General features: G+C 44.4%; 37 protein-coding genes (2 of these 37 running past the window's edge). 2 read left to right on the forward strand and 35 right to left on the reverse strand.

Going from position 1 to position 57671, the window contains the following annotated elements; all coding sequences use genetic code 11:
* The 11 genes from ACHZES_RS12000 to ACHZES_RS12050 form a co-directional block, all read right to left on the reverse strand.
* Positions 1-1511, reverse strand: the 5' portion of a protein-coding gene (locus ACHZES_RS12000) for a hypothetical protein (protein WP_038278211.1). It extends 979 nt beyond the left edge of the window; 1511 of the gene's 2490 nt are visible here — the first part of the coding sequence; it begins with the start codon at positions 1509-1511; its stop codon lies beyond the left edge, outside the window.
* Between the two features lie 6 nt (positions 1512-1517).
* Complete coding sequence (locus ACHZES_RS12005) at positions 1518-2654, reverse strand: cell wall metabolism sensor histidine kinase WalK (RefSeq protein WP_038278210.1); 1137 nt, start codon at positions 2652-2654, stop codon at positions 1518-1520.
* Positions 2644-3351, reverse strand: coding sequence for a response regulator transcription factor (locus tag ACHZES_RS12010; protein ID WP_038278208.1), 708 nt, complete (start codon positions 3349-3351; stop codon positions 2644-2646). Before ACHZES_RS12010 ends, ACHZES_RS12005 begins: the two co-directional genes overlap by 11 nt.
* Positions 3352-3502: 151 nt before the next feature.
* Positions 3503-5644 (reverse strand): RNA degradosome polyphosphate kinase, encoded by a 2142-nt coding sequence (locus ACHZES_RS12015; protein WP_038278205.1) that lies wholly within the window; start codon positions 5642-5644, stop codon positions 3503-3505.
* Positions 5644-7212 (reverse strand): HD domain-containing protein, encoded by a 1569-nt coding sequence (locus tag ACHZES_RS12020; RefSeq protein ID WP_395548975.1) that lies wholly within the window; start codon positions 7210-7212, stop codon positions 5644-5646. Before ACHZES_RS12020 ends, ACHZES_RS12015 begins: the two co-directional genes overlap by 1 nt.
* A gap of 11 nt (positions 7213-7223) precedes the next feature.
* Entirely contained in the window at positions 7224-8534 is a 1311-nt protein-coding gene (locus tag ACHZES_RS12025) for an ATP-binding protein (protein WP_038278200.1), read from the reverse strand.
* Between the two features lie 12 nt (positions 8535-8546).
* Entirely contained in the window at positions 8547-9683 is a 1137-nt protein-coding gene (gene pheA / locus ACHZES_RS12030) for a prephenate dehydratase (protein ID WP_154524823.1), read from the reverse strand.
* A gap of 36 nt (positions 9684-9719) precedes the next feature.
* Positions 9720-10481, reverse strand: a complete 762-nt coding sequence (locus ACHZES_RS12035; protein ID WP_038278195.1) for a 1-acyl-sn-glycerol-3-phosphate acyltransferase — start codon at positions 10479-10481, stop codon at positions 9720-9722.
* 54 nt (positions 10482-10535) lie between these two features.
* A complete protein-coding gene (locus tag ACHZES_RS12040; protein ID WP_395548976.1) occupies positions 10536-11006 on the reverse strand; it encodes a putative ABC transporter permease in 471 nt (156 codons plus the stop codon).
* A 44-nt stretch (positions 11007-11050) separates the two neighbouring features.
* A complete protein-coding gene (gene cls / locus ACHZES_RS12045; RefSeq protein ID WP_395548977.1) occupies positions 11051-12562 on the reverse strand; it encodes a cardiolipin synthase in 1512 nt (503 codons plus the stop codon).
* 120 nt (positions 12563-12682) lie between these two features.
* Positions 12683-12862, reverse strand: coding sequence for a DUF4250 domain-containing protein (locus tag ACHZES_RS12050; RefSeq protein WP_038278186.1), 180 nt, complete (start codon positions 12860-12862; stop codon positions 12683-12685).
* A gap of 195 nt (positions 12863-13057) precedes the next feature.
* On the opposite strand from ACHZES_RS12050, the gene ACHZES_RS12055 reads away from it, so the two are divergent.
* Positions 13058-14062: an asparaginase gene (locus ACHZES_RS12055; RefSeq protein ID WP_038278184.1), complete on the forward strand. Its 1005-nt coding sequence runs from the start codon at positions 13058-13060 to the stop codon at positions 14060-14062.
* A gap of 76 nt (positions 14063-14138) precedes the next feature.
* Here ACHZES_RS12055 and clpB read toward each other — a convergent pair whose 3' ends face one another.
* From clpB to ACHZES_RS12075, 4 genes are all read right to left on the reverse strand, one after another.
* The gene (gene clpB / locus ACHZES_RS12060; RefSeq protein WP_395548978.1) at positions 14139-16727 is read right to left on the reverse strand and encodes an ATP-dependent chaperone ClpB; all 2589 of its coding nucleotides are present in this window, start codon (positions 16725-16727) and stop codon (positions 14139-14141) included.
* Between the two features lie 176 nt (positions 16728-16903).
* Positions 16904-18226 carry an MATE family efflux transporter gene (locus tag ACHZES_RS12065; RefSeq protein ID WP_038278179.1) on the reverse strand — a complete coding sequence of 441 codons (1323 nt, stop codon included), beginning with the start codon at positions 18224-18226 and terminating at the stop codon, positions 16904-16906.
* Positions 18227-18240: 14 nt separating this feature from the next.
* Positions 18241-19221 carry a Gfo/Idh/MocA family protein gene (locus tag ACHZES_RS12070; RefSeq protein ID WP_395548979.1) on the reverse strand — a complete coding sequence of 327 codons (981 nt, stop codon included), beginning with the start codon at positions 19219-19221 and terminating at the stop codon, positions 18241-18243.
* A 71-nt stretch (positions 19222-19292) separates the two neighbouring features.
* Positions 19293-20216 (reverse strand): LysR family transcriptional regulator, encoded by a 924-nt coding sequence (locus tag ACHZES_RS12075; RefSeq protein ID WP_395548980.1) that lies wholly within the window; start codon positions 20214-20216, stop codon positions 19293-19295.
* A gap of 171 nt (positions 20217-20387) precedes the next feature.
* Here ACHZES_RS12075 and ACHZES_RS12080 point away from each other — a divergent pair, with 171 nt between their 5' ends.
* A complete protein-coding gene (locus tag ACHZES_RS12080; protein WP_395548981.1) occupies positions 20388-21668 on the forward strand; it encodes a serine dehydratase subunit alpha family protein in 1281 nt (426 codons plus the stop codon).
* Between the two features lie 141 nt (positions 21669-21809).
* Here ACHZES_RS12080 and ACHZES_RS12085 read toward each other — a convergent pair whose 3' ends face one another.
* The 20 genes from ACHZES_RS12085 to ACHZES_RS12180 all read right to left on the reverse strand — a co-directional run.
* Complete coding sequence (locus ACHZES_RS12085; RefSeq protein WP_395548982.1) at positions 21810-22646, reverse strand: chitosanase; 837 nt, start codon at positions 22644-22646, stop codon at positions 21810-21812.
* Positions 22647-22688: 42 nt separating this feature from the next.
* The gene (locus ACHZES_RS12090; protein WP_395548983.1) at positions 22689-24008 is read right to left on the reverse strand and encodes a 6-phospho-beta-glucosidase; all 1320 of its coding nucleotides are present in this window, start codon (positions 24006-24008) and stop codon (positions 22689-22691) included.
* Between the two features lie 17 nt (positions 24009-24025).
* Complete coding sequence (locus ACHZES_RS12095; RefSeq protein ID WP_038278153.1) at positions 24026-25300, reverse strand: PTS sugar transporter subunit IIC; 1275 nt, start codon at positions 25298-25300, stop codon at positions 24026-24028.
* Positions 25301-25330: 30 nt separating this feature from the next.
* Positions 25331-25633 carry a PTS sugar transporter subunit IIB gene (locus ACHZES_RS12100; RefSeq protein ID WP_038278151.1) on the reverse strand — a complete coding sequence of 101 codons (303 nt, stop codon included), beginning with the start codon at positions 25631-25633 and terminating at the stop codon, positions 25331-25333.
* 14 nt (positions 25634-25647) lie between these two features.
* Positions 25648-25962, reverse strand: coding sequence for a PTS lactose/cellobiose transporter subunit IIA (locus ACHZES_RS12105; RefSeq protein WP_038278148.1), 315 nt, complete (start codon positions 25960-25962; stop codon positions 25648-25650).
* A gap of 354 nt (positions 25963-26316) precedes the next feature.
* On the reverse strand, positions 26317-28230 hold the full coding sequence (locus tag ACHZES_RS12110) for a BglG family transcription antiterminator (RefSeq protein WP_395548984.1): 1914 nt from the start codon (positions 28228-28230) through the stop codon (positions 26317-26319).
* A 189-nt stretch (positions 28231-28419) separates the two neighbouring features.
* Positions 28420-29496 carry a peptide chain release factor 1 gene (prfA, locus tag ACHZES_RS12115; protein ID WP_038278144.1) on the reverse strand — a complete coding sequence of 359 codons (1077 nt, stop codon included), beginning with the start codon at positions 29494-29496 and terminating at the stop codon, positions 28420-28422.
* On the reverse strand, positions 29481-30374 hold the full coding sequence (prmC, locus tag ACHZES_RS12120) for a peptide chain release factor N(5)-glutamine methyltransferase (RefSeq protein ID WP_395548985.1): 894 nt from the start codon (positions 30372-30374) through the stop codon (positions 29481-29483). The genes prfA and prmC overlap by 16 nt, the downstream gene beginning before the upstream one ends.
* On the reverse strand, positions 30371-31315 hold the full coding sequence (locus ACHZES_RS12125) for a DUF1385 domain-containing protein (protein ID WP_154524840.1): 945 nt from the start codon (positions 31313-31315) through the stop codon (positions 30371-30373). Before ACHZES_RS12125 ends, prmC begins: the two co-directional genes overlap by 4 nt.
* 254 nt (positions 31316-31569) lie before the next feature.
* Positions 31570-31779 (reverse strand): 50S ribosomal protein L31, encoded by a 210-nt coding sequence (rpmE, locus tag ACHZES_RS12130; protein ID WP_013271164.1) that lies wholly within the window; start codon positions 31777-31779, stop codon positions 31570-31572.
* Between the two features lie 135 nt (positions 31780-31914).
* Positions 31915-33522: a transcription termination factor Rho gene (rho, locus tag ACHZES_RS12135; protein ID WP_395548986.1), complete on the reverse strand. Its 1608-nt coding sequence runs from the start codon at positions 33520-33522 to the stop codon at positions 31915-31917.
* 165 nt (positions 33523-33687) lie between these two features.
* Positions 33688-35007, reverse strand: coding sequence for a replication-associated recombination protein A (locus ACHZES_RS12140; protein WP_154524842.1), 1320 nt, complete (start codon positions 35005-35007; stop codon positions 33688-33690).
* 148 nt (positions 35008-35155) lie between these two features.
* The gene (locus ACHZES_RS12145; protein WP_395548987.1) at positions 35156-36130 is read right to left on the reverse strand and encodes a Gfo/Idh/MocA family oxidoreductase; all 975 of its coding nucleotides are present in this window, start codon (positions 36128-36130) and stop codon (positions 35156-35158) included.
* A 249-nt stretch (positions 36131-36379) separates the two neighbouring features.
* The gene (locus ACHZES_RS12150) at positions 36380-37444 is read right to left on the reverse strand and encodes a hypothetical protein (protein WP_395548988.1); all 1065 of its coding nucleotides are present in this window, start codon (positions 37442-37444) and stop codon (positions 36380-36382) included.
* On the reverse strand, positions 37434-42590 hold the full coding sequence (locus tag ACHZES_RS12155; protein WP_404820374.1) for a SpaA isopeptide-forming pilin-related protein: 5157 nt from the start codon (positions 42588-42590) through the stop codon (positions 37434-37436). The genes ACHZES_RS12150 and ACHZES_RS12155 overlap by 11 nt, the downstream gene beginning before the upstream one ends.
* Positions 42515-51538, reverse strand: coding sequence for a prealbumin-like fold domain-containing protein (locus ACHZES_RS12160; protein ID WP_404820375.1), 9024 nt, complete (start codon positions 51536-51538; stop codon positions 42515-42517). The genes ACHZES_RS12155 and ACHZES_RS12160 overlap by 76 nt, the downstream gene beginning before the upstream one ends.
* A gap of 90 nt (positions 51539-51628) precedes the next feature.
* Positions 51629-52462: a hypothetical protein gene (locus tag ACHZES_RS12165; protein WP_395548991.1), complete on the reverse strand. Its 834-nt coding sequence runs from the start codon at positions 52460-52462 to the stop codon at positions 51629-51631.
* A 453-nt stretch (positions 52463-52915) separates the two neighbouring features.
* Positions 52916-53347 carry a single-stranded DNA-binding protein gene (locus ACHZES_RS12170; RefSeq protein ID WP_038278127.1) on the reverse strand — a complete coding sequence of 144 codons (432 nt, stop codon included), beginning with the start codon at positions 53345-53347 and terminating at the stop codon, positions 52916-52918.
* A gap of 54 nt (positions 53348-53401) precedes the next feature.
* Positions 53402-57493, reverse strand: coding sequence for a hypothetical protein (locus ACHZES_RS12175; RefSeq protein ID WP_395548992.1), 4092 nt, complete (start codon positions 57491-57493; stop codon positions 53402-53404).
* Positions 57494-57516: 23 nt separating this feature from the next.
* Positions 57517-57671, reverse strand: partial view of a hypothetical protein gene (locus ACHZES_RS12180; RefSeq protein ID WP_395548993.1) — the 3' portion only. 4 nt of this gene lie beyond the right edge of the window; 155 of the gene's 159 nt are visible here — the last part of the coding sequence; the start codon falls outside the window, past its right edge; it ends in the stop codon at positions 57517-57519.

Here is a 57671-nt window from a genome sequence, read left to right on the forward strand (position 1 = left end):
TCATTTCCCATGAATCTGGGAACCGGTTTCATCTCATAGGAGCTGCTTCTGGTGATAGGAAGCAGATCGTATGACGGATCCAGGGCGATGGTATATGCTTTATTATAAGGCGTCCTCATGTTGATATATGTATATTCGTCTACATAGTTTTCCGTGGTATCAAGAATGGTCGCATAGGTAAAAAAGGTATCCTTAAACCTGGTTCCTATTCCCATTAAATATACGATTGCCGCAAATGAAAGGGAAACCACAGCAACCGCGGTCCGGTAATATCTTCTCCGCTCCTGTTTTTTCAAGAACAGGTACAGTCCCGGGCCCACCAGTACAATATATCCCAGAATCACGATGGCATAAATAACAAGATTCGGCAGCTTATCTAAGTTTCCGGTATTTAACATATTCTGAACAGACCAGAACTGGCCGGAATTGCCGCTGTAAAGGTATGATGATAGATCATTTAACTTGGTTTCTCCCAAAAGCGCCGTGAAAAGCTTATCTACATAGGAACGCTGAACCTGGCAGAAAGAAGCGATATCCACAAAATCATAGGCAGCTACGCCTACCTTTCCTTTTCCCTTCGAAACAGAAGTAAGGACCGGGAATTCATCATTGGAGAGCACTCCGGTTCCGCCTTTTAGGGAAACATCTGCGCAAACCAGATTCATGAAGGAATCTCCAGGGCCATTGGTGGAATATTCCACTCCCATGTCCACGGATTTTTCCGTTGGAGGAGCATAATCCTCTTCCAGAATATCAGACCGGAAGGCATAAAGGGTGTCATCCACCCGGCTGCCGGTTCCAAGAAGAAGAGTTCCCCCCTCTTTCACCCATTCCCAGATTGCAGATACCTGGTCTGTGGACAGCCTTTTGGTATCGTAATCCGTTATGACCAGCACATCCAAAAGGTCCAGCCCGATGACATTATCCGGCATCTTTTCTGTATCCATTTCAAAGGTCTTGATCCTGACAGAGCTGTAATTCACTCCCACCCCTTCCATATAGGACAGAGTATCCGGCTCATCCGATAAAACTCCAACAAACAGTTCTGCAATATCGGCCGTTACATTCATTTTTAAACGTTTGCGGATCAGCTCTCCTCCCTGAGAGTCCAGAAGTTTCACATAAAGAACATCTGCCCTTCCCACCGGAATATCTAAGGATTCCTCCGAGGCTTCATAGGCCTTTAAAGAAACCGGGTATTCGTATTGGTAAATGTCATAATCCGATTCCATGGCAATCGCCTGAACCGTTCCCTGAAATTCGGAATCCAGCTGGTTCTTTAATGAAAAGTTTACCGGTACGTAACGTCCGCTTTTTGCATTTCCCTCATAGCCATAGGATACATCCATGGAAACCCCGGAATTAGAAGCCGCATAATTTCCATCTGCAAAGGAATCTCCTGCCTCCATTCCAACCGGTGTTTCATATGCCATACCGAAAGCAGGCAGCATTACGCTGCCTGCTATGGTGAGCACCATGGCACAAATCAGGGATATCTTTCTGAATTTCATTCTCTGTCACCCTATCTTTCCAAAGTTCTCTTTATTAATATCAAAATCCACCTGCAGCTTAACCGTAAATACCGTTCCGGATAAATCACTGGTCACATGAATGATTCCGCCGTGCATATCCACAATATTCTTTGCGATAGCAAGCCCCAGTCCTGTTCCTCCCGTATTGGTAGAGCGGGACTGTTCCACGCGGTAAAATTTATTGAAGATGAGCGGCAGCTCTTCCTCTGGGATCACGTAACCATAATTGATCACCTGAATGGTAACCAGTTCTTCGCTTCCATGGACCTTTACCAGGATGCGCTTTCCATCCGCTCCGTATTTGATGGCATTGTTAATCAGATTGTCAAACAGACGGGCCAGAAGGTTGCCATCCGCCGAGATCATCTGGGCGGGAACATTGCTTTGAAGCTCGTAGGAAAGGTTTTTATCCACAAAACTGGGATAAAATTCTTCCAGAAGCTGACTTAAGAGCTTCACCACGTCCACCTTGGCTACGTGCATGGAGATCTTTCCATAGTTCAGCTTTGTAAATCCGAATAAGTCCTCAATCAGCTTTTCCAGCCGCTTTGTCTTTACGTATGCGATCCCTATGTACTTTTTCTGGACTTCCGGATCAAGCTTTGTTTCTCCGGACAAAAGTTCCAGATACCCGATGATGGAGGTTAAGGGAGTCCTTAAGTCATGAGCAATATTGGTAATAAGCTCGTTCTTCGTACGCTCTGCCTCCCGTTCCTTATCCATGAGGCCTCTTAAATCTTCCACCATCTTATTTAAACTGGCAGCCATAACGGAGAATTCATCATCTCCCTCAATGTCAACCGTAATATTTAAATCTCCCTGGGATATGCTCTGCATGGCATCAGAAATCCGGCTGATGTAACGCATGGACTTTTCCTGGAGGAGGAGAAAGGTGACCGTGAATATTCCGATCCCGAAAACCACATAGATCAGGATCACCACCACATCAAAGGAAGTAAGCATCTCCACAAATACATTATCCTTTTGTGTGCTTCTCATGTAGGAGGCAACCAAAGATACGTTGGTTACCAGAAATATTTCGATCAGGACCGTAACCACTGCACTGTAAAAAATATTGGCGATGACCCGGGTATGAAAACGGCGATTGATATCATTTTTCAATTTTGTATCCTACCCCCCAAACGGTGGTGATGATCTTGTTCTGTCTGGTATCTTCTTTCATTTTTCCCCGCAGCCGTCTGATATGTACCATTACTGTGTTGTTAGCCTCATAAACCTTTTCATTCCACACCTTTTCAAAAATCTCATCGGTGCTGAATACTCTTCCGGGGTTGGAGGCCAGTAAGTATAGAATGTCAAACTCAATGGGAGTGAGCTTAATCTCTTCCCCATAAACAGTTACCTTATGGTTATCCTTGTTAATGGTCAGTCCTCTTATTGCGATTTCATTCTTAGCAGCTTCATTTACCGCGCTGTTTGGGTTTAACTGTGTATAGCGGCGAAGCTGGGATTTTACCCGTGCCGTCAGCTCCAGGGGATTAAAGGGTTTTGTCACGTAGTCATCCGCCCCGGTACCAAGTCCCAGTATTTTGTCCAGATCCGTGGACTTGGCGCTGAGCATAATGATAGGAATGTTATTGGTCTCCCGTATTTTCTTGCACATTTGCAGGCCATCCATACCGGGCATCATGATGTCTAAAAGTACCAGATGGATCTGATTCTTTTCCAGAAATTCCAATCCTTCTTCCGCATTATTCGCCTTAAATACTTTATATCCATCACTGACCAGATAAATCTCTACCAGATCTGCAATCTCTTTCTCATCATCCACAACCAAAATGCTTATTGTCTCGGACATGAATATACCTCCCTTGTCGTTATGTAAGCGGTTTTTCCCTTTTTCTGAGAAAAATCCTGCATCCATTTTACCACAAGAAAGGTATCTTTGCCTTACTATTTTCTTACAATAAAGCTATAATTCGGTAATTATGGGGTGTCTTTCCTTAAGCTTACCCCTGACTTTCCGTAGGAATAAACACTCGGCTGCCTACTGGATCCGACTTGCCAAGCTCTGCCTTAACATTCTGGATCGCCTCTTCACAGAACAGCTCCTGGCTGTTAACCAGGACCTTGCCCCTTTTATCAGGTTTCTCATAAGTTCCGTCGGCTTTTAAGATATGGGCCTTTACATTATCCTGAAACTGCACCTTAAGAACATGGAGGATCTGCTCCTGCAGCATTTCATCTTCTACAGGGAACATTATCTCCACCCTTCGGTCTAAGTTTCTGGGCATCCAGTCGGCACTTCCCATATAAATCTCCGGACTGTTGTCATTTTCAAAATAAAAAATACGGGCATGCTCCAGGAAATTTCCAACAATGGAATGAACCGTAATATTTTCACTTAAGCCCGGAACTCCTGCTTTTAAACTGCATATCCCCCGGACAATCAGCTGGGTCTTCACTCCTGCACAGGAAGCCTCGTAAAGGGCAGCTATGATCTCCTTATCACAAAGGGAGTTCATCTTAGCCATAATATGAGCCGTTTTCCCGTTTTCCGCATTTTTCGTCTCCCTGCGGATCAGCCTTAAGAATCGGGCCCGCAGCCAGATGGGAGCTATCACCAGCTTATTCCAGTGAAGCGGCTCAGAATAGCCTGACAGCATGTTGAATACGGCGGTGGCATCTTCTCCAATCTGAGGGTTGCAGGTCATAAGTCCGAGATCCGTATAAAGCTTAGCTGTGGAATCGTTGTAGTTTCCAGTACCCAAATGAACATAACGGCGGATGCCATCCTCTTCTCTGCGTACCACCAGAGTGATCTTGCTGTGGGTCTTTAAACCTACCAGCCCATAGATGACGTGGCAGCCGGCTTTCTCCAGTTTTTTTGCCCAGTTGATATTATTTTCCTCATCAAAGCGGGCCTTTAACTCCACCAGCACCGATACTTGTTTCCCATTATCGGCGGCCTCTGCCAAAGCAGCAATGATGGGGGAATTTCCGCTTACCCTGTAAAGAGTCTGTTTGATTGCCAGGACCGACCGGTCAGTGGCAGCGGTTTTTACGAAATTTACCACAGGGTCAAAGGTCTCGTAGGGATGATGAAGCAAAATGTCGCCTTCCCGGATGTTAGTAAATATGTCTTCCTCATTCATAAGCCTTGGAACCTGCTGCGGAATATAAGGAATGGCCTTTAAATGGTCAAAGCCCTTCATTCCGTACATCTTCATGAGAAAGGTCAGATCCAGAGGGCCTGCGATCTCAAAAATATCGACGGAACTGATGCTTAGCTCCCGTTTTAGTATTTTTAACAGGCGTTTATCCATCTTCTCTTCCACTTCCAGACGGATGGCTTCGCCCCACTGCCGCTTCTTAAGCTGCTTCTGGATTTCCTCCAGAAGGTCCTCCGCTTCTTCCTCGTCAATAGTAAGGTCCGCATTTCTCATGATACGGAAGGGATGGGCGCTAATAACATTGTAATTTAAAAACAGGCTGCCAATGTTCCGTTCAATGATCTGTTCCAGCAAAATGACCACTCGTTCTTCCTTTTTCCCGGCAGGGAGTTCCACGATCCTTGGAAGGACGCTTGGCACCTGGACCATGGCAAATTCCAGTTCCTCTTCCCCGCTTTTTTTCTGAAGGAGAGCAGCAATGTTTAGGGACTTGTTGCGGACCAGGGGAAATGGCCTGGAGGAGTCCACAGCCATGGGAGTCAGCACCGGATATACATTCCTCTCAAAATAGCTGTCCGCATAGCTTCCCTCCTCTTCGCTTAAATCTTCATGGACCTGGACTACCCGAAGCCCGTTCTGTTTTAATGTAGGAAGAAGGGAACGGTTATAGGTAGAGTACTGCAAAGCTACCAGCTCATGGGTCCGCTCGCTGATCTCTTCAAGCTGTTCCGGCGGTTTTAGACCTGCAATATCCGGCTTCGTATATTTGGCATGGACCATATCCTTTAGGGAAGCCACTCGGACCATATAGAATTCATCCAGGTTTGAGGCTGTAATGCTTAAAAACTTCAGCCGTTCAAAAAGAGGGAGGCTTTTATCTCTCGCTTCACTGAGTACGCGGTAGTTAAATTCGATCCAGCTCAGCTCACGATTTACATAACTTTCAGGATTATTGAAAATTTCATTGGTGCCTGTCATCAGGATAACCTCCTCTTCTGTTTTAATATCGGCCTTATTCCAAATATTTCTTCAAAAAAATCTGCATTCTGACGAAATGCCACCGATTCCAGGGTGATATCGCCTTCATAAGAGACGGTCACCACCAGCTGCCCGTTCTTCACGCTCATATGGCAGTCCGGCAGCTTCTGCTTGTGGCTGCGGTCTAAGGAATTGGCGAGCCTTAAAATGGCTGTCAGCTTTCCCACAAGTATGATGCTGTCCTTATGAGGAAAACCTCCTCCTGTATTCCGGAACACCTCTTCGCTGAGATGAATCCGGTTATAATCAAATTCCACCCCATTGTAGCGGACCGCATTGGCGATGATCTCCCGCTCCATATGGGACAGACCGATGATCTCCGTTGACATGATGATATGGTAGGCAGATTCACTGGGGTTTCTCATACTGATAAATTTGCCGCAGTCATGAAGGATGGCAGCAATCTGCAAAAGCAGCCTTTCCCTCTTTCCCATTCCGTGATATTTCTTCATGCTGTCAAAGATATCCACTACGTACTTTTCTATATTCACGGTATGAGGACCATGGCATTTATAACGCTTTGCCATATTGCGGGAGGCCGCAAGAATGTCCTCAGAAAAATCATGGTTGAATTTCACCGCTTTCGTTTCTTCTGCATATTCAGCGGCAATGCTGTCGCACAGGCGGATTCCCGGAATCCAAAAAAGCTCTGCTTTAGTCATCTCCAGAACACGTTTAAAGATAATGGCCGCCGGAACAAGGAGAGATGCATATTCCGCATTAACTCCAAACCGTTCCTGGATCTGGTCCAAGGACATACCCACAATCTTTTCATAGAAATATGCAAATTCCTCTGCAGTGACCCGCTCCACAGGTTTTCCGCCGCGGCTGCTTCGGGACAGGTAAAGGATGCTTTCTCCTATCCCAATCAGATTTTTGATTTCCCTGTCCTTTAAGTAAACCTTGCGGAATGTATATAATTCATTATCCACCATTTCCTCGATCAGGGTATTCTGCATCTGGTTGTCGGCTTGTACGGTCCCCATCATTTCCCGGATTCTTAAGACGCCTAACATCAGATTATTAGTAGAAACTAAGGCATCCCTGTCAAAGAGGGAAACCTGCATGCTTCCAAAGCCCACATCCACAATGGCTGTACCTTTTTGTATGATCTTATGGAATTCCGCATCCTTTGAAGCGATGGCCTTATAACTGATAAACCGCTGCTCCGAGTTGCTGATGACCCGCACTTCAATTCCGGTCCTCACTCGGATCTGATCCAGAACGATCCGGCTATTTTTTGCTTCCCGCAGGGCGCTGGTGGCATAGGCCCGGTAGCCGATCACCTTATAGGACTGCATGATGTCTGCAAAATCCTTAATGACCTGACACATCTCCTCCACCAGCTCATAACTGATCTTTCCATCATTATAGGTATCCCTTCCAAGGGCAATGACATGACGGACATGGTCCACCTTCTGGATTCCAGTCTTAGCAGAGATTTCATAGATACCAAGCTCCAGTTCAAATGATCCCACATCTATGGCGGCAAATAATTTTATTGCCATACCTTTCCTCCTTACTGCCCATTGGTCAGGGGCTTTTCATCAGTTGTACCCAAAAGGTGTGTGATAAACTGGCTTGCCGTTCTGCCTGATAAGCCTCCGTGGTTCAGCTCCCATATATTTGCTTTTGCATACAATTCTTCCAGAGGCATATTTATGTCGCTGCGGGCGGCCAGAGCCCCCACAATCTCCTGGAACTCCCTTCTGTCCGGCGAGCCAAAGTAGATGGTCACCCCAAAGCGAGCCACCAGGGAAAGCTTTTCCTGGACGGTGTCATTATTATGTAAGTCATCATCCAGTTCCCTTTTATCACTGAATTTTTCCCGTATGAGATGCCTGCGGTTGGAGGTGGCATAGATCAGCACATTACCCGGCTTTTTCCCAAGGCCGCCTTCAATGATCGCCTTTAAATACTTATACTCCAATTCCGAATCCTCAAAGGATAAGTCATCCATATAAATAATAAATTTGTAATTCCGATCCTTCACCTGCTCCTGAACCTTTGATAGGGATTTGAATTGATGCTTATAGACCTCGATGATCCGAAGCCCCCTGTCATAATATTCATTAAGCACAGCCTTAATGCTGGAGGATTTTCCGGTCCCGCTGTCACCGAACAGTAAAACGTTATTGGCAGCCCGCCCGTTTAAGAAAGCCTCCGTATTTTCGATCAGCTTCTGCTTTTGGAGCTGGTAACCGATGATATCGTCTAAATGGACATGTTCAATGCTGGTGATCGGCAGGATCTGAGGTTCGCCAATTGCTTCCTCGATGCGGAAGGCTTTATTAAGACCGAACTTCCCTACCCCAAACCTGCGGTAAAATTCTGTTATCTCAGAAGCAAAAACAGTCTCATCCTCCGCTTGTTCTAAGGCAACGGCCAGGGCAACGATCTGATCCCTGATCCTCTTATTATAGATCTTGCTGCTGCCGTCTGCCGTCTGGTAATCGGAAAGGGCGGTCCATATCCCCTCTCCGGGATTTATACGGTCCAGCTTTCGGATGTCATGATCAAACAATTCTTTTATGATCCGGAAATCATGGGCAGCCAGCTCGTTCAAAGTCCCTTTTACAGGGCCTACGATCTCACAGGAGGTACTATAGGCGTTTTCATTGTTTGCCAGGCTGAATGCTAAAAAACAATGCCAGAGATTCCCCTCAAAGCCATAGGAAGCCGCCAGCTCAGTGAGCTGACCGGCACAGGCATAGGAATCCGGCATTGTTTCTGTTTTAGACCACTGTTCCGGGCTCAACAGCCCGGCGATCTTGTCAAAAAGTTCACGATGATTCAAATTGCGGTACAAAATCAATTCCTGGGATTTCATAATTTGCCTCCTTTAATAATTTCCCAATACCCTCATATTACTTCCCTCTTCAGAAATTCCTTTTAAAGCATTCTGAATGGAGGCATCGCTTAAATTCCCCTCAATATCTATGAAAAACCGATATTCCCAGTTCCTTCCGAGAATAGGCCTGGACTCGATCATCATCATGTTAACCCCGTTATAGATAAAATTGCTCAGCATATTATAAAGAGAACCGCTCTTATGGGGCAGTTCAAAGCTTATGCTTATTTTTCCCGCATCTTCCCGGTATATGGGCTCCCTTGACAGGATGATGAACCGGGTAGTGTTGTTTTTATTGTGATTGATGGAAGACTTTAGGACCTTCAGCCCATAAATATTCCCTGCAATCTCACTGGCTACCGCCGCCTGGGACGGATCGCCATCCTCAAAGACCTTTTTGGCGGCTACGGCAGTATTCTCCACGCTGATCTGTTTCCAGTTCCTGTTAGCATTTAGAAATTCGGAACATTGCATAAGGGCCTGGGGATGGGAAAATACTGTTTTGATGTCCCCCTCCTCTGCCTCCGAAAGCCCAAGCAGCGCATGGTCTACGGGAAGGAAGGTTTCCGCCACAATGTAATTATTATATTTGATAAGTAAGTCATAATTATGGGTAACCGCCCCTGCCGAGGAATTCTCAATGGGTAGAACCGCATAATCTGCCGTTCCTGCCTCTACCTCTTTCATGGCATCTTCCCAGGAGTCCACGTGGTATATATCCACATCGGCCCCAAAATATTTTAGTGCTGCCTCGTGGGTGTAAGCACCTTCCACTCCCTGATATACCACACGTACCTGATTGGCTGGAAGGTTTTTTACCGGCCGGAAATCATTTTCCGCCTTTAATCCGTGTTCCGCCATAAGCTTGTACTGAAAATGGCGGCTAATCGTCATCATCTGGGTGAACAGCTCTCTTACCGCCTGTTTCTGGAATTCATCTTCCACCATACCGGTCACGGACTCGATCTTCTGCTGCTCTCTTTCCCTGTCATAAACCGGCTTACCTGTTTCAATCTTATATTCGGCCACCTGGCCGCTAAGCGCCATCCGCTTTTCAAATAACGATACAATCTCACGGTCAATCCCGTCAAGCTGTTTTCTGATTTCCTGTAAATCCAATGTCTTCATGGGTCTTATCATTCCTTTATCTTATCTGATGTGTGCTTAAGCCCTGTCAGAAATCTTTCCCTGGCTTATTAACTCTGCTTCCAGCATGGCCTTTATCTGATTCTCTACATAAGCGCCGGGGAATTTCCGAAACTCCGGCTCCAACTCCTTGGTATAAAAGGGCTTGCCAAATTCAATCGTTACCTGGGAGGGAAGCATGCGGGGAAATTGCCGTTCAAACACCTCCGCAGTTCCGGTAATTGCCACCGGTATTACCGGGCAGCCGCTTTTTTCTGCAATTTTAAGACTTCCTTCTTTAAAAGGCATCAGGTCTAAGGGACTCTCCTCCCGGTTTCTGGTACCTTCCGGAAAGATCCAGACGGAAACGCCTTGTTTTACCTGATCGATTCCTGTGAGAATGGTCTTTAAACCTTCTTTTAAATTCTTTCTGTCAAGAAACAGGCAATTTACATACTTCATCCAGGTGGAAAGCAGAGGGATCTTCTCCATCTCCTTTTTAGCCACAAATCCCATAAGGCCCGGAACTGTCACATAGCCTACAAGAATATCAAAATAGCTTCTGTGATTTCCTACATACAAGACAGCCCGGTCTTCAGGAATATTATCCCTTCCCTTAACCGTGATGCTCACGCCGGCCATTTTAAGAAGAATCTTAAAAATCCATTGAACCACCGCCAGACTCTGGACATCACGCTGGCGGCGGTCCTTTTTACCGGTCAGCCACTCAAAAATAATGACCGGAATGCTTAAAATCAAAAACATGATGACTGTTGCTGCTACAAGAATAAAACGTATCATTGGTCTAGCCCTCCATTTCATCTATTATATAAAATGGTGACTTTAATTACAATACTACCCGCCTTTCTTTTTTGTAATTTGTTCAAACAACAGTCCTGTGGCAAACCACAGAGGAGCAAAGTCCAGACGGATCAGTCCGTCAATGTTGGTGTTTCGCCCTGTGTAATCCCACGGGCACATTCCTCTTCCCCGTAAAAGGAAGCCGGCAAAATATTCCGCCACGAAAATGAGAACCATGTAAAGAAATCCATGGCGGATAGCAAGATCCGCTTTCTTTGCCGCAAATCCTGAGCCGGGAGTCACCCAACGGTCAATAAGATCTCCAATGGGACCTAAAAGCGCTCCGCAGCCATAAATAGGAAACATTAATAGGGACGTCTGCCCCATAAGCCGCCAGTCTTGGCGCAAAATGGATTCCGTGGAGGTAAAGATAACCTCCAGGCACCAGCCTGTCACCCCGCATTTGCAGAAATTAAGTGGCAGCTGTTTTAAGTTTAATTGTGATAGTGTTTTCATACCCTTCATTATGCGCCGGTAATGGGGATATTATGTTCTCCTGTAAAAGAATTCTATAAAAGAGGAGACAACAATCTGCTCCCTTGTTCCTTGATCCGGATGAAAAGACTTCTCTCCTCATACACCTCTCTTGTGATCTCTTTGCACACCTTTAGATCCTCCAGGAACAGCGATTCCAGCCTGCGGGTCGTCTCCTCGTCATAGATTACCGCATTAACCTCAAAATTTAACTCGAAGCTTCGGATATCCATATTGGCGGTACCATAAGAGCTGACCTTTCCGTCGGTCATGACCCCCTTGGAATGGAGAAATCCGTTTTCATAGGTATAGCATCTGGCCCCGGCAGATATTAAGTCCCCCACATAGGAATAGGAAGCCCAGTAAACAAAGGGGTGATCCGGCTTACAGGGAATCATAAGCCTTACGTCAACGCCGGAACGGGCAGCTACTGACAAAGCGGTAAGCACGGCATCATCAGGAACAAAATAGGGTGTCTGGATATAAATATGATCCCTGGCCTTTGAAAAGAGCCGGATATAATTATCCCGGATCTGGCGGCTCCTTGCATCCGGGCCGCTAGCAATAATCTGGATTCCTAGGTGCTTATTCTCATCAGTTATGTCAACCACCCCAAGGAAATCCAGGCAGCTTCCGTCTTCATCTTCACAAAAATATTTCATATTACGAAACAGGTTTTCTCCTGCTGCATAATTCCAGTCCAGGGCGAAACGGATCTGAAGGCTTAGCACAGACCCTCCCTGCAGCTTTAAGTGGGTGTCTCTCCAATATCCAAACCTGGTATCCTTGGAGATATATTCCCTGCCGATGTTAAAGCCTCCCACATATCCAACCCTATTGTCAATGATCACGATCTTTCTATGGTTTCTGTAGTTAACCCGAAGCTGGAGCCTGCCAAGGATAGGCGGGAAAAAGATACCTACCTTTACTCCGTTTTCCTTTAGCAGGTTCCATTTGTCCTTAGGCATGAAACGCCCTCCCATACCGTCGCAGAGAATGCGCACTTCAACGCCTGCTTTGGCCCGCTCGATAAGAATGGGGATTATGGAATCAAACACTTCATCGTCTTTTATAATGTAATACTGTAAATGAATAAAATGGGCCGCATTGGAAAGCTCCATTCTTAAGTCTTTAAATTTCTCCTCACCGTCCGTAAAAATCTCAACCGTGTTGTCAACGGTCAGCACAGATCCGGAAGTCTCCAGATTATACAGAACCAGATCCTCATAGTCACGGGACAAAGAAGATACCAGGCTGATATCATGGCTTTTTAAAAATTCTTCCTGGTTTTTTGCGGAATAACGCACCCGGTCTTCCACTTCCTTAATCCGGAACAGTTTGCCTTTGCGCATATCCTGGCCCAGAAGCAGATAAACAAGAATGCCGAATACGGGAACAAAATACAGGGCTAAGAGCCAGGTCCAGACTGCTTTGGGATCACGACGCTGGAAAAATACAATGATAATTGACAGAATCAGGTTGATATAAATCAGATGATCAATCAGCCAGTTCCAAATTTCAACTGTCTGTAAAAAAACCGTTTCCATAATAAATCCCTCCTGTCTAAGCGGTCACGATCCGCTTTCTGTGAGCAATGGGGCATACCCCATAGCTTTCTGCGGGATATTTAATTGCAGAAAAGGGCCACCGCTGACGCGATGACCCTTTTATACAAACTGATTTCTCTCCCTGTTGTAATGATAATCAATCGCGGCCAGAGAAAGGGTCAGGTCCTCTTCCTGGATCCCAAGACTATGGCAGCATTCCTCCAGAGAAGGGTAATAATCTCTTAACTGAGTATTGACATAGCTTAGCAGCATCACTGGATCTTTAGGTATATTAAACATTTTTTCCTTCTCCTATTCTATTAACATATTTATTCTATCATAATTTTTCCCAGTTGTGAATCTTTCCGAATAGGAGTTGCGGAATTTTCACGACAAAATTTGTTTTCCATTGCACCGGACCTAAAAGTACCCCTGTACGAACAAGGAAATCAGTGCTACAATCAGATTGGAAATCCTTTAGGAGGTATACGGTATATGAAAAAGATACTAATGCTGGGAACAGGGGGTACCATCGCCTGTAAGCGAAGCGACAAAGGTCTAAAGCCTCTACTCACCACAGACGAAATCCTTTCCTATGTTCCGGAAGCATCTGAATTCTGCCAGGCAGACAGCCTGCAGATACTCAACATAGACAGCACCAATATGCAGCCCAGCCATTGGCTCACCATGGCAAAGGCTATTGAAACCCATTATGAGGATTACGATGGGTTTGTCATCTGCCACGGTACCGATACTATGGCTTATACAGCCTCAGCCCTTTCCTACCTGGTACAGGATTCGGAAAAGCCCATTGTCATCACCGGTGCACAAAGGCCTATTGATATGGAGAATACCGATGCCCGTACGAATTTATCAGACAGTCTCCGATTTGCCAGCGAGAATAAGGCCCATGGAGTTACCATTGCTTTTGACGGCAAGGTGATTGCAGGTACAAGGGGGAAAAAGGAGCGCACCAAAAGCTACAATGCTTTCTCCAGCATCAATTTTCCATATATTGCTGCGATCCAGGATGGACATGTGCTGTTTTACGTAGATGATAAGGCTTCCGCTCCCAGGCAGGTACAGTTTTTCCAAAAGCTGAATCCCCATGTGGCATTAATGAAACTGATTCCTTCCATGGGGTCAGACGTTCTGGATTTTATGGCAGAGCATTATGATGCGGTAATCATAGAATCCTTTGGTGTCGGCGGCCTTCCCTCCTATGATACAGGTGATTTTTATAAGGCCGTTAAAAAATGGATCACTCTGGGAAAAACCGTGGTCATGGCCACCCAGGTGACCAATGAGGGCAGCGATATGTCCGTGTACGAAGTAGGACATTCTATAAAAAAAGAGCTGGGACTTCTAGAAGCCTATGATATGACCCTGGAAGCCACAGTGACTAAGCTTATGTGGATTCTGGGACAGACCAATGACGAAAAAGAGATACGGGAATTATTTTACCGTACCATTAACAGAGATATTCTTTGGCAGGCATAAAAACACGGGCGCCGGAAAAGAGATGAGCAATCACTCCTTTTCCAGCGCCCTTTAAAATATTCGTAAGGTTTTTCCCTTATTCCAGATAAGCGATCAGCTTCTGACCGTCTTCCGACACGTCGATCACGATTACATTTCCTGCCCGAATCTCATCCCCAAGGATGATCCTGGCCGCTAAAGTTTCCACATGTTTTTGTAAGTACCGTTTTAGCGGACGGGCTCCGTAAACCGGATCATAGCCCTGTTCCACCACAAATTCTTTTGCCTGGTCAGTCAGTTCAATTCTTAATTCCCGATCTTCAATCCGTTTGTTTAAGTCCGCAAGAAGCAGATCAACAATTCCTGCAATGTTTTCTTTTTCAAGAGGTTTGAACAGGATTATTTCATCAAGACGGTTTAAGAATTCCGGACGGAAATGGTTCCTTAAATCATTCATCACCATTGCTTCCGCATCTTCCCGGATTCTTCCGGCTTCATCAATACCTGTTAACAGATACTGGGAGCCGATGTTGGAGGTCATTATAATGATAGTGTTTTTAAAGTCAACGGTTTTTCCGGAAGAATCTGTGATCCGCCCATCATCAAGGACCTGAAGCAGCACGTTAAATACATCAGGATGAGCCTTTTCCACCTCATCAAAGAGCACTACGGAATACGGCTTTCTCCTAACAGCCTCTGTTAGCTGGCCGCCCTCATCGTAGCCTACATATCCTGGAGGTGCTCCGATCAGTCTGGATACGGAATGCTTCTCCATGTATTCGCTCATGTCGATTCTGACAATGTTATTTTCATCGTCAAACAGGTCTTCCGCCAAAGCCTTGGCAAGCTCGGTCTTTCCCACACCCGTAGGACCTAAAAACAGGAAGGAGCCGATTGGTTTGGTAGGATCCTTGATCCCCGCCTTGGAACGGATGATGGCCTCGGTCACCTTTATGACTGCTTCATCCTGACCGATGACCCTCTTATGAAGTTCCTTATCAAGGTGGAGGGTTTTATTCCTTTCCCCTTCCGTCAGCCTGGCCACCGGGATTCCTGTCCACTTGGACACGATTCTGGAAATCTCTTCTTCTGTTACGCTTTCATGAACCAGGCTCAAATCCTGATTCCTTACCCGTTCTTCCTCTTCCGCCAGTTCTTTCTGAAGCTGGGGAAGTTTTCCGTATTGCAGCTCTGCCGCACGGTTTAAATCATACTTTTGCTGCGCTGTCTGGATCTCCCGGTTTAAATTTTCAATTTCTTCCCGCAGGGCGGATAGCCGTTCTACGGATGCCTTTTCATTTTCCCACTGTGCTTTCTGGGAAGCAAACTCATCATGAAGTTCTGCCAGTTCCTTCTGAAGTTCTGCAAGCCGGTCCTGACTTAAACGGTCGGTTTCCTTCTTTAAAGCAGCCTCTTCAATTTCCATCTGCATAATACGCCTGGAAAGCTCATCAAGCTCAGCCGGCATGGAGTCCAGTTCCGTCTTTATCATGGCACAGGCTTCATCCACTAAGTCAATGGCCTTATCCGGCAGAAAACGCTCGCTGATATAGCGGTCAGACAATGTGGCCGCCGATACCAGGGCAGAGTCTGTGATCTTAACTCCATGGTAGACCTCATACCGCTCTTTCAGTCCTCTTAATATGGAAATGGTATCTTCCACCGTAGGTTCGTCGACCATGACCGGCTGGAACCTCCGTTCCAAAGCCTGATCCTTTTCAATATACTGGCGGTATTCATCAAGAGTGGTTGCGCCGATGCAGTGAAGCTCGCCTCTGGCAAGCATCGGTTTTAGCATATTGCCGGCGTCCATGGAACCTTCTGTCTTACCAGCCCCTACAATGGTATGAAGCTCGTCAATGAACAGAATGATCTGACCGTCGCTTTTCTTCACTTCATCAAGAACGGCCTTCAAACGTTCCTCAAATTCACCACGGTACTTGGCACCTGCCAACAATGCTCCCATGTCAAGGGCAAACAGTTTTTTATCTTTTAATCCCTCCGGTATATCGCCCCGGACAATCCTTTGAGCCAGGCCTTCTACTACAGCAGTCTTACCGACTCCAGGCTCGCCGATCAAAACCGGGTTATTCTTTGTCTTTCTGGAAAGGATCCGCACCACATTCCGAATCTCACTGTCCCGTCCGATTACCGGATCCAGCTTCTGGTCCCTGGCACGCTCCACCATATCATAGCCGTATTTGGTAAGGGTATCATAGGTTGCCTCAGGGTTGTCATTTACGACACGCTGATTTCCTCTAACCGTGGAAAGTGCCTGTAAGAAGTTTTCCTTGGTTATGCCATAGCTCCGAAACAATTCCTTTACCGCCTTGGAGGGCTGCTTTAACATAGCTAAAAACAAATGCTCTACGGAAACGTATTCATCTCCCATGGCCTTTGCCTCATCCTCGGCGTTTATTAAGACCTTATTTAAATCATTGCTGATGTAAATCTGTCCTCCCCTGACTTTGGGAAGTTTTTCAATTGCCTGAGCCGTTTCATTTAAGAATTGCTCTTTTTGTATATTCATCTTGGTAATGAGTTTTAAAATCAAGCTGTCTTCAATGGTAAGAAGGCTGTACAGCATGTGTTCCTGTTCTATCTGCTGATTTCCATATTCATATGCAAGCTTTTCGCAATTCTGGACGGCTTCCACAGATTTTTGCGTAAATTTATTAATATTCATAATCGCTCCTCCTTTTTCAGATATGTAAAAGTATTGCCTTATTTGTTCTATATGTAATATAACAAATAGTGTTTTATGTGTCAAGATATTTTTCCTGATTTTTGGTATTATTTTAACCCGAATTCCAACGGTCTACTCGGTCTTATGGCTGTAAACCAAGAAAAGAGCAGTGCTGTTTAAGAAACAGACACTGCTCTTTTTTCTATTCCCCGGAATCTCCAGCCAAATAAAACAGCACGGAAAATCCAGTCGATAAACATTCCATACCATACACCCATGACACCTGTATTCATCACACGGACAAAGAAATATGCAAATGCGATCCGGAACAGCCACATAGAGAATATGGACACCACCATAGTAAATTTGGCATCCATGGAAGCTCTAAGGGCATAAGGAATGGTAAATGCTAAAGGCCATACAATCATCGCATAGCTGTGGAGCACCACCATCCGGGATGATATTTTTGCCGCCTCCCCCGAAAGGTTGTAAACAGAGGCAAGCTGGTCTGAAAATACGATCATGACCGTGCACAACAACAGAAGGATTCCGTAATTAGTGCCAACCAAAAGTCTGGTATACCGCTTTGCCTCCTTTTTCTCTCCCGCACCCACACATTGCCCAACAATGGTAATCAATCCCAGGCCTATGGCATTGCCTGGCAGATATAGCAGGGTCACCAGGTTAGAGGCCACTGCGTAGCTGGCTATCGCCGCCGTTCCAAGGGAAGAGACCAGGCTTTGCAGCGCAAGCTTTCCGAACTGAAACATACCGTTTTCTAAGCCGTTTGGGATGCCGATGGAAAGTATCTTCTTAATCATCGGAATATTTGGCTTAAGATCATCCAAACGGTTGATCCTCAAAACATTATCGGGGCTCTGAATCATAAAGAGCATCACCACCGCAGCGGCAATCCGGCAAAAGAGGGTGGGCCATGCCAGGCCGGTCACTCCCATATGAAGGCCGTATACACAGACGGCATTCCCTCCCACATTCACGGTATTTACTACAAGGGAAACCGCCATGGAAGCCTTAGAATTTCCCATGGAGCGGAATAAGGCCGCACAGGAATTATAGACTGCCACAAAGGGATAGGACAGGGCTGTAATCCAGAAATAAACCACGGCGGCATTCATGACTGACTCATCCACACTGCCGAAAATAGCCTTTAGCAGGCTTCCCCTGCCTGCCAGCGCAATTAGGGTAACAAGCACTGACAGTACAGTCGTAACTCCAATGAGCTGCCCTGCTGCCTTGCAGGCATTCTCTGACTGCTTTTTCCCAAGATACTGGGACGATATGACAGCCCCTCCGGTAGCTAGTGCCGACAGCATCTGTATGATCAAAATGTTAATGGATTCCACCAGAGAAACTCCGGAAACAGATGCCTCTCCCACTGCCGCCGCCATTACGACATTCACCATTCCTACCAGAACGATCAATATCTGTTCCACGATCAACGGGGCCAGCAGCTTCATCAAATCTTTTCTAGTAAACATTAGCCTTCCTCTTATTATGCCTCAAACGGATAGCGGATTCCCCACTGTCTTCTTAGCTCGTCCATGACCTTCATTACGTCCAGAGTTGCCTTATGGGGCATCTGGGGGCATTCTGTCCAGCCATTTCTGATGGCTTCCCCACTGGCTTCGATCTGGTATTCATATCCTGATATCTGTTCCGGCCTGATGTGAGTTTCAATCAGCTCCCTATCGGTGTTATAAACATGGATGGATTCAAAATTATTGACATTTTCAACTACAAGGTATCCCTTGGTTCCGTATATGATTCCCATACGGTCAGAAAGCACCTGTAAGGAACTGTTTAGGATTGCCATCTTTCCTCCAGGATAGCATAGGGTTATGCTGTTCTGAGCGTCCACTCCGCTGTCCGTTTTTATCACACTGGACTGGATGTCAGTAATCTCATCACCAAAAACAATGGAAGCGAAATTAAGTGTGTACACTCCTACATCAAGAAGGGCTCCCCCTGCAAGCTCCGGTTTCACAAGGCGCGGCTTATCAGAAACCAGATAACAGAGATTTGCGGTAAGGGTCATAGGCTCTCCGATAATGCCTGAGTTTAAAACTTCTTTCAGGGTCTTTGCCATAGGCATGTAGCGGACCCACATGGCTTCCGTTATCATAAGATTTTTTTCTTCGGCCAGATCGGTCATCTCCTTGGCCTGAGCATAATTGGCTGCAAAGGCTTTTTCGCAGAGAACATGCTTTCCATTTTCCAGGCATAGCTTCGCATTGCTGCAATGTTCGGAATGAGGTGTAGCAATGTAGATCAACTGAATATCCCGGTCTTTCGCAAGTTCCTCATAAGAACCGTAAGCCCTTTCAATGGAAAAACGCGCTGCAAATTCTTCTGCTTTTTCCAGGCTTCTGGAGGCTGCTCCCATCAGAACTACCTGCGGCATCTGAAGCATTGTATTTGCCAGCACTGATGCGATCCTACCTGTCCCCATGATTCCGATTTTTAACGCTTCCATGTCATAAACCTCCGCTCATTTATTTCAAATATTTTCCTGTTCAGTATAGCACATCAGGAGAGTCTGTACAATTATTCTTTTGGAATGTCAGGAGAGGCAGCCCCTCCGCATTCCTGCTCCTTCCTTTGGACAAGTTCAAGAAATGCCTTCATCTCTCTGCTGATCCATTTATCCCTGTGATAAACCATTTGTCTCCAAGACTGTAAGTGAAAATCTTTCATGTTAAGGGGCATTAAGGTCCCTTCCTCAATATCCTTACAAATGGTGAACTCCGGAAGAAAGGAGATCCCTGCGTTGCTGCGAAGAAGCTTGATGATAAATTCTGTATTGCCGATCTCCAGAAAGGGATGGACCTTTTTTCCATAAGCAGCGAGGTACTGTTCCAGCATAAGCCGGTAACTGGCATCCTTTTCCGTTAGGATCATTGGCTGTGAAATGACCTGATCAATGGTAAGATCTGTTTCCATTCCAAATGGGTGGGTTTTGGAAGCGGCAAAAATAATGTTTTCAGGCTGTTCCATTACCTTTACCCATTTTGAATCATACATGCGTTTATCAAGGAAATACACTAGATCAATGGTATTGTGGTTCATCATGGTAAGAAGTGCATCGGGAGAATCCACCACAATGCTGACGTTGACCTGGGGATAAAGGCGGTGGAACTCCTGTATGAGAGGTGGAAACAAGGTGGAACAAATGGACTCTATGGTCCCGATTACCAGCCTTCCCGTAAGCTCCGAGGATTCGGATAAAATATTTTTCACATGAGTCAGGCTCTTTACTACATCAGCCGCATATTCATAAAAGGTTTCTCCTTCATGAGTCAGAGTCGTCTGTTTCCCGATCCGGTCAAACAAATGAACATTTAATTCTCTTTCCAGCTGTTTGATCTGTACGGTAACGGCCGCCTGAGAATAGCCCAGCTTTTCAGCTGCCCGGCAAAAGCTTCTCTGGTTTGCTACCTCTAAAAACGTCTTTATTTCCCGAAGCTCCATCCCGCAAACTCCTTTCTATACTTGATTTAAAAATATTAAACGTTATCTTAAAAACATTAAATTTTACTTCCACATCTTTCTATGGTACATTATAACTAATTAGAAATCAATGATTGTTGTCAGGTTGTTTACGGAAAATTAATGATACGTTCAGAAAGGAATTAATGTTCAATGGAAAGGGAATGTAATAAATACCGCGCCTATGTGCAGATATTAAAGGAAGAACTGCTTCCCGCCATGGGTTGTACCGAACCGATCGCCCTGGCGTATGCCGCCGCAGTAGCCAGGAAAGCACTGGGGCAAATGCCTGATAAAGTGGCGGTGGCAGCCAGCGGAAGCATTATTAAGAATGTAAAATCCGTGATTGTTCCCAACACAGGCCATTTAAAGGGTATTCCGGCGGCAGTGGCGGCAGGGATTGTGGCGGGGAATCCGGAAAGAGAGCTGGAGGTCATTGCAGAGGTCTCCCCGGAGCAGATGCTGCAGATGAGAGAATTTATGAAGGAACGAGAGATCATGGTAGAACACCTGGATCAGGGGATTAATTTTGATATCCTTGTTACCCTGTATAAGGGATCGTCCTATAGCAGGGTACGCATTGCAGGTTACCACACCAACATCGTCCTCATTGAAACGGATGGAACCAAGCTGATGCAAAAAGAAGCGGCTTTGGAAGAGGATACAATGACCGACCGGAGTTTGCTCAATATGGAAGATATCTGGGACTTCATCAATTCCGTGGACATCTCTGACATCCGGGAGATCCTGGACCGCCAGATCCGCTACAACTGGGCCATTGCCGAAGAGGGACTTAAGGAAAGCTATGGAGCCAATATCGGCAAGGTGCTTCTTAAAAATTCCGGAGATGACTTATCCGTCAGGGCAAAGGCCATGGCTGCTGCAGGTTCAGATGCCCGCATGAACGGCTGCGGACTGCCGGTCGTAATCAATTCCGGAAGTGGGAATCAGGGAATCACTGTGTCCGTTCCTGTCATCGTATATGCAAGGGCCTTAAAGGTCAGCGAAGAGAAATTGTACCGGGCCTTAGCTTTATCCAATCTGGCCGCCATTCACCAGAAAACCCCCATCGGCAGATTATCCGCCTATTGCGGTGCTGTCAATGCAGGGGCCGGGGCCGGAGCCGGAATTGCCTATCTCTGCGGAGGGGGCTATGAGGAAGTCATCCATACCATAGTCAACGCGCTGGCCATTGTTTCCGGTATTGTATGCGACGGGGCTAAATCCTCCTGCGCAGCAAAGATCGCCTCTTCCATTGAAGCCGGAATTTTGGGTTACAATATGTACATGCAGGGACAGCAGTTCTTTGATGGTGACGGGATCGTCACCAAAGGCGTGGAGGCTACCCTTAGAAATGTTGGGAGACTGGGGAGAGAAGGTATGAAGCAAACCAATGAGGAAATTATCCGGATTATGATAAATCAGCCTGGCTGATTACGGTTGCTATTGGGATATTCTTGCCCCTTTCAGTCATTGCTGTTTTTGGAGCATCTTCCCTGGGATACAATGAAATACCCTCCGCTTCATCGGTAAAAGAAAAACCGTTGCTGCGGAGGGTATTTCGTTTAAGCTATATCATTGATCAATCTTAAAGGGATCTCCATACATTTCCCACTGAAGAGGCTTTTGCAAGGAATAATTCTCTTCCTTTAAGAATTTCCTCTGGGCAATTGTTCTGCTTAAATCTTCGTGAGCACTTTCAAGCTTCATTACCTTATCCCTTTCATCAAGGAAAGCCGTTAGATAATCCACTTCTTTTCCTCCATCTGCTGGAGACTTCGCTTTATTTATTGTAGCTTCCCTTATACCTGGAAAACTCTCTTCATATGGAACAGATCCGTCACCAGGGCCATGCATTACGATTGCATCATAGTAAATGAATTGACCCAAAGCAGATAATCCATCTTTTACCGCCTGGTCAACTGCCGGATTAAAATACATATCATCTCTGATTTTGTTCTGTGCTTCCTGAAATTCTGCATCTTCGCTGGCAGCCTTCCAATCATTTTCAAAAGCCTCCCCCAATCCTTCATGGGAATCCGTACCATTCACCTTTTCAAGAGCTCCTATGTATTTAGCCAGCAGATTTTCTGGCTTTGAATCTGTATAGCCTTTTACTAATTGCAGCATATCTCCTGTTCCAGAACAAAACCCGATTATTCCGGCTGTATAACCTCTCCCATCCTCAATATCTTCAATATAACTGTATTGAGCCTTCCAATCCAAAGATGAATTTTCTGCACTGGAAACTAACTCCATAGCTATTTCTTTCTTTTCTGAGTCTTTCAAAGAGCTATCACTTTCGTTCCCTTTCTTTAATTGACCACCGGTTTGGTTCGTAGTACAGCCTGTCAAAAGCAATAACCCAATAAGGGATACAATAACCATGATTTTGTTTGCTTTTTTATTCAAGAAAATATATCTCCTTTCATCAAATAATCGTTTACTGACGGCCTATTGAAAGAAATTGGGAAGATGTTTTTTATGTGCTTCCAGTAATTCTTCCATGACCTGTTTCGCTACGTCTCCGCTGGTAATCAGAGGATTCATCATAAAGGCCTGTAATAAAGTGCCCCGATCCCCTGTGACGGCAGCTTCAATGGTTAATTCCTCCATAGCTTTCATTAATTGCAGCAATCCTCTTTCCTGAGGTTTAAAGCTGCCAAAATTATAAGGAATCGGTCCTTTACCTGTTAAAGTGCAAGTAACTTCAACCGCGCAATCGTCAGGCAGATCTTTTATCGTACCGTTATTACGGGTACTGACGGTCATGGTTGTTCTTTTATCATTGTAGATTGAAGTAATTGTTTCACAAGCCGCATCACTATATCTGGCTCCGCCGCGTTCTTCTAACTGTTTCGGTTTATAATTCAAATCAGGATCCTTGTATAACTCATATAATTCCGCTTCAATTTTTTTAACCTTTTCGGCACGGGTTCCATGGTTTTTAAAGTCTTCTAATTCCTCAGCCAACATTTTATCGGTATAGTAATAATAATTATGATATGGGCATGGAACCATATGAAGATTTTCAACTTGCTCAAAGATCAAACGATTATCCTTAATATTTGCAACAATTGAATTTGCTTCTCCATCTTCATACACTTTTTTAATCAGCTCATCCGTTCTGTTTACTCCATTTTTATCGACCACAGTGTGCCAATGCAGATGATTAATGCCTGCAAACTGGAAGAATAAGTCAGATGGCTTTTCATTAAGTATCGCAGCTTCTTCATAAACCGCATTAATTGGAATATTGCATAAACCTACAACCTTATTCCAATTGCCATATCTTAAAACAGCTTCCGTAACCATACCGGAAGGATTCGTAAAGTTAATTAACCAAGCCTCAGGACATAATTCTTTCATTTCCTCCACAATATCTAATATGACCGGAATGGTTCGTAAAGCCTTAAAGATACCCCCGGCACCATTGGTTTCCTGACCGATTAATCCATGGCTTAACGGAATACGTTCATCAAGAATCCGTGCTTCCAATAATCCAACCCGCAGCTGAGTAGTAACGAAATCAGCATCTTTTAAAGCCTCCCGACGGTTCAGCGTTAAATAAACCTTACAGTTAATTCCTGCTGCTTCTACCATACGCTTAGCCATCTCTCCGACAATCTCTAACTTGTGCCTGCCTTCTTCGATATCCACCAGCCATAATTCACTGATTGGAAATTCATCATATCTTTTAATAAATCCCTCAACCAATTCTGGTGTATAGCTGGATCCTCCGCCAATTGTTACAACTTTGATTTTTTTTGACATAGTAAATTCCTCCATGATCAATTTTTTGCCGCTTCATCAACTTCAATATCTGTTGTTTCAACTGCTTGATTTTCATTCTCCAACATTTGTTTTTCAGCAATTTTGAAAAATGGCATATAGATGACAATCGCAATGACAATTTCAACCGCAGACCAGATCGCGGCTCTTATATCCCAACCAGTAGCCATTAAAGGTCCGATAATTGGAGGCATGGTCCAGGGAACCATCATCATTGGCCTGCCAACTAATCCAATGGACATAAGAAAATAACTGCTGGCAGCTAATACTAACGGAATCAAGATGAAAGGAATCATCATCAATGGATTCATGATAATTGGAAAACCGAAAATTACCGGCTCATTTATTTCAAAAATCGAACCTGGAAGAGCCACCTTTCCCAATTCCTTATAAGTTTTTGATTTTGAGAAAATCATCAGAAGAACTAAAGTTAATGTAGCTCCTGTTCCGCCTACATTAACAAACAGGCTGGAAAAACCGGAAGCGGTGATATAAGGAAGTGCTTCTCCTTTTGCATATGCAGAAGCATTTGCTGCAACAAATGCTAAAAATATTGGATCTGCAACACCTTCTAATGTCATATCCCCATGGATTCCTGCACACCACAATAAACTTACCAAAAATGTATAAAGTAAAATACCAGGTAAACTATTTAATGCATGAAGCAACGGAGAAAAGATACTTTGAATAAATTCAGTAATATTAAAATGCAGCGGAACACGAATTGTCCAGAACAGCACTAAAATCAGCATTGCTGGAATCAAAGATACAAAGGAATTACTTACTGCCGGCGGTACACCGTCAGGCAGCTTAAATACCCAATTCTTTTTAATACAGAAATGATAAATTTCGGTAGTAACAATACCTGCAATAATTGCTGTAAATAGTCCCGTGGAATCAAAGCCCGCAGGATCAATGGTAAAGCCGTCAGAAAGCTGAGTGGTAATAAAAGCCATTACTGACAAGCCCGCACCGGAAATAGCATCAAGGTCATAACTTTTACTTAGTTCATAACCGATTCCAATGGCTGCTAAAAGTGAAATAATACCAAATGAAACACCGACAGCAGCATTAATCATATCTTCATAAGGTGCTAAAAAATTTGTCCAGCTTTCAATTGGAATATTTCCTATGATAAGAAAAATACTTCCGCTTATGATTGCCGGTAACGTTAAGGTTAAACCATTACGCACCGCTACCAAATGTCTTTGATTCCCCAATCTTGACAATGGCGGTATAATCGTGTCTTGCAACCAATTCATCAATTTATCCATCTTTATTTCCCCCTTAATTTGTGCTCACATTCAATCGCCTAAAGCTTTTTTGACCTGAGCAATCACCTTGGCACCGTTCATCGTGCCATATACCTGCATATCAATGCATTCAATGATCTTACCTGGACAGTCCTTTTCTACTTTTGCCTTGCTGAAACGAACCTGGGGCCCCAGCAGAATGATATCTGCATCCTTTCCCTTGTCCTTGGTGCTTGCAAGTGCATAGGCATTGATCTTGCACTCATAATTTTCTTTTTCTGCTGCCTCTTTCATCTTATGAACCAAGAGACTGGTGGACATTCCTGCCGCACAAAACAAAACAATGTTTCTCATAACTAACTCCCTTTCTATGAATGATTTATTTTTGTTCTTAAAATATCAATCATTTCCTTGCATAGATCCATGACCGTCATAGCATTCATCAGATGATCCTGAGCATGAACCATTAAAAGTCCGACTTCTGCCTTTTGGCCGTTTAACTCATTCTGGATCATTTCTGTCTGGACCTCATGTGCTTCCTGAATCGTCTTTTCTGCATCTTCCATTAACTGGTCCGCATGTTTAAAATCACCATTTTTTGCCGAACGCAGTGCTTCTATCGCGCTGCTTCTGGCATTCCCTCCGCAGACTACAAGCTTCATAACAATCATTTCAATATCCATTCTCACACTGCCTCTCTCTTAACTTGTATTATTTGTATTGCTTCTATCTTATGTTAACCTCTCCCTCTGTTGGCAGCTGGTACAATTGTGTACGGAATGAACGATAGACCTTGCTGCTGCACGCAGGCCGTTCCTAAGTTTTCCTTCCATCACTTCCTTTATCCATTGCTCATTCACATACTACCATACTTCTTTTTAGAACTCCATGATGCCTTTTTCCATTTTCGTAATGGTACCTTTTTCCGACGAAATATGCACCTCTGCAAAGCAGATCCAACCGGAAACGAGAAAAAGACGTGTACAAAATGATTATCATTTTGTACACGTCTCACCTTTATTCTTTACGCATTTCCCTCATACTTCCTTTGGAATCTGGGCTTCTATGCTGCTCATGGCTTCTATAAATGCATCATAATCCTGTTTTCTGACCAGCTCCTGGATCTGTTTCTGGCTTAAAAGAAAGGCCGCCGTCATCTGATAGAAGCGCTGCAGTTCTTCACTGGTATGATCCTTATTGGCTATGGATACCAGGAAAACAGCACGCACCTTCTGCCCTTCCCAGTCCACCGGTTCATCAAGGATTCCAACACATACAAACGTCTCCTCACTGATAGCCTTATAAACGTGAGGCATTGCCACCATATTTCCAAAAGCAGTCTTAGCTAACCTCTCCCTCTTTAGGACGGATTCATAAAATTCTTTCGGAAGATTTTTCTTTTCCATGACAAACTGGCACATGCAGCGAAGGACCTCCTCCTTTGTCAGCAGCTTCAAATGAGGCAGAAACATCTCCCTTTCATAGTAATTCCGTACGGAAGATGCCCGATCGGATGTAAGAACCTTTTTTACATTTACAATGTCTTTGTCATCAAGAAAATACTGTACCTCCAGTATCGGAAGGGGTACGGGAACCGTAATCGGAACGGTGGTGAAGATATAATCATATTTTGAGAAATCTACCTTGTAAATACTCCCCACATCGCAGGCAGTAATATCATTTATATATTCCTTAAACGAATTCTGGTACTTATACTGAAGAAGCTTTGCGCTTCCCCGCCCGGAAGAGCATACCAGAAGTATATTCTTTTTCTCTATTTCCGTCTTTTTCCGCTCAAGGGCAAAGGCGAAAGCAAAGGCAAAGTATGCAATCTCATCTTCCGACAAAAGGATATGAAAATGTTCATTGATGACTGTAACCGCATTGCAGGCCATGGTATAGGAAAGGCAGAACTTTTCTTTTACATCCCGAAGAAGTGGATTCTTTAAATCCATATCATATTTGATCCTGACACTTAAAGGCACCAGATGCTGGCAGAGTAGCATACGCAGCTCCAGATCACTGCGGAAATCAAATTTGAACAGATCATACACCCGCTCCAGCATGACAGTTACCAGATCGCTGATTTCCTGGTTGATGATGATATTCTGATCTGCCTCATCGGAATGGTATATCATCTTCTTCCCCGCCAGGTGTATGGCAATGTAGACGATCTCTGTTTCAGGGAATGAGATATGGAATGTGGATTCTATCTGTTTAGCAATTTCTTTTGCAATCTGATACTCGTACCTGCCGTTAAAATTCTTCAGAGGTTCCTCAGGCATCGGCACATAATGGCATTCCATGATCCGGCTGATCGCTATGTAGAGATGAACAACAAGGTTCTGATAGGCAGCTCCGGGAATCAGGAAATCGTTCTTTTTAAGAACATCCGATACACATGCCGCAATCTCATCCATGCTCTGATTGCCCTTATGAAGCCGTTTTCCGGAAAATGACGCGATGCACAATCTGGCCTCGAACTCTCCTCCTTCCAACTTAATTCCGTAATTAGGCTTTCGAATGATTTTTATATTAAATTTATCTAAGTATTGTTCTACTTCCTTTAGATCTGCGGTTAATGTCCGTTTCGAGATATACAGACTGTCACTCAATTCATCCAACTTCACATAGGAAGGGCTGTTAAATAAATATTCCAGCAGGTATTGTATCCGTTCCTCCGACGTGTCAGGCAGATATTTATCAGAATGACGGGTGGATAGTTCCTGTATAAAAGAACTGAACTTTTCTTTGTCCGAAACGTTCAGATAATATCCTACACCGTATTTTGAAAGAATCGAGGCCCCATAGGGCTCTATTTCCTGATTTATTTCTTTCAGCAGATTGCGAATGGTCTTTGTCCCGATACAGATTTGCCCTGCAAGATCTTCTGCCGTATAGTATTCGCTGTCTGACAAAATATCCAGGATCTGTCTCTTTCGCCTATCCATATCTATTCACTCCTATTTATTCATGTCAAATTTGAAATACTTTTAGCCATATTTTTTATGCACATTTACATAATACCATAATTTACAAGGGAACTAAATGATTCTTTTTTCCAATTTCGATGTGGTAATCTCTTCTTACAGATCGTCGAAACAAAAAACCCCATTCCATTGCGGAACGGGGCAGTATTTTTATACCTCTTCATTCAATTTGCTTAAGCGCGCAGCCTGGTCCGCTGCAATGAGAGAGTCCAGAAGTTCATGAATGTCTCCATTCATAATGGAGTCAATCTTATAAAGAGTCAGTTTGATTCTGTGATCCGTCACACGGCCCTGAGGGAAATTATAGGTGCGGATCTTCTCGGAACGGTCTCCGGTACCGATCTGGCTTCTTCTTTCTTCGGCCTCTGAATTCTGCCGTTTCTCAATCTCCATATCATAAAGCTTGGAACGCAATAACCGGAAAGCCTTTTCCTTATTCTGAAGCTGTGATTTTTCCGTCTGGCTGTAAATCACGATACCCGTAGGCATGTGGGTCAGACGAACGGCAGAGTCGGTAGTATTTACACACTGTCCGCCATTTCCGGAAGCACGCATAACGTCGATTCTCACATCTTTATCCTCAATCACGACGTCAAACTCTTCTGCTTCAGGCATAACCGCCACCGTTGCCGTGGAAGTGTGGATTCTTCCACCGCTCTCTGTCTCCGGAACTCGCTGTACACGGTGGACGCCGCTTTCATATTTCATCTTGGAATAAGCGCCCTTGCCTGTAATCATGGCTACGACTTCTTTAAAACCGCCGATCCCATTTTCATTGACGCTGATCAGCTCTACCTTCCAGCGATGTCCCTCCGCATAATTTATATACATACGGTACAGCTCGGAAGCGAACAGAGCTGCCTCGTCGCCGCCTGCTCCGGCACGGATCTCCAGAATAATATTCTTATCGTCATTTGGGTCCTTAGGTAAGAGTAAAATCTTAAGTTCCTGCTCAAGCGCCTCAATCTGCTTCTTGGCATCGGATAATTCTTCCTTTGCCATCTCCCGCATCTCCTCGTCGTTCTCTTCCTCCAGAAGTGCCAGGCTATCTTCCACAGTCTGCTTTGCCTTTTTATACTGGGTATAAGTCTCAACTAAATCCGCCAGATCCGCCTGCTCCTTCATCAGCTTCCGAAACCGGTTCTGATCCTCTGCTACGGAAGGATTGTTAAGCTCTTGCATTAATTCTTCATAATGAATTAAAATATCATCTAATCTATCAAACATTGGTAACCTCCTGAATGCATTCGTGAACAAACCACGCGGTCCAGCCCTGCCGCATCTTTAACCACCTGGATCTCTCCAAAGCCGGCATCCTTTAATAAACCGCTGACAGCCTCTCCCTGGTCATAACCGATCTCAAAATAAACCGCACCTCCCGGGGCTAGATGAGGACGGCTTTCCAAAGCAAGCTTTCTGTAAAAGTACAAACCATCTTCTTTCCCGTCAAGGGCCAGCATCGGTTCATGATCCCGGACTTCCGGCTGCAGTCCTTCTATTATTTTCGTTGGAATATAAGGGGGATTTGACACGATCACATCAAACTTTTTCTGTTCCTCAATTGAGACAAACAAATCGCTTTCTATCAATTTGATCTTTCCCTCTCCCAAAAGTTCTCCTACATTCCGTTCCGCCACTTTAAGTGCTTCTCTGGAGATATCCACGGCAGTTACGTGGTCAAATCCACCAAGCTTTGCAAGGCTGACAGCAATACAGCCGCTTCCCGTACACAGATCAAGAACTTCCGGCTGCTTTCCTTTATAATCCTTTAAGACCAGTTCCACCAGCGTTTCCGTATCCTGCCTTGGAATCAGCACATGCTCATTTACAAAAAATTCAAGGCCCATAAACTCCCGGCTTCCTGTAATCTGCTGAAGGGGAATCCTCCTGGAACGTTTCTCTATCATAGCCCGGTATTTGGAAACGGCCTCCAGTGAAAATTCCTCTTCCGAAAGCTCCCTGTTCCTGTCTATAAGAAAATGGACCATATCCGTGCGGAATGCCTCAAAAAGCAAGTATCTGGAATCAAGAGATGCCTCTTCCACCCCAGCCTTTGATAGCTTTTCTGTTCCTTCTTCCAATAAATGCTGTAATGTCAGATTCATGCTCTATTCTCCGGGAAGTTCTTGTTAAGAAATGCCTTCCAGTCAAACACAGCCTCCACAGAAGCAATACCAACCTGAATCATAGCATCGTCCGGTTCTTTGGTAGTAAGTCCCTGCATCCACATGCCTGGGCGGCTTAATAAATCCACCAGTTTTGAATTGCTGCGTCCTGCCAGACGTAAAAATTCATAGGAAACACCGGCTATGACCGGAATCAGTATGATCCGGCTGAGAATCCGAAGAGGCAGCGTGTTCACTCTCACCACCATGAAAAACAGGATGCTGATGATCATGACAATCAGGAGAAAGCTGGTTCCGCAGCGCTTATGTTCCTTGGAACTGTTTCTGACATTTTCCACAGTAAGATCAAGCCCGTGCTCTAAGCAGTTAATGCACTTGTGCTCTGCTCCATGATACATAAAGGTCCTTCGGATATCCTCCATGCGTGAAACCAGACTGATGTAAGCGATAAAGATTCCGATACGGATCACACCTTCCAGAATCGCCATGATCGTCTGGGATTTAATAAAGTTATGGAATATATTAGCGAGAAACATTGGAAATACCATGAAAATCAGGATGGCCATTACCACGGAAAATGCCATCACGATACTCATCAATGCCTTTTCCATCTTCTCCCCAAACAGTCGTTCCAGCAGCTTTTCAAACTTGGAAGGCTCCATATCCTCCTCATCGTCCTCAAAAAAGCTGGCTGAAAAGGTCAAAGCCCTCATACCTAACACCATGGAATCCACAAAACTGAATATTCCTCTGATAAATGGCAGAGAAAAAAGCTTCACCTTTTCTCCCATGCTGACATAAGTATCCTTTTTCACTTCAATGGTTCCGTCCGGCTTGCGGACTGCTGTGGCATACTCATCCCCGTTTTTCATCATAACGCCTTCAATCACGGCTTGCCCGCCGATTCCTGAATACTTCATACGCCAAACCACCTTTCTACTTAAAAAATGGAAGCTTTTCACTAGTTAAAATCCCAAAAAAGGCTGAGCTAAAGTGTTTCCACCAAACTCAACCTCTTCTTTGCCCCTGATATAATAAGGAAGTTCCATACGCCCAATGAGCACATAGAACGGCTGATTTCCTGAATTCATGAAGGAAGTCCGATTCACTTAAGGATCCTCGAACGAATAATTTACTAAATTCAGGCTGCACAACCTTTGCCTTCATAAGTAAATTATGCTTCAGCCTTAACGCCATATTTACGATTGAATTTATCAATACGTCCACGAGCGGAAGCAGCTTTCTGCTGACCGGTGTAGAATGAATGGCATTTAGAACAAACCTCTACGTGGATATCTTCCTTAGTAGAACCAGTTACGAATTCATTACCACAGTTGCAAACAACTTTTGCCTGATAGTAATTTGGATGGATTCCCTCTTTCATGATTTTCACCTCACATACTTTGATTTCTATTAAATCGCAGTCCGTAAACCGACTTTGTCTAATAAACAGCTTACACAGTATAACATAGATTTTTTTTTTATGCAAGCTTTTATTTCTATAAAAAACCCGTATTCTCTAGAAAAAGCGCATTTTTTTGGAGGTTTCCACGAATTCCCTGTTGTTTCTTGTCCGTGAGAATAAGTCAAGTATTTTCTCTACCGCATCTTCCGGTTTCAGGGTATTAGTAGCCTTCCTTACAATATCAACTGCTTCCGCTTCTTCCCTTGTAAGCAGCAGGTCATCCCTTCTGGTGCCGGACTTTAGAATATCAATGGCAGGGAATATCCTCTTCTCAGACAACTTCCGGTCAAGAACCAGTTCCATGTTGCCGGTTCCCTTAAATTCCTCGTAAATAACGTCATCCATACGGCTGCCCGTATCCACAAGAGCGGTTGCAAGAACAGTGAGGCTGCCCCCCTCCCTCATGTTTCTGGCTGCACCAAAGAAACGCTTTGGCATATGAAGGGCTGCCGGATCCAGACCGCCGGATAAGGTACGGCCGCTTGGAGCTACCGTTAAGTTATAAGCTCTTGCCAGACGGGTAATGCTGTCTAACAGGATCACCACATCCCGGCCATGCTCAACCAGGCGCTTGGCCCTTTCGATCACCATTTCCGACACTCTTTTATGGCGATCCGGAAGCTCGTCAAAGGTGGAATAGAGCACTTCCACGTTATTTCCGGTAATGGACTCCTTAATATCCGTAACCTCCTCGGGACGTTCATCAATCAATAGAATCATGAGATGGATCTCCGGGTGGTTTACGGTTATGGCCTTTGCCACCTCTTTAAGCAGAGTAGTTTTTCCTGCCTTTGGCGGAGATACAATCATACCTCTCTGCCCCTTTCCAATCGGAGCTAAAAGATCCAGGACGCGCATGGCAGTGGTGTTTTTTCCTCCCTGAGTCTCCATATGAAGCCTTTCATCCGGGAATATGGGAATCATATTTTCAAAGTTAGGACGGCGTTCCGCCGCACTGGTGGGATAGCCGTTGATTTTCTTTACATATAGAAGGGCCGCAAACTTTTCTGCCGCGGTCTTCACTCTGCGGCTTCCATGAATGATGTCTCCTGTTTTCATGTTAAACCTGCGGATCTGAGAAGGCGCCACGTAGACGTCATTTTCTCCCGGAAGGTAGTTTTCACAACGGATGAAACCAAAACCATCGGGCATAACCTCCAAAATTCCATGAGCCTCGATCCCACTGTCCAGCTCCTGCAGTTCAGGGCTTGGCTGAAAATCTCCTCTTGGTTCTTCCGTAACCGTTTCAGTCCTTGCCTCATTCCTTACGGGTGGCTCTGTGCTGTTTCCCGGTGACGGCCGATAACCTGCGGGCCTTTGCTGTCCTTCCGGACGATACGAGCGGACAACGGTCTTCCTTTGGCTGCCGGCTGTAGACTGCATCTGCTGATCCACATTCATCTGTCCCTGCTGGCTTACAGAATCCGTATGAGGCTGGGTCTGAGCGGCTGGCTGTGCCGTAACAGGCTTAAAAACCTCTTTTTTTACTTCCTCCGCCTTTTCCACTGAAACATTTCCTTGAGAAGCAGGAGCCTCCCCTCCCTTTTCGCAAAGTAAATCTATAATTTCAGCTTTTCGCATGGAGCTGCATCCCTTGATTCCTTGGGCTTTGGCAAGCTCCTTTAATTCCGCTAACGGCAATGTTTGTAATTTTTCACGCATATTATTCTCCTTCATGATTCCTTATAACAGTTGTTTCGTAATCTTGGGAATGCTTCACGATAGAATATCGCAACAGATGGCCGGAAATGTCATTCCGGCCCAAATCATGATAAACCAGGTCGTACGATACGCCTATTATATACCTTAATATTAAAAAAGAAAAGGTTATTTTTTCAGTTCCTCTAAGTGCTCTTTGATTCTGCGCTCATAGCCATTTTCCGTAGGATGATAGAACGATACATCCTCCATCCCATCAGGAAGATACTGCTGTTTCACATAGTTGCCCGGATAATCATGGGCATAGAGATAGCCCTGTCCATGGCCCAGCTTCGCCGCTCCCTTATAATGGGAGTCCTGCAGATGAACCGGCACAGGCATGGTTTTCTGGTTCCGTACTGCATCCAAAGCTCCAAACACCGCCATACAGGCCGCATTGCTCTTAGGTGCCGAGGCCACATAGGTGACTGCTTCCGCCAGAATGATCTGAGCTTCCGGAAGCCCGATTCTCTCGGCTGCCTGGGCTGCCGCCACTGCTAGAATAAGAGCCTGGGGATCCGCATTTCCTACATCCTCTGCAGCACAGATCATGATTCTTCTGGCAATGAACTTTATATCTTCTCCGGCATAAAGCATCCTTGCCAGATAGTAAACGGCCGCATCCGGATCCGATCCCCGCATGCTCTTTATAAAGGCCGAAATGGTATCGTAATGATTGTCCCCTGTTTTGTCATAGCGCACCACCCGCTTTTGGATGCACTCTTCTGCAACCTGGAGACTGATATGGATTTTTCCGTCTGACGGATCCCGGTCTGTGGTCATGACTCCCAGCTCCACCGCATTTAAAGCGGCTCTTGCATCTCCATTGGAAACATCTGCCAGAAATTCCTCCGCTTCCTCGTCAATCACAGCGTTATAGGAACCCATTCCCTTATCCTGGTCATATACCGCCCGATGGACCAGTTTCCTGATATCCTCTTTTTCCAGAGGCTTCAATTCAAATACCCTGGATCTTGAAAGAAGAGCGCCATTTACCTCAAAATAAGGATTTTCTGTAGTGGCTCCTATGAGAGTCAGTGTCCCATCCTCCACGAATGGAAGCAGATAATCCTGCTGCCCTTTGTTAAAGCGATGGATCTCATCCACGAACAATATAGTCTTTTTGCCATACATTCCTAAGGAATCCTTCGCTTCCTTTACGATATCTTCCATGTCCTTTTTTCCGGCTACCGTGGCGTTGAGCTGTCTGAACTCTCCGCTTGTGGTATTGGCAATCACCCGTGCCAGGGTAGTTTTTCCGGTTCCCGGAGGCCCGTAGAAAATCACAGAACCCAGCTTGTCCGCTTTAATGGCCCGGTAGAGCAGTTTATCCCTGCCAATGATATGCTGCTGCCCCACTACCTCGTCAAGTGTCGACGGCCGAAGCCTTGATGCAAGGGGGGACTCTTTTTTCATGGTATTTTCTCTCATATAATCAAACAAATCCATTATTATTCTCCCGTATCTTAAAATCCCTTGAGGAAGAACCTCTTGCGGCCTATCCGAAAGAAGCCTTCCGGCTGTAACAAGAGTATATCCCTGCTTTGATAAAGTGTCAATGGCATCCCGCTTTCCTACACCCTCTTAAGAGTATGGGTTATAATTCTTCCGGATACTTCATATTCCAGTCATTCCGTAATCTTGTCATTATGTTCATGACATCTATCGTATATTCCAGCTGCATATCATCAGCTTCTCCGGCAACCGCTTTCTCCATATCCTGGATTTCATACAACAGGGCATCGTCGGTGTTTCCTGCTTCAATCTCCTCCCGGCGGTTACCTTCCGTATAAGTGATCACTGCCTTATCAGCCCTTGGATATTCATATATTTCAATATAGCCCTTGTCAAATACCACGGTTCCCCGCTTAGGCTGCTTCGCATGCAGGGACAGTGAAACGGAAGCCATCTCCTGTTTATTGTTCATCAGCAGGATACCTGCCTGTTCGTCAACACCGCTGGGGGCAAGCTTCACCTGTGACAGGATCTGGTCCGGCGCCTCTGCCATAAACCATCTTACAAAGGAAAGGGCATACACCCCGATATCAAGCAGTGCCCCTCCAGCAAGGCTTGGGCTAAAAAACCTGTTTTCCATATTATAATCCTTGTAGCTTCCAAAGTTCATCTGGATAAAGCGTAAGGGGCCCAGTTGTCCGCTATTTACAATCTCCTGCAATTTTTTATAAAGGGGCATATGATAAATAGTCATTGCCTCGGCAAGCACCAGATCATTATTCTCCGCAAGACCGACCGCCTCAGTAAGCTCTCTAGAATTCAGTGTAATCGATTTCTCACACAGCACATGCTTTCCATTCTTTAATGCTTCTTTTAAATAAGTAATATGGGTATTATGAGGCGTTGAAATATAAATAATATCTACTTCATCATCATGAAACATGTCATAGACATTATGGTAAACCTTCTCTACCCCGTATGTTTCTGCAAATTTAACCGCATTTTCATAAGTTCTGTTTCCAACCCCATATAAAGTTTTTCCCTGCTTCTTCAAATTTTCAGCCAGCTGTTTTGCAATTACGCCGCAGCCTAATGTTGCCCAACGATACTCTTTCATACTCAAGCCTCCTCAATATCCTTGATTTCTCAGTCACCCGTAAATTACAGCTTCTTCATAACTTCTTCTATATAATGCCTATTATGGGCAGTACCTGTTCCTTTGTCAAGTATTGCTGCCAGACTCTTATGGTTCAGTTCGCAATATTGCATTTTGCATACAACAAAGCCCTACTTGCTTCGACATAAAGCCGGTCTGGCAAATAGGGCTGAACTATAAATTTTTTAGTATTGTCTGGGGTCCGGATGTCTAATCTGTGTTTTTCTGCGCCCTGTTTCTTTTCCGTACTTTTTTTACAATGACTCGTAAAACAAGTATGATAAGTAGAATAAAAAGGATTGACAAGGTGACGGTGTTTGTCAGGAGCCTTTTTAGGAAATTCCAAAAACCTTTTCGCCCATCTCTCTCATAGGTCGCTGTTACTTCTTTCTTATAAGTAATCTGCTCTGTCTGATTCTCAGCTTCTGCATCAATATAAGTTCCATGATATACATTGGCTTCTATGGAAGGGAAGGTGACATCCCCTCCATAAATTCCTCTGATATCTTTTACAAATTTACGCCCATGAACGGTTGCGTTTCGTATCACTTCTCCATCCATTGACACAGGATCTCCGTCCCACTCTATGCTTGTTATTTCATAGTACTGCGATGGCAAATTAAGATAGCTTAAAAATAGTTTTGCGTGATCTATTAAAGGGGAACGGTTTGAAATCTCAGTCTGACCCAGCATGTAAGAGTCCGCATCATATCCGCTCACGGTTATAGGAAAAGAAAAACTGTAATCCCAGTAGGTACTTTCTTCTTTATAATCAACTGCCGGAAGTGTTACATTTAGTTCCTGCTTTAAATCCTCATTGATCACCTTGACCTGGGCATCTTCCGGTAGAGCATCTATGTATTCTACTCCTTCATACAATATGGACGCTTCTGAATATTTCGTGGTCTCTTCCGTGACTACCTTTGAAAGCTCACTGGTTTTTAACGTATACCTTTTCCCTTCTTTCTCTACTGTTTCCTTAAGTGCATATTCTTCTGGATTTCCAACAAAGGGACCAGAGTCATATGTGATAATGTCCCCTGGATAGACTTCCTCCACATTACCAATTTGAACAGATTTTAGCCGATAAACAATACCGTCCTTTTCATATACTTCTTTAAATTGGGTCCTTCCATCATCCTCTTTGATGGAGGTCCTATACTCTTTTGTTATTTCAATGAACGTCTCTTCCGCATATGTTATACCAGCGCACCCCAAAACCAGGGGTGCGGCAAGGAACATAGCAACAAAACCTTTCCTAATATTATTTTTCATCCTTCTTATCTCTTTTTCTCCTTACAATTGCAATGCCAGTAACGATACCAACCAGCCCTATACTTAAGAGCAATCCTCCTCTCAGATCTACATCACCTGTCTTAGGCAGACTTCTCAGCCAGCCCCAGAAACCTTTTCCTTTATGGTTAGTCGCTCCAAGACCACTTAGGCCGGATTGATATGTAGCTGTGATGAACCCCTTTTTCTTCCCTTGCTCCAGATTGTTATACATCATAAATTCTCCTGTTACGGTTCCATCATCCGTTATATAAATGGTCAGGTAGGCATCTGTCTTTATATATCCCTCTGGTGCTTTTATTTCATGTACGGTATATTTTCCAGTGCGAAGCAGAATGAATGAAAGCCCACCGTTTTCATCTGTTATCCCTTTGAATACCGGCTCTCCAGCTTCGTTTCTGATTTCCAACTCTGCACCTGCTAATCTTTCCGAAGTTTCAGCGTCTACCTTTTGGATTAACACCTCCGGAGAAGGATAATTCACAACTGAAACTGTACTGATTCCTGATACCTCACCGTTATGTATGGTAAAGGAATAGGTGTGATCTGTTTCAAGGTAGCCAGGAGCTGCCTTTGTTTCTTTGTAAGTATAGGTTCCGTTTTCCGGTATATCAAATTTTGCATACCCACTCTCTCCAGTATTTACCTTAAGGTATAAACTTCCGTTAAGGCGGTAAATAGAAAATTCCACTCCTTTTATCCCCTGCCCCGTCGCAGCGTCTTCTTTATATAGAAACATTTTTTCAGCCCCAGGGCTATGCTGCTTGAGATCTGTCATTGTGACTTCCAATAGCCCGTAAACTTTTGGCACTGTAAATGCTATATCAGCGGAAAGGAGATACCCGGATGGCGCTTTCACTTCATGAAGGTAATATGTTTTTCCTGCCTCCAATCTTCCAGTGATATCTATGGCCTCGCCTGTTGTTTCAAAATCTTGGATAACCACATTTTTTTGATGATCCAACACCTGTAAAGTGGCTCCCTTTAGAGATACACCGGTTGAATCTACTTTGTTAAAACGAACTGCAGTGGCTTCGTTTTTCATTACAACCATGTCAACTGCTCCATCTTTACTTACAGTAAAGGAAACATCTTCTGCATATGAATAACCGTCTACAGGACGGATTTCATGAAGCCAGTACCGTTCTCCCGCTTTTAATTTTGCAATGAGTTCATGAGGCCGCTCCCCAGAAATCCATTCTTCCACAATAATTCCATCCTTATCTTTTATGCTCATGTGATTTCCTGGTAACTCATCGCTGCCTGATATAGCCTTTTTAGATAGGATCAGGTGGGTTGGCTTGTCAATCATAATAATCACGTCTTCATCACCGTTTATACTGACTGTAAATGGGATATCTTCCGCGTAGGCATATCCATCTGCCGGACTGATCTCGTGAACCCAGTATTTTCCCCCGGCCTTTAGCTGGCCTTTTAATTCCTTCAACTGGATTCCGGTGATAAAGATCAAATCTTCTTCGGCCCTAAAACCATCTCCATCACGGATTGCCTTTGCTGAAGTCTTATCTTCATTTAATATCTGAAGGATACTTCCTTGTAACATGACTGCTTCCGATGGCATTCCAATAAGAAGGGAACCCTTCTGTTTTTCTATCAAGACCTCTGTTTTTTTATCCTTCATCACCACAGTGATCAGATCGGGAGTCTCCGGAACAGTAAAGGTCACGCTTTCACAGTAGCCATATCCAGCCGGAGGCTCCTCTTCTGAAAGTACATAAGTTTTTCCTGCAATCAGTAGCCCGGTTAAAACGATCGGTCCCCCATTCGTTGTGAATTCCTTAATCAATGTTCCCGTATCCTTTTCTCTGATAGAGAAGCGGCCGCCTGTTAGAATTTCTCCTGTCTCTGCATCGACTTTTAAAATCTCAACCTCTGTTTTTTTATCCTGCATGATGATGGTAGACCGGATGCCACTTTCCTCTGCTGTAAAGCGAATCTCTTTTTCAAAAGCGTATCCCGCCGGAGGCTGCTCTTCCAAGATGATATACTCTTTCCCTGGAGTAATCAGTTCTGCTGGAATAAGTACCTCCTTTCCACCTTCTTTCGTAAATTCATAGATTACACTTCCTGTATTTGCATCAATCAGGCTGTAACGACCTCCTATCAGATCCTCTCCTGTTTCCGCATCCATTTTCGTAAAATATAAATGTATCGGCCGGTCTTCCATATCTACATTATCAACCATTCCAGAAGCATTAAGCTGGAAGCGGTAAACTCCACTTATTAAGCTGCTTCCGTCACTGTACGTTGTGGTTTCCATGAGGCGGTAGTTTCCTCCTGCAGTCAGGATCTCCCGAATCGTTTCATTATTTCGGTTGTTTTTAAATACTGCGCTCTGTATAACCTTTGAAACCTCTCCCGTTATCATTCCACCTTCTATCTCTCCGGTAGAACTGAGTACGCTGTCATAGCCGTCTTTTGGCTCCTGTGTAATCTTATATCTGGTCCCATAGGGCAAGTCAGCAAAGGTAATGTACCCGTCACCGTTTATTGTGATATCTTCCTCTCCTTTGATTCGTCCCTCCGATGTGCCACCGTATGCCTGATATCCTTTCAAGGTGTTTCCAGCAGAGTCCATAAGTTTTACATGGAAAGTAAATTCATCCGTCGGATCCTCAGCGTGCCCCGTACTACCGGGTATTCCGGTTCCAGTCAGATTATTAATGATAGTAATGGATCCTTCCGGAGCAATGGGATTGGTGAGAGTGGTATGCTTCGTAACTGCATCTGCTTTTGTTTCAAAATACACGTTTGCCTGCATTCCCGTCTCACCGCTGACCACAGCCACCACGTCCACGATACCACTTTTATGGGCAGCGATATCCGTGAAAGTCCAGGTAATAATTCCGTTTTGTTCTGTGCCATTATTGGTGGATCTTAAATAACCAAGTCCATCTTTAAGGACCGCATTGATACGGATATCTACCGGATAATTATAAGGATTGGTATAGGTAACCGTGTATTTTATGATATTACCAGTTTTTACTGCCCCGTGATCCGCACCTATGCTGCTCGTTACTTGTGCTATAGGGATTTCCCTGGTAACTGGATTTTTGATTGCAAAATCATGGTTGTCCTCATTAACGGTCCAGCTTGCAAGGACGTTACCCTCCACATCGGCAAGCTCCTGCCTGGTTTCCAGGTATGTCCTGGAAGGTATGTTATAAGATCCGTTTTTATCAAAATAAATCCGTTTCGTTTCCTTAAAGGACTTTTCTGCCCTTCCATCAGAATATTTAGTGTATTCAGTAATCTCATATAAATGGCCGTTTATAATACCATCTTCCGCTGTTATAACATGACCGCTTCCTGTCCCAATAAAGGGAGGAAGCTCAGTTCCTGAGTCTAAGTCTTTTAATATGGTATATACCTTTACTGGGACTCTTGCGGTAACAGTCAGGGTTTCTATAGCACCATTGTCACTGGCCAGCTTTAAAATGCTAAAGTCGTTTGATACATTCCGGATTCCGGTTCCAGTCTTATTTAGGGTAAAGATCACCGGCTTTGAAAGGGCATAACCAGCTGGAGCTCTTAGCTCTTCCATGATGTAGGCCCTGTTCGCTGACAGCTTCTTTGTCAAAGCAAAGCCGTCCGGACCAGAAATGAAAGTCTCAATGGCTTCGCCACCCTTTTGGTATACTCCATCAATAACCACCGCCTCATACACAGCTATTTCTGCACCTTCCACGGTCATCCCATTATCAAAGTTAGTCTTTTTAAATAGAATTTTTGTTGGCTGGTTCTCAACCTCATAGGTATAAAGTACTTCTTTTCCGATCCCTTTCCCGTCAAACTGGAACTTTTTCATTCCTTCGGATATCTGGTATAAATCCGGTGGGGAAATTTCCTCAATGGAATAAGTGAAAGGTTTTATGGTTCCGTCTGTCTGTACCATGCCTACCGGAAGTCCGGTCATCTCTGCCTTTCCATTTGTACCGGTTGTCATGTACCAGACAGTCCCAGTATTCTTGTTAGTCACTTTAAATCGAGCGTTTTCCAGCACCTCTCCGGTATCAGAAGCTTTCTTTTTGATTTCCAGCTTTCCAACGGTTGGGGTATTTACAACCCGTAAAATAGGAATCTTTTCAGTTCCTACAAGGATCTTTATTGGATCTATCTTCTGCATGTAGGCCGGAGCAGTAAGCTCTGCGATATAATAGGTCCCATAAGGGGTTTTATCAATTCGGTGAGGCTTTAAATCTCCTACTGAAAATCCTTCCGGGATGTTGCCATTAAATCTGTCATTTTCCGTATATCTACCGTCCGATCCGGATATCCAGGTTTCAACCAAGTGGATTTTATCTTCCACATAGTTCCCGGCTTCATCGGCTCGGTAAAGGGCTAGTTCTGCGCCCTCTGCGGCATACTCATTTGTTCCGTCAGTTACCACCTTCAAAACATTGATGTACTTTTCCTCATTTTCAAGGCTGAACCTCTGCACATTTCCTGTCTCTGCGAGGACGATAGTCTTCGGATCGGTTGTTTCAAAACCAGCCGGTGTCTTTTCTTCCACCAGGACGTAATTTCCTACTTTCTTCCCTTCTTTCACTGCATTGAAGGGTAAATAATCAATCCGGTGCATTCCTTCTAACGAGTCATAACTCTTTACCCCATTCTCCACTTCGTAGTTGAATTGATATTCAAAGTTAAGTGGAAGCTTTCCATCAGGATCAAGGGAACCATTTTTTACATTCCGGTATATGGTGATCCGAATTGTCTTTCCGGCATCGGTGATCCAAGTCTGGATGGTCCCCTCTCCTTTTCCGGTATGGATGCTCTCGTTTCGCTCGGCCGTCCGCTCCCCGTCTTTCGTGTACCAGGTGAGGGAAGTAAGGCCTTCTCCTTTCTCCTGGTAACCTGCTTCAAAATCCGTGATAAAACTGGACTGATTTTCTGCCAGGCCAAGAAAGTTCTTTATGCGGTTTATAAAACCAGTGCTTTTCTCTGTTTTTTCTGTATACTCGGTCAAGTCATCGGTCGTCCATTTCGCTACTCTCCTTTCCTTGTCATATACTGGTTTTACTCCATCCATCAAAATGTTCCCGTCTTTGTCTGTTTTTGCTTTATAAAGAGCCAAGTCAGCCGTATGGCTGTTAGGAAGCTGCATCTTTTTCCCAGTGCTGTCCTCGTAGTATTTATAGACCTCCAGCTTGGTATGATCGTTCTTAGATTTACAGTCTGCACATCTCCGGTAGTTTTTACTGTAAGTTCCATGGAGCTTCGGACATAGCCAACAGCTGTGTCTATCTCCTCCAGGATGTAGTCCCCTGCAGGGATTCCCTCAAAGTATTTCGGCGTTCCATCTGTGATCCAGTCAGCTACGATCCGCACCGTCATATTATCAGTGGTATTTTCTACCGTCCATTCTGCCGGTTTGCTTTCTGTCTTTATAAAATAGTATCCTTTCGGATATATTTCGCTGTCCGTGGTATAAACCCGCTTTGCTTTATAAAGCGCCAAATGCGCCCCTGATACCTGACTATAACTGTAGGTTCCCTTCGGTTCCGTGACTGTAAGATTCTCCTGATAATCACTGATTACACCAATCCGGTACTGGTTCGGTGCATCAGTCTTTACAATCTCTACCTTGATCTTCTCATCCTCCATCCCGGTCTTCTGGACTTCCCTGGTTTCTAAAACGGTAACACCTTCCGGAAATCCCTTGGTATAGCCTGATGGAGCTTTGACCTCTTCTAAAATGTACGTTCCTGGGATCACCCGCTTTAGCATATCGGCCTGGCCTATAGTCATATCTGCCTTAAATGGATCATTAGGGTACTTTTCTCCGGAAATCCAGGTATTCTCCATGACCCAGGCTTCTCCCTGACGGTGATAAAGCTTCTTATCGTCTGTGAGGTCCTCTTCCTTTCCGATATCTTTCATGCCAGTCTTGTCATTGATCCTGTAAGCTGCATTGTTATAGGCCGGAAGAAGGTCATCATATTTGTAGCGGACGAAATCTCCATCAATGTCATAGACAGGAGCGCCTTTTTTATAGACTTGTCCTGATCTCTGGTAATACACAGGAAGACCATGGCTATTTAAAACCGGATTCAAGCTTTTATTAAAATCATTCCCGTCATACGTCCCTGTGACATATTCCTGATCCGTATCCGCATTGATGGAAGCAATTCTCCAAGTTTTGATTTTTTCCCTGGCAATGACTGCTCCGGTTTTTGTCCGGGATATCTTTACCGGCCATACCAGGACCTTCTGCCCTTCTTTGGCATAGGCCATACCGGTGGTCGGATTTACATATGCATCCCGATTTCCATAGCTGTCAAGGTGATAAAGAATCGTTCCAGGTCTTAAATTAAAACATTTGTCTGAAGCAGAATACTTCACCGCAGCTAAATCTCCTCCGGTTAACTCGTAGACAGGCTGGCCGGCTTTCAGAACATAGATGGATTCCCGGTTTTTCACCTGCACCCGGTCCCCTATCCTGTCATAGCCGTAAAGCTTCCCATCTGCCCCGGTTTCCGTTACCTTAAGCTCTCCAAGGGAATAGTAAAGAATATCTGTATCCCCTCGCTCGATCATCCGGTAAGTCCATATCCCCTCCCCCGGCTCTCCGTTTAAGCTTCCCTCTTCATCCTCCGCTCTGATAAATTCAATGGTGGTTCCAGCATGTCCCTTTAATACCTGAGCGGACTGAACGTTGTTATTCCGGTCCCTTACTACCTCCACACCATCATATCCATAATCTCCGCTATCCCCGTTTTCCTTGACCTCTATGGCGTCATAAAGAGTCATCTGCGCTCCGGCTACGTATCGATTGCTATCGTCTGCGGTATCTAAGGGTCTGGATATCAGGCCATACCCAGCAAATACACCATCAACATAAACCAGTTCTACATCTTCCCCTGCGGCTTTTCTGGATTCTAAGTACTCCAGAGTGCCTTTGTACCAGGCATAGCCTAAGTAAATTCCTGTTTTATACGCAAACTCCAGGTTTTCTGTCCCATATTTCTGTTTAAGTTCCAGTTCGGTTCCTTCTAATCTGGTGTTGGTCTTGTAAGGGACAGTTTTGTCAGTGTCCTTGATTTTGGATATTTCAAGGCGAACCGGATTATTTCCTACGTAAATCCTTGCGATGTTTGTAATACCCTGTGACCCTTCTCCTATCTTATCTTCATAAATAGCCGCCGCTACCCGGTGGTCTCTGTTTCCATCCAGGTAGTAGGTGGTCCGGTCGGAGTAAACTTCTATCGCAACTGGCACTGTCCTCACATATCCAGCTGGGGGCTTAATTTCACATAGGACATAAGTCCCGGCTCCAAGAGGCTGCGGAGTAATTAAATATCCGGCATTCTGATCCTGATAGGAAACTTTTGTTAGATCCTCTTCCCTGGCTTGAAGGCCGTCCCTGGTGGTTGTAAAGGCTTCAAACTGACCAGTCCTTCTTCCTTCCTGATCGGTAAGTATTACCCGCTCCGATTCCTCACATATAGGAGTTCCTACCGGAACAGTTCCTTTCCAGGCATTCCCTTCCAGGGCAATATTTTTGGCTCCCATGGCTTCTAGGAATTCCTTTGATCCTTCGATCCGGGTATCCGTCCCATAAAACCTAACCAGGCCGTCCGTATTTTCCCCGTCCTCCCTGGACGCTGTATAAAGGGCAAACAAGGCTCCGTCATGGAGAAGGCTTTCCCCTGTTTCTGAATCAAGCTTTTCAATCCTCAGCTTTGTTTTAAAAAAGCTATTACAAAACTTTGTATATCCAAAACCTTTGTATGTACTTTCTCCATTTGGGGTTAGCGCACTGCCTGCTGCCTCTGTAACTGCATTGTCAGCGGCTACGACCGTCCACGGTACAAGCATGGGAGCATATTTTCCATCATAAGCAATCTGTACGCCCTGCATGATCGTTACATTATCTTTGTACTGGATTCCAGTCCCATTACCCTCTGTAATGGTTCCCCCCGGCAATGGGACATCATTTGCGATACCTTTGTTTTCTGCCACGGAGCTGTAACGGTAATATTTTGATACCGCTTCCCTTCCGCTTAAGCCTTCAGACAGATAATATGGAACATTTCCATTAGTCCTGTTGTCCTGTTCATTGTAGTAATTCTTATAAGGTTTGAATCCATTCTGGCTCAGTGCGAAATAATCACCTATTCCAGTTCCCGTCACACCATTTCTGATGTTGCCAATGTCCATGCCGTATTTGTAAACTTCAAAGTCACCCTCCGCATTCCTGCCCTTGATTACGTTTACACTCTCCTCATTGAAACGGATCTTGTATTTCCGCTCCATCTCAGACTGTGCCATGCCGGCAGAATAATTGTAATAGTTATTTGTCACTTCCGGCTTAGCCTGGGAGCCGTTATAGTCCGCATATACAGAGGGAAGAGACACTTCCCTTGGCCTGTCAATCTGGTAATGCTTGTTTTTTAAATCCCCCAGCTTACTGAGTTTCGGCTGTTGTTCTGCCACCACATAGGTTCCGTATGGCAGATATTTCGAAGTAGCGAAATAATAACCGTCGCTGCTTACGGAAACGTCTCCGTATAGGGCATCCGCTGAAAGCGTTGTGAGATCTTTATCTGAACCACCGTCCTGTGCACTGTCCCATTCAATGGAATAAATCCGGTCAAGGTCATACATAAAAAAGGGGGTTAAATAGTTTTCTGCCTTACGGATAGCTTCTGAAAGGGCCCTGTCATAAACCTCATCGGAATAAGCAATACTGCCTGTGGCGCTGTCTGTATCTCCAGCCTGATTTTTCTTCACCAGCTTTGCCACTTCGTCATCCAGATACCAGGTAATGGCAAATTGTCGGACGTTATCAGAACGCAGGGCATTATCTGCAGCTATATCCGATGTGTTGCTATGGTTCTTAATTTCCGGATTATTGTGGACCGCTGGATACTGCTTTTCTGCCTCGCTTGTTCCAAACAGGTGCTTCTTTATTAAAGAAAAGGGCTTAAAAGAGGTGCTTCCATTCTCTGTACGATCCCATTTATCATCATTAGCCACATTAATGGCATCAAAGTACTTGTCATAATTGTAAACAGAAACAATTCTTGCTCCAGCGCTGCTATCCGTTTTTACCGATATGGTTTCCAGTACGGAAGTATAACCGTTATTCTGGTTTTCATTTATAAAATCATTTGTATAGCTGTACAAGATATTATTGCTTATGATTGCATCCTTTGAGTCTTTGTATAAAGGAGCGGTGACATGCTGCACTTTTGTGAAAACCTTGTTTACCAGAGCCGGGAATTTCTCATTTCGGTCAATCACATTAATTTCATTCCCCAGCCTGTCCTGCCAGATTATAGTTCCATCGTTGTCACGGTAAAGCCGTTCCAGGTTTGATTTTAAGTACACCTTAAAGCGGAAGTTGTCCATCTTCCTGGCCACTTTATCCCTTCCAAGACGCCCGCCAAAGGTTCTTGTAAACCAGTCATCATGTGTTTCGGCATAGGAATTGGTGTTATCGTACGTTTTTTCATCAATGGTCTTCGTTACCTTAATCTGCTGTCCGATAATACGCTCCAGCAATGGGGTTGGTGCTTCTCTCGTATTTCCGTCCTCAAGCAGATCGTGATATCCATTGCTTATCAAATGCTGATTCTTAATGAAAGTCTTGTTCGAGTCAAATTCTGTGGAAGTAGAGACCCCTGCACCTGCTCCGGACACACGTATTATATATTCTGCATTGGATATGCCGGCCCCGGTCGTATACCCCCACACATTATTTGAACCGATCTTACTTATATCTTCATTTGTTACAACGGTCTTTCCATTATTAAGTGCGATTGTAAAGTTACCTGATTTTACTCCGGTAAGGTCCATATCTTTTGAACCAACATGAATGATGTACTGCTTTGTAACCTTGTCATAGTAATAATAGGTACTGCCAATACGGTCCACCACTTCCTCCAAGGAGCCAACCTTCGTAATTTTAGTTGTGCGTACATTCTCCTCATTTACAGTGACCTCCTTATAATTAGGCTCCCAGACTTTCCGGGTTACGGGAACATGGCCAACGTAAGCGCCGTCATTTAAGTACCAGTAATCGTAAAGGGGTTCTCCTGCAGCATAACGGAGGTACCTCTCGCTATCCGCGGGGTACATGGTTTTGTCCGTTGGGATTCCATCATCACTCACCTCATAATCTGGTGTTACGTTAATTATGTATTTGCCTGTATTACCTACCTCTGCGACATTTAATTCATTCCCTGTATACTTTCTAATGACATATTTACCATAGGTTGTATTCAGTCTCATTAAGTAAGCAGCAACAATATCACTACTGGAATTTGTCTGATACAGTAAGGTTTTCGCCGGATTCATGCCTACAACGATCGTTACTATAGTTTTACCGCCACTGTATACAATTTTTTGAAGTCCGCCATAGGTAAATACTTTTTCATTGATATAATAGGTTAGAATTGCTTCGATCACTGACTTATTGGTCGTGACATTACCAATCTCAAGAACCATCTCTGGCTTTCCATAAACAGTTTTACCATTCACGGTCCGGATCTCATCATAGACAGGGACATCTACTGTAGAATAATCTCCATCTTTTGGAGTTTCCATATGGAGAGAGTTACGCATCATCTGCTCTAATTCAGCTTTTACATATTTTACGTTGCTATCTGAAGTTGAAAAGGTGCTGGTGAACTTTGCAGGATCACTAGCGGTAGCAGTTCCTTCCGTAGGGAGTTTATCGGCTTCTGTTCCGACCGCTTCGTAAGGAATCTTTATACTTGCAGTAACCCCTGGTTTCTCAATCATGTATCCATTGATATCACGTTTATAAACAGAGTTTGATTCTGCCGTCAGATAAAAAGGTGCTTCCTTAGCATCAACATACGTTCCTCCATCTACCTGCTGGATCACTACCGGTTTCAATGTAACATTATTAAGATAAACATCTGCTCTTTCCGGAATCCCGTCAAGCACAACATTATAGCCATTTGTGGCACCCTTTGATTTTGTTTCAAGAAGAAGTAAGTTCTCCTTATTTCCATAAGCCTCATTTCCCTCCGGGAAAGTAACTGCATTATATAGCTGCTTAGATATCCATGCAGATCCTACCGGAGCTGTCTTTGCATCAGCCGTGTCACCATAGGACCCACGGCTGCTTTTCTCTGCATTTGTAACCTCCATATCCTTTCCGGTAATGGAAAGCTCATAGCCTTCGGATCGGGTAAGTTCCTTGATATAATAATTGCCAAGGATTATAGGTCTTCCAATCCAGCTGTCCCCATTCATAGTTTTATTATCTTTGTAGATACGGCCCTTTTCTTCCTGTGGTTGTGCCTTTTCATAACCATTTTTAACATACAGGTTTTCTGGATAAGCCTTTCCGGTGTACTGGATCTTTCCTACTTTATAATCGTAAATACTATGAGGTCTTTCCGTTATCGTTAAGAAGGAACCTTCCCCATTTTTATCTGTGGCTGCGACTGCGACAAGATCATTTGCATCAAATACCACTTCGATACCGGTTGTTACATTTCCAATGTCATCCCGCTGGGTATCCGGTCCGTAAATAGGATCTGCCGCAAACAAACCGTATACTGCACCTTCTAAGGTTGCATCTCCCTGGGATTCTCCATAGGAATCATAATTTCCAGACTCCCCAGCCTTTAATTCCATATCTTTCTTATTGAAATGAACCTGTCCTGGTACACGGTGATCGTATACTTTAAAGGTATGGGCCGTATTATTATTCGGTCCCTTTTCTACTTCCGGTTGTCTGTCCTCTTCTCCTTCTTCGATCCCCTTGGAAGCTCTGCTGAGAGTATTTGAACCAAGTATTGTTGTCATAACTGGTTCTTCATCAGTATTTTCTGCCAAAAGACTAATTTGTCTTATACCTCTTTCTTCCTTAGGAATAGATGCTTCAGAGTCTGTTGACAGGCTATTAGTCAATGCAGAAAAAGAAAGGCTCATAAAATTTTTCCTAGCCTGCGATGGAGTTTCATCATCATCAAAAGACTCATCCTTAAATTCTTCTTCATCTTCCGCATCAAATAATTCTTCATCATCCTTAGCAGTAAGTTTGACGGTTATCTCCTTTTCCTCTGCAAAGGCAGTGGGAAGCCCTATCAACTTAAGTAATTTGTTGATGATTCTTTCTCCTAATGGGAGGTCATAGGTTTCTTTCAGGATTAAACCTCCGCTTTCCTCAGGAACATCAGCATATGTAGAAGGACTTGCGACATTGGTATCATTATCATCAAGTAAGAATTCACTTTTTTCTAACAGGTTAGAATCTTCTAATCCAGGGATTTCCACGTTAGCAGCAAAGCTCCGCATTACTAATCCTGAAAAGCTCTCGATGCCGCTTGAGTCGCCCTTTGTTATGTTACGGACGTATCCTGTGACTTTAATATCTGCATTACTGGCACTTTTCCACTTTTTAGCTCTTCCTGATTCAGATGCCGCCGTCGTAATGATTTCAATCGGAACATCATCCGGATGTCCTGGATCATGAATAATGTAGCCATCCCTTGGCTTTGTTTCTCTGAACGTGTAGTCATACTCAAGATTAATAAAGGTTTTATAAGCATTATCTCTGGCATCTTTACAGCCTGATGCTTCAAATGCTTCATCCTCAGATGGCTCCTCTTCACTACCGCATTCCCAGTGATGGAATGTTCCTCCACTGGCTGCCGCACGGGCTTCACATTCGTCTACTGCCGCTTGCCATTCCTCCATTAATCTTTCATATGCTTCAGCTGCTTCGCTGCTTCCTTCTCCGTCTTTTCCTTCTTCACCTTCCGATTTTTCAATTTCTGGCTCCGGGGGGATTGGATGTCCATTGCAATAGGTGTGATTAAAATCATAATAGCGGGTATCCTTATGAGAAACTCGGCCACTTGCATCTGTTACTAGGTCATCATCAAACACTAACCAATCCTGCCAGGTTGTTGGGTCTTCTCTCATGTTATCTTCGATGATTCCTCCACCTGATTCATCATCACTTAACTGGCTATCATTGAATTGCTCCAATACCTGCCATGTGGAACTCTGCAAAGGATTTCCAGTCTCATAGTCCCTTTTTTCCAGATCAACTTTGTAATTGGATTCAAAGGTCTCGTTATGCTGATAAACCTTTAAAGATATCTCTCCAACATCCCCAGGTGTGGGAGTGGTTGCATTTGAACTATATTTTGTAGTAAGAAAAAACTCACAAGTTACTTCTTTTAATCTTCCTTTTGCACGATACAGCTGCTGTGAACCTGGAACGTTACACTGGAAATACTCCATGCGGCCTGTGACTTCCAATACTCTAAAAATGGCAGGATCATAGCTAATCTTCATAACCGCTTCAGCTGGTTTCTGCCCAGCCAGAGCGTTAGGGAAGCTCCATGAGAGATTCTGACCTTCTGTATTAATTAACAGTCCTGGCGTTACAGCCGTAATGTCGCAATACTTCTTAAAAGTTTCCCAATCGGAAAGTCCAGTTAATTCATAGAGCTTTTTTGTATCAATCTGACCGGGACCACTTCTTAAGTCATTGATATACATGGCCTTGCTTTCGGAATTATACTTACTGATCAATTCAAGGATATCTTTTGGGTTTTTACAACCTTCGGGGACATTTTCCAACGACATAAATCCATCATTGGCCATATTTTCTACCCAGTTTGAACCACCATTACTTTTTCCTTTTGACCACGCTACTTGTCTTGCTTCATCTTTGGTACAATCACCCAATCGATACAGAGTTATGTCTTTATCATAACTTCTAAAGGCACCAATGTAAGCCCAAAACATTCTTTTCTGTTCAATGGTTCCTTGATTATAATCAATATCCATATTAACCTTGGAATAGTCATAATTGCTATGGGCTGATGCTCCTTGGTTCATGCATAAAAACCATTTATTTTCATCATCACCGGGCGCTTTTCCCATCAAATAGGGATGTCCAGCCTGTCCAGAACTGACAAAGACCAAACCAAACCCCCACGAATTAAACATACCTAGCGGCAAATAGGTGAATATAGGTGTTAACAATAAGACAGTTGCAAGGAGCCCAGCAATTTTCTGATTTAGTTTTGTTCTATTTTTTAAATATCCGATCATCTATTCTCCTTATTTTTCATCTTTCTCCATTGTTTGAGCAAATAAAAAAACTACCGATTATAATTAACCGATAGCTTTTCCTTCTGAGTTTTATTTGAAATATATAACTGGTGCATTTTCACCCCGGATAACACCATTTCTAACATCTGGGAACTTTCCTTCTACGCTTGAAGGAATCTCGTATCCAGTAGCTTTACAATATTTTCCTAAAGGCGTTAATTGAGGTTCACCAGCTAGGAAAAATGCTGGAGTATAGACTTCCGCCACAGTAAAATAATTATTTTTACTAGTTGGCTCATAAGACAACCAAATACCATCCACCAAAAACACCGGAAATGTATGGCTTACAGAGCCAAGTTCTTCTATGGGTAAAGCAACACATGTAGCTAGTAAGCGTGCGGCCCAAGCATAGCCATTACAGTTAGCTTTTCCTTCCACCAAGCAACTATAAGGATACTGGGTTCCTTCTTGCTCCAAGTAATCTGCCTTAGTAATCCGCTTTGCAATCTGCACCGCCTTTTCATAATCGGATGCGTTTCTCCAATCAAAGCTATTTAAAAAGTTTCGTAGTTCTGTTGTTAGGCGTTCCAGTTTTTCCTGATCCGGATCTAATCCCGTAGTTTGATAATTCGTTAACTTCGCAATAGCAGCCAATTCTATTCCACCAAAATAGTTAAAAGATAGTGGATCTCTATTTTGTACCACAAGATCAAAGGCATACTTACTATGATTATTGGCCTCGTAAACAAAATTATCAGGGTTACTCTTCCAAGCAGTCGTACCAGTGACGGGACTAGTCACAAACCATGGTTCCATATAACCTTTTAAGGGGTATTGCGGATCATATGTATCTGCAAAGGAAGTTAATGCTGTTCCAATCACTAACATTACTGACATCACTGCCAGTAATAATTTATTTTTCATACTCATATCCTCCTTTATTGAATTTGACAACCTTGGAAATTTGTGTTATTCTAAAGGTACAAAAGGTAGCCAACTCCACAGAGTGGCTCCCAAAATATTAGTTGATTTTTTTAATAATCACCCAAGGCTTTGGACGGCTGGGTGATTATTTTTTTGTACCTTTGTCATTGCGCTTCACGTATGTAAGTATTGCAACGATTAACGCTGCAACATTTATGATTACCATAAATTCCTCATAAGTGTTCACAATCACCACCCCCTTTCGGAGATGGAAACCACCCGGCAGATTGACTACCACAAAATTATATCATTCCATGGCAATATTTTCAATTTTCTTGCAGTAAAAATAATTCTCTAAAACAAGCACACGGTCTGATGATTAAATCTATTTTCTAAACCTTTTCTATCGGCTAAACATATTAGGTTGTCAATGTACTATCATTATTTCATTCCTTAATTAAATGGTAAGTCTGGATCAGGTACTACATCAGAAATATCCATAAAGCTGTCCCTTACTACATTCGAGGGTTCTGACCTGGAATTGTCAGAAGATGTATTCTTGCTATCGGCAAATTCCTGTTCATCCACAATAATATCCGTTGTATATACTTTATTTCCGTCCTTATTTGTATAACTCCCAGTCTGGATTCTTCCTGAAATCAGTACTCTCATACCCTGGCGAAAATACTTTTCTGCGAACTCTCCTGCTTTGTCAAATGCTACGCAATGGATAAAATTAGCGGACTGTTCAGTGTCGTCCTGATTCCTGCGGACTCTTCGGTCAACTGCAAGGGTATACGATGCAACTGCCATAGCATGCTCTCCTTGGGAATATCTTACTTCCGGATCACGGGTTAGCCTCCCCATTAAAATTACACGATTCATATTTTCCTCCATTCCCCCCTGCCCGTACGGGCAGGGGATATGCATTTTTAGAGTTTACTTTACCCATTGGCCTTTTTCATTTACGGTAAATCCGTCTGGTGTAACAGTGCTGGTTAAGAGTTTACCTCTTGTTCCATCGGAAGCCGGGTTAAAGAAGTACCATGCTCCCTCTACAACCTGACTCGATTCATCGGGTATGTACTGCCACCCAGTAAGCATTTGTCCCTGGGTTCCATCTATTGCAGTTTTTAAGTAATAGGTGTTTCTATCTGGATCTGTTTGCCAGCCTGTTACCATAAATCCATCCATGTCAAAACGGAACCATGAGGCTTTTTCCTGCACTCCGGTTGCGTAAGGGTTACTGATAAATGCCCATTCATCTGTATACGTCCGGTTTGACGCAAAGATCCATTTTCCATTTGCTACCTGTGTCCAGGTTCCTGTTACCGCTCCGGCAGGAGCTGCAGACCCCTGGGTGTTCCCTGCAGTCGTTACTCCAACGGAGCGAGCACCTGTTCCGCCACCTGAAGAACCTCCGCCTCCGCCAGAACTGCTGGTGGTCGTATTGTCAATCACCTTAAAATTCAGTGTAACAGTTACCGGATCAAACATCTTTCCGTCACTGGCAGCTGCATAAATCGTAGCCATTGCAGTTCCAGTGTATGGGGATCTTCCCATAGCTTCTTTAATCCAGCTGGCCGTGATCTCTTTTTTCTCATTGAAAACTAAAGGAGCCACGTTTCCTTCCTGATCCACTGTAAGGATACTAGCTTCGGAGGAACGCCATAGAACGTTCTTTTTCTCTTGGATAGCGGAATATATAGAAGCATTGAATTTTTTACTTTCAAGCCCTTGCCAAGAAAGAACGGGATTCGTTCGTTTCCCAGTTTTCGTGAGCACCATATCAATGCTTTCGCTTTCCCGATCTGCTTCGATGCATTTTGCCTGAAAGGTTAATGTAACCATACAGGTAGCAGCCTTCTGACCGTCTTTTGTTACGGCTGATATCTCCACGTTCTTTTCTGACCGATACGGTGCTTTTGAAAGTGCCTCCCTGATCCACGGTGCTCCATCAACCGGTTCCACATTCCCTTCCTGATCCACCTTCACCGATTCCGGATCGGAAGAGGTCCATAAAATACTGCGATCATAGGGCTTATGCTCTGTGGTATCCTCCACCTCCGGAAGAACAGCTGCGGTCAGTTTTCTCGTTTCAAAACCGGTCCTTTGGACTGTTTCAGAATGGATGTTCCCTGCCTTTTGATACCCAAGACTATAAGAGAGCATCGTCTTGTCCAGAGTGATCCCTTCTGGAATGATCCGCGTCTGATCATTTGTAACAAACTTTACTGTTACCTGGCACGTGGATGAAGCCTGATTTCCAAGCTTGTCCTTTCCGTTTACCGTAACATTCACATCCCGACTTCCTGCACCGGATATCATTGCGTACCTATCGCTCTCCCGGATTCCGTTATCCGTTGCCATGATATTTCTGATCCAAGCGGAATCCTTAAGGGCCAAAACTGATGCCTCCCGGTAAGCTTCTTGATCCTGAGATACTAGGATCACTGCCTGGTCCGAACTTGTCCAAGTCACTTCATCTCTGGAGAAAAAGTCCGGGGTAAATGTAGCTGTTAGTGACTGAGAAGCCGTTACCGTCACTGTTTCCTGCGGATTAGTCCGGTCCCCGGTTAAGGTCCTTGTAACTGTATAGGTAAGGGCCTGTTTATCAAGGACCGCTCCCTCCGTTGCCACTAAGGTATTATCCAGAATCTGAAATGTTACATTGATCCTGCTGTTTGCCGTACAGGGTTTTCCCTCAAAGGAAGCAGATGGCCTGGTTTGTGCTGTCAGGACTGCAACGCCTCCGTTCTGATGCCCAGCTCCAAAAATCGTGCTAGGGATCTTGTACTGGTAATTCCCTTCCGACTGAGTCCGCTCAGCTTCTTCAATAATACTTGTAAAAAAGGAGGAGGAAAGATTTACGGAGAGGCTGGCCGATTTGGCCGTATAGCCATCAGTTCCTTCATCATCGTTTTTCGCCAGGCTTATAAGCTGGGAATCGTCAATGCTCCATTTCACACGGCCATCTTCCACATCATTATTAGTATCAATGATGGCTTTGATATTTACTGGTTGAACTTCAGTTCCTCGCTCCAACACTCCGTTGATATAACGGGCAATGAGCTTTCCTTCCTTATTCCTGATGTCTGTTGTCTTTACCGGGCTCTTCCGGTTACCTGTCCTGGTCTGTACAACTGCAAAGGAATAATCCTCCGGTTCCACCTTGATGGACACGGCCACCTTCTTATAGATCGCTGATACGGATATATCCTCTTGCGGCATGGAAAAGGTAAAGGCATGGCTGCTATCCGAATAGGTAGTACTCTTCTTTCCCCCTTTACTGCTGGTGTAAGTTGGAGTCCCTTCCATCTGGAACTTTTCTGTATCCGTATTCTTTGGAGCTGTCGTCACGTCTACCGTTGTCCCGGCTGCGATAGCACCCCGATGCTCTTTATCAAGAGGTCTGGAATATTGGGAACTTCCCCTTACCTCCAGGGTAGCAATATCGTAAAAGTTCCGGCCATTTGCCACCGTGTCGATCTGATTCACGTTCAGCAGATAACCTCTCACGGGGCGGCCCAGGGAATTGGGGGCATAATGGTCCAGAGTGTAATCCCCGCTTTCCTCATCCATGACGGTCAGAATACCGTTTTCTAATTCTTCGTAAAAATACCGCTCTGATATGGTCTTTTTAGACCCGCCCTGCACCAGGGCATAATGTATATCCCCAGTATGCCAGTAGCCTACATGAGCAGCATAGGTATAGTCATTATCATCACTGATCTCTGATCCGCATACATTTGCGCTGATCTTGCTTTCAGAATCTGCAAACAGATAGGCAACATCTTCTATGTAATTAAAGTTTGTAGCAGCTCCCTGTCTGGTTCCGATGAAGGTCCCCTCTCTTGCTAAGGAACCAAGCTGAGAATTTCCAATAGTCCCTTCAAACCGTGCTACTTTAAGCTTCCCGGCTGCATATCTTCCGGTGATCCCACCGATGGCTGTAGAATGGTAGCCGCCGATGGTCCCGCTTACATGCGTATTGTAGATATAGGCTGCATTCTGATATCCGACGATTCCGCCGATATACCCTGTCCCCTGGATTCTGGCCGTGGTTCCGTCCCCGGTAGAAACATCTGAGTCTATGATATAGGAATTCGAGGCGACCCCGGCAATTCCTCCAACATAAATCACATCTGTCCCGTTTGTAGCATCAATCATCACCTTTTCACAGGAAGCATTTTCAATAACGGTGCCGCTAATCTCTCCGGTGATTCCCCCAGCAATACCGGTTGAGCGAATATAGGCGTTCTTAACGATCACATTCCGAATTTGGGAATCCTCCGCATATCCGACCACAACTCCGGTCCTATCTTTTCCTTTAATCTCGCTGCTGTCAGGAATAATGGTCACATCATGGATTCTTGCATCCACGACTACCCCGAACAAACCAACATTGTTATAGCCAGCAAAAGATGTCAGCTTTAGGTTCTTGATGGTATAGCCTTTCCCGTCAAATTCACCGCTGAAGGAGAAAGGAACCTCGCCGGCATTTTCAGAAGAATCCCGATAAAAGCCGATGGGTATCCAATCCACTCCCTGTAAATCAATGTTTCCTCCAAGAGCAAAATAGCATCCGGAATAGTCACCGGCATATTTCGCTTCCCCGGATTCCGAAACCATCATTCCCATGGCAGTTAGCTCCGAGAGGCCCATGAGCTGCTCCCTGTTCTTGATGAGGAAGGGCTTCTCTTTTGTACCCTCTCCCTGATTTCCACTCAAGAATTCAAAGCTGGTCTTTCCTGCCCAGGCATCCCAGATATCACCCAGGGAGCTCAAAGCGGCGGCCGTTACCGCTATTTTAGTAGGAAGAATTGCAGGTGTGGCTTCTGATATTTCTTCCGCCTCAGAAGCAGTGGCTTTTCTTAGTTCCCCATCCCGGCTCGCCTCGGAAGAAGTAGCTGTCTGAACTGTTTTTTCTATAATCTGCCCATTTTCCGCATATACCGCCCATGATGGCAATGTGCTCATCACCATAGCTGTACAAAGCAAGCAGGCGATTCCTTTCATTACTTTTTTCATATTCATTTTCCTTTCTCTTATTGTTATCCCGTAAACTTTGTTTCCTGATATTTTCTCAGCCAATCCATCTGCTCCTTATCCTCCAGTTCCTTCTGCTCCGGATTCACTGCAAGAACACGGCCAAAAAAGAAGCCGGATAATGTCAGCACAATAACTCCAAACAAAATAATAATGATTC

Origin of the sequence: Lacrimispora sanguinis (assembly GCF_044987295.1) — a bacterium.
GTDB classification, from domain to species: domain Bacteria; phylum Bacillota; class Clostridia; order Lachnospirales; family Lachnospiraceae; genus Lacrimispora; species Lacrimispora celerecrescens_B.

What these genes read in the sequence shown, in the direction of transcription:
- rpmE (WP_013271164.1), bottom strand. Translation starts at nt 31,779, where the DNA reads ATGAAAGAGGGAATCCATCCAAATTACTATCAGGCAAAAGTTGTTTGC.
- prfA (WP_038278144.1), bottom strand. Translation starts at nt 29,496, where the DNA reads ATGTTTGATAGATTAGATGATATTTTAATTCATTATGAAGAATTAATG.
- ACHZES_RS12100 (WP_038278151.1), bottom strand. Translation starts at nt 25,633, where the DNA reads ATGAGAAACATTGTTTTGTTTTGTGCGGCAGGAATGTCCACCAGTCTC.
- ACHZES_RS12125 (WP_154524840.1), bottom strand. Translation starts at nt 31,315, where the DNA reads ATGAAGTATTCAGGAATCGGCGGGCAAGCCGTGATTGAAGGCGTTATG.
- ACHZES_RS12175 (WP_395548992.1), bottom strand. Translation starts at nt 57,493, where the DNA reads ATGAAAAAAGTAATGAAAGGAATCGCCTGCTTGCTTTGTACAGCTATG.
- ACHZES_RS12090 (WP_395548983.1), bottom strand. Translation starts at nt 24,008, where the DNA reads ATGTCAAAAAAAATCAAAGTTGTAACAATTGGCGGAGGATCCAGCTAT.
- ACHZES_RS12020 (WP_395548975.1), bottom strand. Translation starts at nt 7,212, where the DNA reads ATGGCAATAAAATTATTTGCCGCCATAGATGTGGGATCATTTGAACTG.
- ACHZES_RS12065 (WP_038278179.1), bottom strand. Translation starts at nt 18,226, where the DNA reads ATGTTTACTAGAAAAGATTTGATGAAGCTGCTGGCCCCGTTGATCGTG.
- pheA (WP_154524823.1), bottom strand. Translation starts at nt 9,683, where the DNA reads ATGAAGACATTGGATTTACAGGAAATCAGAAAACAGCTTGACGGGATT.
- ACHZES_RS12160 (WP_404820375.1), bottom strand. Translation starts at nt 51,538, where the DNA reads ATGATCGGATATTTAAAAAATAGAACAAAACTAAATCAGAAAATTGCT.
- ACHZES_RS12075 (WP_395548980.1), bottom strand. Translation starts at nt 20,216, where the DNA reads ATGGAGCTTCGGGAAATAAAGACGTTTTTAGAGGTAGCAAACCAGAGA.
- ACHZES_RS12050 (WP_038278186.1), bottom strand. Translation starts at nt 12,862, where the DNA reads ATGTTTAATATACCTAAAGATCCAGTGATGCTGCTAAGCTATGTCAAT.
- ACHZES_RS12145 (WP_395548987.1), bottom strand. Translation starts at nt 36,130, where the DNA reads ATGAAAGAGTATCGTTGGGCAACATTAGGCTGCGGCGTAATTGCAAAA.
- ACHZES_RS12040 (WP_395548976.1), bottom strand. Translation starts at nt 11,006, where the DNA reads ATGAAGGGTATGAAAACACTATCACAATTAAACTTAAAACAGCTGCCA.
- ACHZES_RS12015 (WP_038278205.1), bottom strand. Translation starts at nt 5,644, where the DNA reads ATGACAGGCACCAATGAAATTTTCAATAATCCTGAAAGTTATGTAAAT.
- prmC (WP_395548985.1), bottom strand. Translation starts at nt 30,374, where the DNA reads ATGAATCTGACATTACAGCATTTATTGGAAGAAGGAACAGAAAAGCTA.
- ACHZES_RS12155 (WP_404820374.1), bottom strand. Translation starts at nt 42,590, where the DNA reads ATGCAGCTTCCTAACAGCCATACGGCTGACTTGGCTCTTTATAAAGCA.
- ACHZES_RS12095 (WP_038278153.1), bottom strand. Translation starts at nt 25,300, where the DNA reads ATGGATAAATTGATGAATTGGTTGCAAGACACGATTATACCGCCATTG.
- rho (WP_395548986.1), bottom strand. Translation starts at nt 33,522, where the DNA reads ATGCGTGAAAAATTACAAACATTGCCGTTAGCGGAATTAAAGGAGCTT.
- ACHZES_RS12025 (WP_038278200.1), bottom strand. Translation starts at nt 8,534, where the DNA reads ATGAAATCCCAGGAATTGATTTTGTACCGCAATTTGAATCATCGTGAA.
- ACHZES_RS12105 (WP_038278148.1), bottom strand. Translation starts at nt 25,962, where the DNA reads ATGGATATTGAAATGATTGTTATGAAGCTTGTAGTCTGCGGAGGGAAT.
- ACHZES_RS12110 (WP_395548984.1), bottom strand. Translation starts at nt 28,230, where the DNA reads ATGGATAGGCGAAAGAGACAGATCCTGGATATTTTGTCAGACAGCGAA.
- ACHZES_RS12170 (WP_038278127.1), bottom strand. Translation starts at nt 53,347, where the DNA reads ATGAATCGTGTAATTTTAATGGGGAGGCTAACCCGTGATCCGGAAGTA.
- ACHZES_RS12165 (WP_395548991.1), bottom strand. Translation starts at nt 52,462, where the DNA reads ATGAAAAATAAATTATTACTGGCAGTGATGTCAGTAATGTTAGTGATT.
- cls (WP_395548977.1), bottom strand. Translation starts at nt 12,562, where the DNA reads ATGGAAACGGTTTTTTTACAGACAGTTGAAATTTGGAACTGGCTGATT.
- ACHZES_RS12035 (WP_038278195.1), bottom strand. Translation starts at nt 10,481, where the DNA reads ATGATACGTTTTATTCTTGTAGCAGCAACAGTCATCATGTTTTTGATT.
- ACHZES_RS12140 (WP_154524842.1), bottom strand. Translation starts at nt 35,007, where the DNA reads ATGGATTTGTTTGATTATATGAGAGAAAATACCATGAAAAAAGAGTCC.
- ACHZES_RS12070 (WP_395548979.1), bottom strand. Translation starts at nt 19,221, where the DNA reads ATGGAAGCGTTAAAAATCGGAATCATGGGGACAGGTAGGATCGCATCA.
- ACHZES_RS12055 (WP_038278184.1), top strand. Translation starts at nt 13,058, where the DNA reads ATGAAAAAGATACTAATGCTGGGAACAGGGGGTACCATCGCCTGTAAG.
- ACHZES_RS12150 (WP_395548988.1), bottom strand. Translation starts at nt 37,444, where the DNA reads ATGAAAAATAATATTAGGAAAGGTTTTGTTGCTATGTTCCTTGCCGCA.
- ACHZES_RS12010 (WP_038278208.1), bottom strand. Translation starts at nt 3,351, where the DNA reads ATGTCCGAGACAATAAGCATTTTGGTTGTGGATGATGAGAAAGAGATT.
- clpB (WP_395548978.1), bottom strand. Translation starts at nt 16,727, where the DNA reads ATGAATATTAATAAATTTACGCAAAAATCTGTGGAAGCCGTCCAGAAT.
- ACHZES_RS12080 (WP_395548981.1), top strand. Translation starts at nt 20,388, where the DNA reads ATGGAAAGGGAATGTAATAAATACCGCGCCTATGTGCAGATATTAAAG.